This is a genomic window from Leclercia sp. LSNIH8 (genome assembly GCF_002920195.1).
Taxonomy (GTDB): Bacteria; Pseudomonadota; Gammaproteobacteria; order Enterobacterales; family Enterobacteriaceae; genus Enterobacter.
The window spans coordinates 345,484-403,154 of record NZ_PQJY01000005.1 but is presented as its reverse complement, the minus strand read 5'-3'; the positions used below and the strand labels follow the sequence as shown (position 1 = coordinate 403,154).

Annotated in this window: 48 protein-coding genes and 1 riboswitch (2 of these 49 only partly in view); of the genes, 22 read left to right on the top strand and 26 right to left on the bottom strand. The window is 56.6% G+C overall.

The window, feature by feature from the left end; all coding sequences use genetic code 11:
• The 18 genes from ftsA to leuO all read right to left on the bottom strand — a co-directional run.
• A protein-coding gene (gene ftsA / locus C3406_RS16605; protein WP_103823252.1) for a cell division protein FtsA crosses the window boundary here: on the bottom strand, positions 1-401 show its 5' end (the start). 856 nt of this gene lie to the left of the window's left edge; only the first 401 of its 1,257 coding nucleotides appear in the window; the start codon lies at positions 399-401; the stop codon falls past the left edge of the window.
• A gap of 2 nt (positions 402-403) precedes the next feature.
• On the bottom strand, positions 404-1,237 hold the full coding sequence (ftsQ, locus tag C3406_RS16600) for a cell division protein FtsQ (RefSeq protein ID WP_103823251.1): 834 nt from the start codon (positions 1,235-1,237) through the stop codon (positions 404-406).
• Between the two features lies 1 nt (position 1,238).
• Positions 1,239-2,159 carry a D-alanine--D-alanine ligase gene (locus C3406_RS16595; protein ID WP_103823250.1) on the bottom strand — a complete coding sequence of 307 codons (921 nt, stop codon included), beginning with the start codon at positions 2,157-2,159 and terminating at the stop codon, positions 1,239-1,241.
• On the bottom strand, positions 2,152-3,627 hold the full coding sequence (gene murC / locus C3406_RS16590) for a UDP-N-acetylmuramate--L-alanine ligase (protein WP_103823249.1): 1,476 nt from the start codon (positions 3,625-3,627) through the stop codon (positions 2,152-2,154). Before murC ends, C3406_RS16595 begins: the two co-directional genes overlap by 8 nt.
• Before the next feature lie 59 nt (positions 3,628-3,686).
• Entirely contained in the window at positions 3,687-4,751 is a 1,065-nt protein-coding gene (murG, locus tag C3406_RS16585) for an undecaprenyldiphospho-muramoylpentapeptide beta-N-acetylglucosaminyltransferase (RefSeq protein ID WP_103823248.1), read from the bottom strand.
• On the bottom strand, positions 4,748-5,992 hold the full coding sequence (gene ftsW, locus C3406_RS16580) for a cell division protein FtsW (protein ID WP_039030375.1): 1,245 nt from the start codon (positions 5,990-5,992) through the stop codon (positions 4,748-4,750). Before ftsW ends, murG begins: the two co-directional genes overlap by 4 nt.
• Positions 5,992-7,308 (bottom strand): UDP-N-acetylmuramoyl-L-alanine--D-glutamate ligase, encoded by a 1,317-nt coding sequence (murD, locus tag C3406_RS16575; RefSeq protein ID WP_103823247.1) that lies wholly within the window; start codon positions 7,306-7,308, stop codon positions 5,992-5,994. Before murD ends, ftsW begins: the two co-directional genes overlap by 1 nt.
• 2 nt (positions 7,309-7,310) lie before the next feature.
• Positions 7,311-8,393 carry a phospho-N-acetylmuramoyl-pentapeptide-transferase gene (gene mraY, locus C3406_RS16570; RefSeq protein ID WP_103823246.1) on the bottom strand — a complete coding sequence of 361 codons (1,083 nt, stop codon included), beginning with the start codon at positions 8,391-8,393 and terminating at the stop codon, positions 7,311-7,313.
• Positions 8,387-9,745 (bottom strand): UDP-N-acetylmuramoyl-tripeptide--D-alanyl-D-alanine ligase, encoded by a 1,359-nt coding sequence (gene murF, locus C3406_RS16565; protein WP_103823245.1) that lies wholly within the window; start codon positions 9,743-9,745, stop codon positions 8,387-8,389. Before murF ends, mraY begins: the two co-directional genes overlap by 7 nt.
• The gene (murE, locus tag C3406_RS16560; protein WP_103823244.1) at positions 9,742-11,229 is read right to left on the bottom strand and encodes a UDP-N-acetylmuramoyl-L-alanyl-D-glutamate--2,6-diaminopimelate ligase; all 1,488 of its coding nucleotides are present in this window, start codon (positions 11,227-11,229) and stop codon (positions 9,742-9,744) included. The genes murF and murE overlap by 4 nt, the downstream gene beginning before the upstream one ends.
• A complete protein-coding gene (locus C3406_RS16555) occupies positions 11,216-12,982 on the bottom strand; it encodes a peptidoglycan glycosyltransferase FtsI (RefSeq protein ID WP_103823243.1) in 1,767 nt (588 codons plus the stop codon). Before C3406_RS16555 ends, murE begins: the two co-directional genes overlap by 14 nt.
• 15 nt (positions 12,983-12,997) lie before the next feature.
• Positions 12,998-13,363, bottom strand: a complete 366-nt coding sequence (ftsL, locus tag C3406_RS16550) for a cell division protein FtsL (RefSeq protein WP_103823242.1) — start codon at positions 13,361-13,363, stop codon at positions 12,998-13,000.
• A complete protein-coding gene (rsmH, locus tag C3406_RS16545) occupies positions 13,360-14,301 on the bottom strand; it encodes a 16S rRNA (cytosine(1402)-N(4))-methyltransferase RsmH (protein WP_103178263.1) in 942 nt (313 codons plus the stop codon). The genes ftsL and rsmH overlap by 4 nt, the downstream gene beginning before the upstream one ends.
• 2 nt (positions 14,302-14,303) lie before the next feature.
• Positions 14,304-14,762, bottom strand: coding sequence for a division/cell wall cluster transcriptional repressor MraZ (mraZ, locus tag C3406_RS16540; RefSeq protein WP_103178262.1), 459 nt, complete (start codon positions 14,760-14,762; stop codon positions 14,304-14,306).
• 599 nt (positions 14,763-15,361) lie between these two features.
• Positions 15,362-16,366 (bottom strand): catabolite repressor/activator, encoded by a 1,005-nt coding sequence (gene cra, locus C3406_RS16535; protein WP_103823241.1) that lies wholly within the window; start codon positions 16,364-16,366, stop codon positions 15,362-15,364.
• A gap of 179 nt (positions 16,367-16,545) precedes the next feature.
• The gene (gene ilvN, locus C3406_RS16530) at positions 16,546-17,037 is read right to left on the bottom strand and encodes an acetolactate synthase small subunit (RefSeq protein WP_032616525.1); all 492 of its coding nucleotides are present in this window, start codon (positions 17,035-17,037) and stop codon (positions 16,546-16,548) included.
• Entirely contained in the window at positions 17,037-18,761 is a 1,725-nt protein-coding gene (ilvI, locus tag C3406_RS16525; protein ID WP_103823240.1) for an acetolactate synthase 3 large subunit, read from the bottom strand. The genes ilvN and ilvI overlap by 1 nt, the downstream gene beginning before the upstream one ends.
• 385 nt (positions 18,762-19,146) lie before the next feature.
• Complete coding sequence (leuO, locus tag C3406_RS16520; protein WP_139157125.1) at positions 19,147-20,091, bottom strand: transcriptional regulator LeuO; 945 nt, start codon at positions 20,089-20,091, stop codon at positions 19,147-19,149.
• A 633-nt stretch (positions 20,092-20,724) separates the two neighbouring features.
• On the opposite strand from leuO, the gene leuL reads away from it, so the two are divergent.
• From leuL to leuD, 5 genes are all read left to right on the top strand, one after another.
• Positions 20,725-20,811 (top strand): leu operon leader peptide, encoded by an 87-nt coding sequence (gene leuL, locus C3406_RS26890; RefSeq protein WP_103178258.1) that lies wholly within the window; start codon positions 20,725-20,727, stop codon positions 20,809-20,811.
• A gap of 93 nt (positions 20,812-20,904) precedes the next feature.
• The gene (gene leuA / locus C3406_RS16510; RefSeq protein WP_103823238.1) at positions 20,905-22,476 is read left to right on the top strand and encodes a 2-isopropylmalate synthase; all 1,572 of its coding nucleotides are present in this window, start codon (positions 20,905-20,907) and stop codon (positions 22,474-22,476) included.
• Complete coding sequence (leuB, locus tag C3406_RS16505) at positions 22,476-23,567, top strand: 3-isopropylmalate dehydrogenase (protein WP_103826482.1); 1,092 nt, start codon at positions 22,476-22,478, stop codon at positions 23,565-23,567. Before leuA ends, leuB begins: the two co-directional genes overlap by 1 nt.
• Before the next feature lie 2 nt (positions 23,568-23,569).
• Positions 23,570-24,970, top strand: coding sequence for a 3-isopropylmalate dehydratase large subunit (leuC, locus tag C3406_RS16500; RefSeq protein ID WP_103823236.1), 1,401 nt, complete (start codon positions 23,570-23,572; stop codon positions 24,968-24,970).
• A gap of 10 nt (positions 24,971-24,980) precedes the next feature.
• Positions 24,981-25,586 carry a 3-isopropylmalate dehydratase small subunit gene (gene leuD, locus C3406_RS16495; RefSeq protein WP_103823235.1) on the top strand — a complete coding sequence of 202 codons (606 nt, stop codon included), beginning with the start codon at positions 24,981-24,983 and terminating at the stop codon, positions 25,584-25,586.
• Between the two features lie 55 nt (positions 25,587-25,641).
• Here the strand turns inward: leuD and C3406_RS16490 are convergent, their stop codons facing one another.
• The gene (locus tag C3406_RS16490) at positions 25,642-26,820 is read right to left on the bottom strand and encodes a sugar efflux transporter (protein WP_103823234.1); all 1,179 of its coding nucleotides are present in this window, start codon (positions 26,818-26,820) and stop codon (positions 25,642-25,644) included.
• A gap of 102 nt (positions 26,821-26,922) precedes the next feature.
• The gene (gene sgrT / locus C3406_RS16485; RefSeq protein ID WP_103823233.1) at positions 26,923-27,075 is read right to left on the bottom strand and encodes a glucose uptake inhibitor SgrT; all 153 of its coding nucleotides are present in this window, start codon (positions 27,073-27,075) and stop codon (positions 26,923-26,925) included.
• Positions 27,076-27,162: 87 nt separating this feature from the next.
• Here sgrT and sgrR point away from each other — a divergent pair, with 87 nt between their 5' ends.
• The 4 genes from sgrR to thiQ all read left to right on the top strand — a co-directional run bounded on the left by sgrR (position 27,163) and on the right by thiQ (position 32,237).
• On the top strand, positions 27,163-28,818 hold the full coding sequence (sgrR, locus tag C3406_RS16480; protein WP_103823232.1) for an HTH-type transcriptional regulator SgrR: 1,656 nt from the start codon (positions 27,163-27,165) through the stop codon (positions 28,816-28,818).
• Between the two features lie 36 nt (positions 28,819-28,854).
• Positions 28,855-28,954, top strand: a riboswitch (TPP riboswitch).
• Positions 28,955-28,988: 34 nt separating this feature from the next.
• A complete protein-coding gene (gene thiB / locus C3406_RS16475) occupies positions 28,989-29,972 on the top strand; it encodes a thiamine ABC transporter substrate binding subunit (RefSeq protein WP_103823323.1) in 984 nt (327 codons plus the stop codon).
• Positions 29,948-31,558, top strand: a complete 1,611-nt coding sequence (gene thiP, locus C3406_RS16470) for a thiamine/thiamine pyrophosphate ABC transporter permease ThiP (protein ID WP_103823231.1) — start codon at positions 29,948-29,950, stop codon at positions 31,556-31,558. The genes thiB and thiP overlap by 25 nt, the downstream gene beginning before the upstream one ends.
• Positions 31,542-32,237, top strand: a complete 696-nt coding sequence (gene thiQ / locus C3406_RS16465) for a thiamine ABC transporter ATP-binding protein ThiQ (protein WP_103823230.1) — start codon at positions 31,542-31,544, stop codon at positions 32,235-32,237. Before thiP ends, thiQ begins: the two co-directional genes overlap by 17 nt.
• Before the next feature lie 6 nt (positions 32,238-32,243).
• Here thiQ and C3406_RS16460 read toward each other — a convergent pair whose 3' ends face one another.
• Positions 32,244-33,011 (bottom strand): DedA family protein, encoded by a 768-nt coding sequence (locus C3406_RS16460; RefSeq protein ID WP_103823229.1) that lies wholly within the window; start codon positions 33,009-33,011, stop codon positions 32,244-32,246.
• Between the two features lie 129 nt (positions 33,012-33,140).
• Positions 33,141-33,986 carry an arabinose operon transcriptional regulator AraC gene (gene araC, locus C3406_RS16455; protein ID WP_103823228.1) on the bottom strand — a complete coding sequence of 282 codons (846 nt, stop codon included), beginning with the start codon at positions 33,984-33,986 and terminating at the stop codon, positions 33,141-33,143.
• Positions 33,987-34,321: 335 nt separating this feature from the next.
• Between araC and araB the strand changes: the two genes are divergently transcribed.
• The 6 genes from araB to rluA all read left to right on the top strand — a co-directional run bounded on the left by araB (position 34,322) and on the right by rluA (position 44,511).
• A complete protein-coding gene (gene araB / locus C3406_RS16450; protein ID WP_103823227.1) occupies positions 34,322-36,031 on the top strand; it encodes a ribulokinase in 1,710 nt (569 codons plus the stop codon).
• Between the two features lie 10 nt (positions 36,032-36,041).
• The gene (gene araA, locus C3406_RS16445) at positions 36,042-37,544 is read left to right on the top strand and encodes an L-arabinose isomerase (RefSeq protein WP_103823226.1); all 1,503 of its coding nucleotides are present in this window, start codon (positions 36,042-36,044) and stop codon (positions 37,542-37,544) included.
• Between the two features lie 51 nt (positions 37,545-37,595).
• On the top strand, positions 37,596-38,291 hold the full coding sequence (araD, locus tag C3406_RS16440) for an L-ribulose-5-phosphate 4-epimerase (RefSeq protein WP_103823225.1): 696 nt from the start codon (positions 37,596-37,598) through the stop codon (positions 38,289-38,291).
• A 154-nt stretch (positions 38,292-38,445) separates the two neighbouring features.
• The gene (gene polB / locus C3406_RS16435; RefSeq protein WP_103823224.1) at positions 38,446-40,803 is read left to right on the top strand and encodes a DNA polymerase II; all 2,358 of its coding nucleotides are present in this window, start codon (positions 38,446-38,448) and stop codon (positions 40,801-40,803) included.
• 129 nt (positions 40,804-40,932) lie between these two features.
• Positions 40,933-43,839, top strand: a complete 2,907-nt coding sequence (rapA, locus tag C3406_RS16430) for an RNA polymerase-associated protein RapA (protein WP_103823223.1) — start codon at positions 40,933-40,935, stop codon at positions 43,837-43,839.
• 12 nt (positions 43,840-43,851) lie between these two features.
• On the top strand, positions 43,852-44,511 hold the full coding sequence (gene rluA, locus C3406_RS16425) for a bifunctional tRNA pseudouridine(32) synthase/23S rRNA pseudouridine(746) synthase RluA (RefSeq protein WP_103823222.1): 660 nt from the start codon (positions 43,852-43,854) through the stop codon (positions 44,509-44,511).
• Positions 44,512-44,553: 42 nt separating this feature from the next.
• On the opposite strand, the gene djlA is transcribed toward rluA, so the two are convergent.
• Positions 44,554-45,372: a co-chaperone DjlA gene (gene djlA, locus C3406_RS16420; protein WP_103178240.1), complete on the bottom strand. Its 819-nt coding sequence runs from the start codon at positions 45,370-45,372 to the stop codon at positions 44,554-44,556.
• A gap of 240 nt (positions 45,373-45,612) precedes the next feature.
• Here djlA and lptD point away from each other — a divergent pair, with 240 nt between their 5' ends.
• Genes lptD through apaH form a run of 6 tightly spaced genes read left to right on the top strand, consistent with a single transcriptional unit; the run spans position 45,613 to position 52,352 of the window.
• Positions 45,613-47,976 (top strand): LPS assembly protein LptD, encoded by a 2,364-nt coding sequence (gene lptD, locus C3406_RS16415; RefSeq protein WP_103823221.1) that lies wholly within the window; start codon positions 45,613-45,615, stop codon positions 47,974-47,976.
• A 53-nt stretch (positions 47,977-48,029) separates the two neighbouring features.
• Entirely contained in the window at positions 48,030-49,316 is a 1,287-nt protein-coding gene (gene surA, locus C3406_RS16410; protein WP_103823220.1) for a peptidylprolyl isomerase SurA, read from the top strand.
• Positions 49,316-50,302: a 4-hydroxythreonine-4-phosphate dehydrogenase PdxA gene (gene pdxA, locus C3406_RS16405; RefSeq protein ID WP_103178237.1), complete on the top strand. Its 987-nt coding sequence runs from the start codon at positions 49,316-49,318 to the stop codon at positions 50,300-50,302. Before surA ends, pdxA begins: the two co-directional genes overlap by 1 nt.
• Positions 50,299-51,120 (top strand): 16S rRNA (adenine(1518)-N(6)/adenine(1519)-N(6))-dimethyltransferase RsmA, encoded by an 822-nt coding sequence (gene rsmA, locus C3406_RS16400; RefSeq protein ID WP_103823219.1) that lies wholly within the window; start codon positions 50,299-50,301, stop codon positions 51,118-51,120. The genes pdxA and rsmA overlap by 4 nt, the downstream gene beginning before the upstream one ends.
• A gap of 3 nt (positions 51,121-51,123) precedes the next feature.
• Positions 51,124-51,501: a Co2+/Mg2+ efflux protein ApaG gene (apaG, locus tag C3406_RS16395; RefSeq protein ID WP_103178235.1), complete on the top strand. Its 378-nt coding sequence runs from the start codon at positions 51,124-51,126 to the stop codon at positions 51,499-51,501.
• Between the two features lie 2 nt (positions 51,502-51,503).
• On the top strand, positions 51,504-52,352 hold the full coding sequence (apaH, locus tag C3406_RS16390; RefSeq protein ID WP_103823218.1) for a bis(5'-nucleosyl)-tetraphosphatase (symmetrical) ApaH: 849 nt from the start codon (positions 51,504-51,506) through the stop codon (positions 52,350-52,352).
• A 44-nt stretch (positions 52,353-52,396) separates the two neighbouring features.
• Here apaH and folA read toward each other — a convergent pair whose 3' ends face one another.
• From folA to kefF, 3 genes are all read right to left on the bottom strand, one after another.
• The gene (folA, locus tag C3406_RS16385) at positions 52,397-52,876 is read right to left on the bottom strand and encodes a type 3 dihydrofolate reductase (RefSeq protein WP_103178233.1); all 480 of its coding nucleotides are present in this window, start codon (positions 52,874-52,876) and stop codon (positions 52,397-52,399) included.
• A 114-nt stretch (positions 52,877-52,990) separates the two neighbouring features.
• Positions 52,991-54,856, bottom strand: coding sequence for a glutathione-regulated potassium-efflux system protein KefC (gene kefC, locus C3406_RS16375; protein ID WP_103823216.1), 1,866 nt, complete (start codon positions 54,854-54,856; stop codon positions 52,991-52,993).
• Positions 54,849-55,379, bottom strand: coding sequence for a glutathione-regulated potassium-efflux system oxidoreductase KefF (gene kefF / locus C3406_RS16370; RefSeq protein WP_103823215.1), 531 nt, complete (start codon positions 55,377-55,379; stop codon positions 54,849-54,851). Before kefF ends, kefC begins: the two co-directional genes overlap by 8 nt.
• A 380-nt stretch (positions 55,380-55,759) precedes the next feature.
• On the opposite strand from kefF, the gene C3406_RS16365 reads away from it, so the two are divergent.
• Positions 55,760-57,671 carry the 5' portion of an autotransporter family protein gene (locus C3406_RS16365; RefSeq protein ID WP_103826481.1) on the top strand. The gene runs 983 nt beyond the window's last position, so only the first 1,912 of its 2,895 coding nucleotides appear in the window; the start codon lies at positions 55,760-55,762; its stop codon lies off the right edge, out of view.

Sequence of the window (57,671 nt, the reverse complement as noted above, 5' to 3'; positions counted from 1 at the left end):
TCCTGCGGGATCACATGCAGTACGCGATGCTCATCGCGGACACGCACCGACTTCGCAGTATGCACTACGTTCTCGACGTCTTCCTGCGAGACTTCTTCTTCTGAGATCGGCACCATACCGATCTCATTCTGGCAGCTGATATGTTTGCCAGAGAGTGCCAGATACACGGAGGAAATCTGGCAATCTGCCATTAGTTCGGCCTGATCGATAGCGCGCTGTACGCATTTCACCACCGACTCGAGGTCGTTTACCCCACCTTTATCCATACCACGGGAGGGGCAGCTGCCCACGCCAATGATATTGACCATACCGTCGGGCAGAACTTCCCCTACTAAAGCAGCAACCTTCGCAGTGCCAATCTCCAGTCCTACTACCAGTTTTCTGTCCGTCGCCTTGATCATTGTTATTCTGCCTGTGCCTGAGCCTGATTCTGTTGCTGATTAGGTTCCTCAACCGGGGCCGGGGACCACCCGACCGATGCGCCTGAGTCATAGCGCAAATCAACGTAGCTAATCCTTTTGCCTTCAGCCTGCGCCTGCTGCTGCAGAACGGGATAGAGTTCTACAAAACGTTCCAGACGCTTCATCGTGTCACCCCGCCCCAGGTTCAGCTTAATATCGTTCGTTAGCGTCAACTGCCAGGAACGACGCGCTGTCATTGCAGCCTGTTTCAGGGTAAAACGATCCTTAGCCAGCACTTTCCCCATGCTACGAAAACCTTCCAGCACTTCATTTTCGCTGCCTTCCGGCCCATACAACATAGGTAAATTTTGCTTGCTGACACGATCGGCCGGGACGCTGAAAGAAACTCCCTCTACGTCAACCATATGCTGATCATTCCAACGCGCAATGGGTACATATTCAACCAGATGAATCTTCAATTCATCAGGCCATTGCTTTCTGACGCTTGCCTGTTTAATCCATGGCAGGCGCTCAATCTGACTCTGAATAATGTTTACATCCTGCGTCATGAAGGTGCCGGGCGATCCTAATGCCAGGATCGACTGACGAATATCATCATTACGCGTGTAGTGACGGTCACCCGTTACTACCAGTTTCGACAGAGGCAGACGTTGTGCATCTTCCATCCAGCCGAGCACCATCCAGCCGCTAACAAACACAGTACACAGCACGGCGAGCAGGAAGGTGATCCCTGCAAGACGCGTTCCATTACTCCGCCGGGAAGTATATTCTTCTTCCTCGTCGCGGTTTCGCGTGTTCAGCGCAGCCTGAGACATATCAGCCCGCCTGATCCAGAATGCGAACCACCAGCTGCGAGAAGCTCATTCCCGCCTGGCGAGCCGCCATCGGCACCAGACTGTGGCTTGTCATACCCGGTGAGGTATTGGCTTCCAGCAGATAAAACTGCCCGTCGCTATCCTGCATCACATCAATTCGTCCCCAGCCACGGCAGCCAAGTACATGCCAGGCTTTAAGCACCAGAGCATTTAAAATGGCTTCACGCTCCGCTTCCAGACCACTTGGACAGAAATATTGCGTCTCATCAGAGAGATACTTCGCCTCATAATCATAGAAGGTTCCGGCAGGTTGGATACGAATTGACGGTAAAATTTCTTCACCGAGCATCGCAACGGTAAATTCCGGTCCGCTTAGCCATTTTTCCACCAGAACTTCTTCATCATGTTGAAATGCCAGCGCTAATGCAGATGATATATCGTCAGCTTTGTCTACTTTAGACATTCCTACGCTTGAGCCTTCACGGCTGGGCTTAACGATCACCGGTAAACCCAGGGCAACAATACGCTCGCTCACGCTTTCGGTAAGACCCTGCTCAAATTCACGACGGGTCAATGCCACCCACGGCGCAACCGGTAAGCCGGCGCCCTGCCAGAGCAGTTTGCTGCGCAGTTTGTCCATGGAGATGGCCGACGCCATCACGCCGCTGCCGGTATAAGGCAGGCCGATGATATCCAGCAAGCCCTGCAACGTGCCATCTTCCCCGCCGCGACCGTGCAGCGCGATAAACACTTTGTCAAAACCCATCTCTTTCAGGCGCGTCACGTCAGTCTCTTTCGGATCGACCAGATGCGCATCAACGTCACCTTCCCGCAGCCCTGCCAGCACCGCGGCACCAGAATTCAGGGAGACCTCGCGCTCAGCCGAGGTGCCGCCAGCGAGGACCGCAATCTTATCAGCCATGGCGCTCTTCCTCCGAAATTTGCGGCTTAAGTTTGATTTCGGCCAGTGTACGGGCGATTTTGCCGATATTTCCTGCCCCCTGCACCAGAATCAAATCATTGCCGGTCAATACCGGGGCAAGCATGGCTGCCGCCTGGGCATGATCGGAGACCAGAATCGGGTCGACCTTGCCGCGCCCACGAATGGTACGGCACAGCGAACGGCTGTCGGCACCCGGAATGGCCGTCTCACCCGCTGAGTACACTTCCAGCATCAGCAACGTATCAACCTGTGAGAGCACATTAGCGAAATCGTCGTATAAGTCACGGGTACGGGTGTAACGGTGTGGCTGGAACAGCATAACCAGATTTTTGTCCGGCCAGCCCGCGCGCGCCGCTTTGATCGTGGCATCCACTTCTGTCGGGTGGTGTCCGTAGTCATCCACCAGCATTGCAGTGCCGCTTTTGCCGTTAACCCCATCCAGCGGAAACTCGCCGAGGAAATCAAAACGGCGCCCGGTTCCCTGGAAGCTTTCCAGCGCCCGCAGAATCGCCTCGTCGTCAATGCCTTCCTCTGTGGCGACCGCAACGGCTGCCGCAGCGTTAAGGGCGTTATGGCGCCCTGGCGCGTTAAGCGTCACCTGCAGCAGCTCTTTATCCTGACGCGCCAGGGTGAAATGCCCCTGCGCACCGATCTGTTTGAAACTCTCTATGCGGACATCAGCATCTTCGCTGAAACCGTATGTGGTGATCTGACGTCCGACACGCGGCAGCAGCTCGCGGATCACCGGATCGTCAATGCACATGACCGCACGTCCATAAAACGGCAGGTTGTGCAAAAAGTTTATAAAGGTTTGCTTTAAATTTTCGAAGTCGCCCTGGTAGGTATCCATATGGTCGGCTTCGATGTTGGTCACAATCGCCACCATTGGCTGCAAATGCAGGAACGAGGCGTCGCTCTCATCCGCTTCCGCGATGAGATAACGGCTGTGCCCCAGACGAGCATGCACGCCCGCCGCTTTGACCAGGCCGCCGTTAACGAAGGTTGGATCGAGACCCGCTTCGGCATAAATACTGGAGACCATCGCCGTAGTGGTGGTTTTACCGTGCGTACCGGCAATGGCGATGCCGTGACGAAAACGCATCAGCTCGGCCAGCATCTCCGCGCGGCGGATCACCGGGATACGCGCTTCATGTGCCGCAACGATTTCCGGGTTATCGGCGGGAATGGCGCTGGAGACCACGACTACGCTCGCATCAAGCACGTTTTCCGGGCGGTGATTAAAATAGATGGTCGCACCCAGCGACGCCAACTGTTGCGTAACAGGGTTCGGCGCCAGATCGGACCCGCTGATCTGGTAGCCTTCATTTGCCAGCACCTCGGCAATACCGCCCATACCGGCGCCGCCGATGCCAACAAAGTGAATGTGCCGGACGCGACGCATCTCGGGCACGATTGAACGCAGTTTCGCCAGTTGTTGTGTATTCATTCTCTAAACGCCATCGACTACTTCAAAAAAATCGTGCAGCGCAACACGCGCTGCGAGGGTTACGCCTGGGCTGCCAGGCTCACTTCTTTCGCCACCCGCTCCGTTGCATCCGGGATCGCGGCGGCACGTGCGTGCTGCGCCATCGCCAGTAATGTCTCCCGGTCCCAGCCCGCCAGGGTGGTGGCGACTGCGTCGGCGGTAAACTGCGGCTGTTCAAAAATTTTCGCGGCGCCGGCTTTCTCAAGCGGCAGCGCATTCCAGTACTGCTGACGGTCTTTGTGCTGGAACGGCACAAACAGCGCCGGCAGACCAGCGGCGGCGATCTCGCTCACCGTCAGCGCGCCGGAGCGGCAGACCACGACATCGGCCCAGGCATATGCCGCCGCCATGTCGTCGATAAATTCAGTCACTTTATGCTGCGGCTGTCCGGCTTCGGCATAGGCTTGCTCTACCGTTTGCTGCGCGCCTTTTCCGCTTTGATGCCAGATGGTCACAGCGCTGCCGAGCTTCGCCGCCACCTGCGGCAGCGTCTGGTTCAGCACCCGCGCGCCCTGAGAGCCGCCCACAACCAGCACCCGCACCGGCCCTTCACGGCCAACGAGTCGCTCCTGCGGCAACGGCAGGGCCAGCACGTCAACACGCACCGGATTGCCTACCACGTCGGCTTTCGGGAATGCCCCTGGAAAAGCCTGCATCACTTTGCTGGCAATTTTCGCCAGCCATTTATTGGTCAGGCCCGCGATACCGTTCTGCTCGTGGAGCACAACCGGAATACCGAGCGACCACGCCGCCAGTCCGCCAGGACCGGAGACATAACCGCCCATCCCCAGCACTACGTCCGGCTTAAAACGCTTCATGATCGCCCGCGCCTGACGCCAGGCGTTGAAAATACGCACCGGCGCCAGCAGCAACGCTTTGATTCCCTTGCCGCGCAGGCCGGAGATACGAATAAAGTCGATCTCAATCCCGTGCTTCGGCACCAGATCGGCCTCCATGCGGTCGGCGGTTCCCAGCCAGCGTACCTGCCAGCCCTGATCCATTAAATGGTGCGCAACCGCGAGCCCGGGGAACACATGTCCGCCAGTACCGCCCGCCATCACCATTAACCGCTTCGGTTGATTCATCGTGAACCTCGTGTAAACGCCTGGGCATTTTCCAGACGCGTTTCATAATCTATGCGTAACAAGAACATAATGGCGGTCGACATGATCAACAGACTCGAACCACCGTAACTGATTAACGGCAATGTCAGACCTTTGGTTGGCAGCATACCTGCTGCAGCACCTACGTTAACCAACGCCTGGAAGCTAAACCAGATCCCGATTGAGCAGGCTAAAAAGCCTGAAAAACGGTGATCGATAACCAGCGCTTTTCGGCCAATCGACATCGCACGGAAAGCGACGAAGAATACCATTAATAGCGCCAATACCACACCGATATAACCCAGTTCTTCCCCAATAATGGAGAAGATGAAGTCGGTATGCGCCTCGGGTAAATATTCCAGTTTCTGGACCGAGTTCCCCAGCCCCTGGCCCCACATTTCACCGCGGCCAAAGGCCATCAACGACTGGGTCAGCTGATAACCGCTGCCGAACGGATCTTCCCAGGGATTCCAGAAAGAGGTCACGCGGCGGATACGATACGGCTCGGCGAGGATCAGCAGCACGACCGCGGAGATCCCCATCCCGATGATGGCGATGAACTGCCAGAGTTTCGCCCCCGCCAGGAACAGCATCGCCAGCGTGGTGACGAACAGTACCACCACGGTCCCGAGGTCCGGCTGGGCCAGCAGCAGTACCGCCAGCACCAGAATCACGCCCATCGGTTTTAAGAAACCGCGCAGGTTGTTACGCACCTCATCCACTTTACGCACCAGGTAGTTGGCGAGATAGCAGAAGAGCGAGAGCTTAGTAAATTCCGCCGGCTGAATACGCAGCGGGCCAAAAGCAATCCAGCGCGATGCCCCGTTCACCGAGCTCCCGACCACCAGCACAATCAGCAGCATCACGATCGAGGCGATGAGCATGGCGGTACTGTGGCGCTGCCAGAACGCCATCGGCAGGCGTAACGTCACCATCGCCAGACAGAACGCCAGGATGATGTAGAGCCCATCACGCTTGGCAAACAGGAAAGGATCGTTCGCCAGTCGTTGCCCGACAGGCATCGATGCCGAGGTCACCATAATAAAACCAATCGCCGCCAGCCCCAGCGTGAGCCAGAGCAGCATGCGGTCGTACATCACCAGGCTATCGGAGTCTTTATCCCGGGAGCCCATGACCCAGCCTTTTAATGCCGACGAGATCCAGACCAGGATGCCAAATCCTGGCAGGCGCGGCATTTTTGGGCGAGGGAGAGAGAAACGCATCAGCCTAACTCCTTCGCCAGGCGGGTAAAGAGATCGCCCCGCTGTTCGAAATTCTTAAACTGATCGAGGCTGGCGCAGGCCGGAGAGAGCAGCACCATATCGCCCGGCTTCACGCGAGGGGCAATCAGGCGCATTGCCTGTTCCATGGTTTCGGTCTGCTCGGCAATCTCAGGACGCAGTTCAGCCAGTTCACTGCCGTCACGACCAAAGCAGTAGAGACGGATGTTATCGCCGGAGAGATACTGCTTCAGAGAGGTGAAATCGGCGGATTTACCGTCGCCACCCAGCAGCAGATGCAGAGTGCCGTCGACGTGCAGGCCGTTCAGCGCCGCTTCGGTGCTGCCGACGTTGGTGGCTTTGGAATCATTGATCCAGCGTACCCCGTTATGCTCCAGCGCCAGCTGGAAACGGTGCGCCAGGCCGGTAAAGGTGGTTAACGCCTGCAAGCTGGAGGAACGTGGCAGACCGACGGCATCCGCCAGCGCCAGCGCCGCCAGCGCATTAGTGTAGTTATGCTGACCGGAAAGCTTCATCTCCTTCACGTTCAGCACTTTTTCACCTTTCACCCGCAGCCAGGTTTCACCCAGTTGACGGTTCAGATGATAATCACCCATGGTGATACCAAAGCTGATGCAGCGGTCATCAGCGCCACGTACTGGCATGGTCAGAGCATCATCGGCGTTAACGACGCAGACTTTCGCATTTTCATAAATACGCAGTTTGGCAGCGCGATACTGCTGCAGACCAAACGGATACCTGTCCATATGATCTTCCGTCACGTTCAGGATCGTGGCCGCGGCCGCATGCAGGCTGGAGGTGGTCTCCAGCTGGAAGCTGGAGAGTTCCAGCACGTACAGCTCACAACCTTTGTCCAGCAGCATCAGCGCCGGCAAACCAATGTTGCCGCCAACGCCGACATTTTTGCCCGCCGCTTTCGCCATCTCACCCACCAGGGTGGTGACGGTGCTTTTTCCGTTAGAACCGGTAATGGCGATAACCGGCGCCTGCGCTTCGCGGCAGAACAACTCGATATCACCGACAATCTCAACGCCCGCATCGGCCGCGGCGCTCAGTGAAGGGTGCGCCAGCGCCATACCGGGGCTGGCCACAATCAGATCGGCTGCCAGCAGCCAGTCATCATTCAGACCACCAAGGTGGCGTTCAACCTGTTCCGGCAGTTTATCCAGACCAGGCGGAGAGACACGCGTATCCATCACGCGCGGCGTGACGCCCCGCGCGAGGAAAAAGTCCACGCAGGAGAGGCCGGTTAAGCCTAACCCGATGATAACGACTTTTTTACCCTGGTAATCTGCCATGATTAACGTACCTTCAGCGTTGCCAGGCCAATCAGCACCAGCATCAGCGAAATAATCCAGAAGCGCACGATGACGCGCGGTTCCGGCCAGCCTTTCAGTTCATAGTGGTGATGGATAGGCGCCATCCGGAAGATGCGTTGTCCGCGCAGCTTGAAAGAGCCTACCTGCAGGATCACCGACAGGGTTTCAACCACGAACACACCGCCCATGATCACCAGCAGGAACTCCTGGCGCAGCAGCACGGCGATAATGCCCAGCGCGCCGCCCAGTGCCAGCGAACCGACGTCGCCCATAAAGACCTGCGCCGGGTAGGTGTTGAACCACAGGAAGCCTAAACCTGCGCCGACAATCGCCGTGCAGACGATCACCAGCTCACCGGCGTGGCGCAGATAAGGAATATGCAGATAGCTGGCGAAGTTCATGTTGCCGCTCGCCCACGCCACCAGGGCAAAGCCCGCCGCGACGAAGACCGTTGGCATAATGGCCAGGCCATCCAGGCCGTCGGTCAGGTTGACCGCGTTGCCGGTACCGACAATCACAAAGTAGGCCAGCAGAATGTAGAACAGGCCCAGCTGCGGCATCACATCTTTAAAGAACGGCACCACCAGCTCGGTAGCGGGGGTGTCTTTTCCTGCCAGATAGAGCGCGAAGGCCACGCCCAGGGCAATCACCGACATCCAGAAATACTTCCAGCGGGCGATCAGACCTTTGGTGTCTTTACGTACTACTTTGCGGTAGTCATCGACAAAACCGATAATCCCGTATCCGATCAGCACCACCAGCACGCACCAGACGTACGGGTTTGACGGGTAAGCCCACAGCAGCACCGATACCACAATCGCGGTGAGGATCATAATGCCGCCCATGGTCGGCGTACCGCGTTTACTGAAGTGTGATTCCGGGCCGTCGTTACGTACTACCTGGCCGAAAGAGAGTTTTTGCAGACGGGCAATCATGCGCGGACCCATCCACAATGAGATGAACAGCGCAGTCAGCAGGCTGACGATGGCGCGAAACGTCAGATAGGAAAAGACGTTAAAGCCGGAATAATATTTGACCAAATGCTCGGCCAGCCAAACTAACATGTCCCATTCTCCTGTAAAGCGTGCACAACCTCTTCCATGGCAGCACTGCGTGAACCTTTCACTAAAACTGTCACAATTTGTTGTTCTGCAACCAGTGCCTTAAGGCGAGCGATCAACGCCGCTTTATCGGCAAAGTGCTCACCGACGCCGCTGGCCTGGCTGATAAATTTGCTGAGATGACCGGCGCTTAATACGCGATCGATACCGGAGGCTTTTGCCGCCTCGCCTACCTGCTGGTGGCAGGCTTCGCTTTCATCGCCCAGCTCGGCCATATCGCCGACGACCATCACGCGATAGCCAGGCATCTCAGACAGCACCTGTACGGCGGCAGTCATGGAGCCGACGTTGGCGTTGTAGGAGTCATCCAGCAGCAGTTTGTTTTCCGCCAGCGGGATCGGGAACAGGCGTCCGGGAACGGCTTTGAGGTTTGCCAGCCCGCTTTTGATAGCAGACAGCGGCGCGCCGACGGCCATCGCCAGCGCACTCGCCGCCAGAGCGTTGGCGATGTTGTGGCGGCCCGGCAGCGGCAGCAGTACGTCCACATTCCCCGTTGGGGTCTGCAACGTAAATTCGGTGCCGTGAGAGGTCACATGAATGTTGTTGGCGGTGAAGTCGCTGTTCGCAGCATTAGGCGAGAAGCGCCAGGTTTTGCGATCCCCGATAACGCTTTGCCAGTTCAGCCAGTCGTTGTTGTCGGCATTCATAATGGCGATGCCGTTGGCCGGCAGGCCGGTGTAGATCTCGCCCTTCGCTTTTGCCACGCCTTCGAGCGAGCCGAAACCTTCCAGATGTGCCGCCGCCAGGTTATTCACCAGCGCCGCTTCCGGTTGCGTCAGGCTAACGGTCCAGGCGATTTCGCCCTGGTGATTGGCACCGAGTTCGATTACCGCAAACTCATGCTCGCGGGTCAGACGCAGCAGCGTCATCGGTACGCCAATATCGTTGTTCAGATTGCCTGCGGTATAGAGAGTATTGCCACACTGGGTGAGGATGGCGGCCGTCATCTCTTTAACGGACGTTTTACCAGAGGAGCCGGTCAGCGCCACAACGCGCGTCGGAACCTGCTGGCGAACCCATGCCGCCAGTTCACCAAACGCCAGACGGGTATCTTTTACCACCGCCTGCGGCAGGTCGATATCCAGTTTACGGCTTACCAGCAGCGCACCTGCGCCCGCGGCTTTCGCCTGCTCAGCAAAATCGTGCGCATCGAAACGCTCACCCTTAAGCGCCACAAACAGGCAGCCAGGGGTGATTTTACGCGTGTCGGTGGTCACCGCATCGAAACTCATCTCATCGCCGCTGACGTCTGCGCGCAGGATCGTCGCAAGCTGGCTTAGCGTTACGCTGATCATGCCACTACTCCCAGCAGACGCGCCGCGGTTACACGGTCGGAGTAATCCAGACGGTTGGTGCCGACAATCTGATAATCTTCGTGGCCTTTACCGGCCAGCAGGACCACATCGTTCTCGTTAGCCTGCATGATGGCGTTAGTCACCGCTTCTGCGCGGCCTTCCACCACGCGGGCACGGCCCGCATCCAGCATACCGGCCAGAATGTCGTTGATGATGGCGCGCGGCTCTTCGGTGCGCGGGTTGTCATCGGTCACGACCGCGATATCCGCGAATTGTTCAGCAATGGCGCCCATCAGCGGACGTTTGCCTTTATCGCGATCGCCGCCGCAGCCAAAGACGCACCACAGTTTACCGGCGCAGTGCAGGCGCGCGGCTTCCAGCGCTTTCTCCAGCGCATCCGGCGTGTGGGCATAATCCACCACCACCGTCGGTTTGCCTGGGGCGGTGAAGACTTCCATGCGGCCGCAAACCGGCTGCAGGCGCGCGGAGGTACGGAGCAGTTCCGCCAGCGGATAACCCAGCGCCAGCAGGGTCGCGAGAGCCAGCAGCAGGTTGCTGACGTTGAATGCCCCCATCAGGCGACTCTCGATTTCCCCTTCACCCCAGCTCGAAGCAAAGCGAATGGTCGCGCCGCTATCGTGATAGGTCACGTCGGTGGCCTTCAGCCAGCGGCCATGGCAGTTCGGATTGATATGATCGGCCATGGAGACCGCAACGGCATCTGGCAGCTTAGCCAGCCAGCGGCGACCCACTTCGTCATCGGCGTTGATGATCGCCTGACCGCAGTGATGCGTGGCATACAGCTGCCATTTCGCCGCTTCGTAGTTTTCCATGTCGCCATGGTAATCGAGGTGATCCCGGCTCAGGTTAGTGAACACAGAGGCGGCAAATTTCAGCGCCGCGACACGGTGCTGTACCAGCCCGTGAGAAGAGACTTCCATCGCCGCGAAGGTCGCGCCCTGCCCTGCCAGACCGGCGAGCACGTGCTGTACGTCAACGGCAGAGCCGGTGGTATTTTCCGTTGGGTTCACTTTGCCCAACAGACCATTACCCACGGTCCCCATCACCGCGCTGGTTTCACCCAGCAGTTGCGCCCACTGCGCCATCAGCTGCGTGGTGGTGGTTTTACCGTTGGTGCCGGTTACGCCAACCAGACGCAACCGGTCAGAGGGTTCGTTATAAAAACGTCCCGCCAGCGCAGAGAGACGTTCATTCAGCTGGCTGAGATAGATGACCGGCACGCCATGCATTTCACGGGCTTCACCGTCAGTGGCCTCATCTTTTGCCTCAGCAATAATGGCAGCAACACCTTGCGCTATCGCCTGCGGGATATACCGACGCCCGTCCGCCTGATGACCTACGACTGCCACAAAAAGATCGCCCGAGGCAGCCACACGGCTGTCGAGTACCATCTCTCGCAGTTCTCTCGCAGGTAAGCCTGTTACCCACGGAGCAAGAAGGTCGCGCAAATTACGATCTGCCACCTGTTCCCTCGCCTTGATTAATTACAAATTCACTTTTCTCGCCCGTTGCCAGCGCATCCGGCTCGATGTTCATGGTGCGCAGTACGCCGCCCATGATGGCACCGAAGACCGGCGCGGAAACGGCGCCACCGTAGTATTTACCCGCCTGTGGATCGTTGATGACGACCACCAGCGCAAAACGCGGATTACTCGCAGGTGCAACGCCTGCGGTATATGCAATGTATTTATTGATGTAGCGGCCATCTGGCCCGACTTTTTTCGCCGTACCGGTTTTGATCGCGATGCGATAGCCTTTGATCGCCGCCTTCACGCCGCCGCCGCCGGGCAGCGCCACGCTTTCCATCATGTGAACGACGGTACGGACGATCGATTCCGGGAAGATACGCTCACCGGGAACCGGGGGATCAACTTTGGTAATTGAGAGCGGGCGATAGACGCCATAGCTGCCAATCGTTGCATAGACACGCGCCAACTGTAACGGCGTTACCATTAGCCCGTAGCCGAAAGAGAAGGTGGCCCTCTCTATGTCAGACCACCGTTGTTTTTGAGGATATAAGCCACTGCGTTCTCCGACCAACCCCAAATTGGTCGCCTTTCCCAGCCCAAAACGTGAGTAAGTTTCTACCAACGCTGAGGACGGCATCGCTAACGCCAGCTTAGAAACGCCAACGTTACTCGACTTCTGTAAAACCCCGGTGAGGGTCAATTCGCTGTAACGCGCCACGTCTTTGATCTCGTGACCGTTGATGCGGTAAGGCACGGTATTCAGCACGGTGTTTTCATTGACGATGCCGCGCTGCAGGGCGGTCATCACCACCATCGGTTTCACCGTGGAACCCGGCTCGAAGACGTCGGTGATGGCACGGTTACGCATGGCGTCTTTGGCCGTGCCGGTAAAATTGTTCGGGTTGTAAGACGGGCTGTTGGCCATCGCCAGCACTTCACCGGTGCTGACATCCACCAGCACGGCGCTGCCGGATTCCGCTTTGTTAAAGGCAACGGCGTTATTCAGCTCACGGTAGACCAGCGCCTGCAAACGCTCGTCAATACTCAACGCCAGGTTGTGCGCCGCCTGGCTGTCGGTTGAAGAGATATCTTCAATCACGCGACCATAGCGGTCTTTACGCACCACGCGCTCGCCCGGCTGACCAGTCAGCCACTTATCGAAACTCTTCTCAACGCCTTCAATCCCCTGGCTGTCGACGTTGGTAAAGCCAATCAGGTGGGCGGTCACTTCTCCGGACGGGTAGTAGCGACGCGACTCTTCACGCAGGTGAATGCCGGGCAGCTTCAGCTTTTTGATGTAGTCGGCCATGTCAGGGTTTACCTGACGCGCCAGATAGATAAAGCGTCCTTTCGGGTTAGCATTGACGCGAGCAGCCAGCTGATCGAGTGGCATTTTCAGCGCGTCAGAGAGTGCCTTCCAGCGGTTATCCAGGGAGATCCCGCCAGCGTCATGCAGCTCTTTTGGATCCGCCCAGATCGCTTTCACCGGTACGCTGACCGCCAGCGGGCGGCTAGAACGGTCGGTGATCAGGCCACGCGATGTCGAGACTTCCTGAACGCGTAGAGAGCGCATATCGCCCTGGCGCACCAGCATGTCGGGGGCAATGATCTGCAGCCACGCCACGCGTCCCAGCAGGAAACCCAGCGCCAGTAAAATGCAGCCGCACAGCAACGCAAAACGCCAGCTGATAAAGCTGGCCTGTTCTTCCTGACGTTTTGGTTTTAGCGCCTTCGCCGCGGATTTCATGCGTCGCGTTTTTCCTTATTTTTGTACTACGATATTTTCCTGAGAGGGATCAACATGCTGCATCTGCAGCTTTTCCGTTGCGATCCGCTCCACCCGGCTGTGATCGCCGAGCGCATTTTCTTCAAGGATCAGATTTCGCCACTCGATATCCAGCGCATCACGCTCCAGCACCAGCTGTTCGCGCTGCGCCGTTAACAAACGGGTATGGTGCGCGGTGGTCACGACGGTGATCGCCGACACAATGATGCAAATAAACAGGCACAGTGGCAGCTTGCCGAAACGCAACAGATCGTCCCAGATCACGCCCGGCAACGCATGACGCTCGTTGCTGCCTAACGTCTCTTTGACCTTGCTTAAGGTGCCTGCCACTTTGCCGATCATGCACTCGTCCTTTCTGCAATACGCAGCACTGAACTACGGGCGCGTGGATTCTCTTCCACTTCTGCCTCGCCCGGCATTAACTTGCCCAATGCGCGCAGCTGACGGCCACCCAGCTTTTTAAGCTGCTCTTCCGTCATCGGTAACCCGGCCGGAACCTGCGGACCGCGGCTTTGCTCGCGCATAAAACGCTTCACGATGCGATCTTCCAGCGAGTGGAAGCTGATAATCGACAGGCGACCACCCGGTGCGAGTACGCCAAGCGAACTTTTCAGCGCCTGCTCGATCTCCTCGAGCTCGCTGTTCACCCAGATGCGAATCGCCTGGAAAGTACGGGTGGCGGGATGTTTGTACTTATCCTTCACCGGCGTTGCCGCCGCAATGACTTCTGCCAGCTCTTTGGTGCGGGTCATCGGCTCAATGCGGTTGCGCTCAACGATGGCGCGCGCGATACGCTTGCCAAAACGCTCTTCGCCAAAGGTTTTGATCACCCAGGCGATATCCGCTTCATCAGCCGTTTGCAGCCACTCGGCGGCGGACTGGCCGCGCGTCGGATCCATACGCATATCCAGCGGACCGTCGCGCATAAAGGAGAAGCCACGTTCAGCGTCATCAAGCTGCGGTGAGGAGACGCCAAGATCGAGAAGAATGCCGTCGATCTTGCCGGTTAAATCGCGCTCGCTGACGTAATCAGCCAGCGCAGAGAAAGGACCATGAACAATAGAAAAGCGTGGATCATCAATGGTTTTTGCCACGGCAATGGCCTGCGGATCGCGATCGATCGCCAGCAAACGGCCTTCCGCGCCCAGTTGGGAGAGGATTAAACGTGAGTGGCCACCCCGGCCAAAAGTGCCATCAATATAGATGCCATCAGGACGAATATTCAGGCCATTGACGGCCTCATCCAGTAGCACCGTCGTATGTTTATAATTTTCCATCATATTTATAGAGACAAATCCTGCAATCGTTCCGACAATGTCGCGGAATCAGACTGCTCAGCGTCGATATCTTCCTTGACCCGTTGATACCAGGCCGTTTCATCCCACAGTTCAAACTTATTGAACTGTCCGACCAGCATCACTTCTTTTGTCAGACCCGCATGCTGCCGCAGCACTGGCGCAATCAATAAACGCCCCGCGCTATCCATCTGACATTCACTGGCATGACCCAATAACAGCCGCTGCACGCGGCGTTCCTGCGGGTTCATGCTCGACAGTCGAGACAGCTTTTGCTCAATGATTTCCCATTCAGGCAAGGGGTAAAGCAACAGGCAGGCGTGGTTGATGTCAATGGTGCAGACCATTTGACCAGAAGCGCTCTCGTTCAGCTGGTCGCGATATCGGGTTGGTACCGACAAACGCCCTTTGCTGTCGAGATTGACTAACGTCGCTCCACGGAACATGCCAGTCTCACCCCTCCTCACCACTTTTACCCACAAATTCCCACTTAAGGGAGTTTACGGAGCGATGGAAAAGCTTGTCAAGCCAGGACTTCCGCGACATCAGTCTAAATGTTACTGATTTACGAACGGAAGTTAATCAGGCTATTAACCGTACAACTGGCGAGGCAAAATTAACGTGATGAATATTTGTGAGAAAAAACTCCAATATGCAGAGCAGCGTTAAAAATCACTCATTTCGTCGCAACCAAATATAAAGTGTCAGTTTGCGACGCGGGCGGCATTTTAAGCCATATCGTCAGGGGTGAACAGCGCCAGATTCAACGCTGCCGCCGCGTCGAACGCTGATAAGCGGATGGCGGAAAATTCAGGGGGCAAAAATGGTTGATAATTCAGCAATGATGATCGGTTGTGTAACAAAATAATACAAATAATGTCATTAATGGCTTTTAAATAAACATGAAAAGAAGTTTTAAATAGCAAAGTGAAATAAAAAGGCTGTGAGGCGATGTTTTTTATAGAATTATCTTAAAAAGAATAAGGGCATTCCTGAACGGATTAATAGCAATAAATTCAGGGCAGTTTCCACTGCCCTGTATCTCTTATGACCGGCTCAATATGCCGCGACGATAGAGGTTACGACGGATGCGCGTCAGGCCCGGTTTAGGCTTACGCGGCTCATCGAGACTCGCCAGCACAATCTCCAGCACCCGTTCTGCCACGTCACGATGACGCTGGGCGACTGCCAGCACCGGGCACTGCAGGAAATCGAGCAGTTCGTGATCGCCAAAGGTCGCAATCGCCAGATCGGACGGCAGCTTACCTTCGCGGCGCAGCGTCACGTCCATCACCCCTTGCAACAGGGCAAAAGAGGTGGTGAACAGCGCCTGTGGCATCGGATGGGTTTCCAGCCACTTCTCGAACAGCTGCGCCGAGGCTTCGCGCTCGTAACTGTTGGCATAGAGGAAATCCACTTTACGGGGATCGTCTTTCCAGGCGGTGCGGAAACCCTGCTCGCGCAGGAAGCTCACGGAGAGTTCCGGCAACGCCCCCAGGTAGAGGACATTTTCCGCCGGGAAGGTACGCAACTCTGCCGCCAGCATTTCAGCATCGTCCTGATCGGCGCCCACCACGCTGGTGAAATGCTCGCGATCTAATGCACGGTCGAGGGCGACAATCGGGAAGGAATCATTAGCCCAGCGCTGATAGAAAGGATGCTCCGGAGGTAACGAGGTTGAAACGATAATGGCATCGACCTGGCGCTGGAGCAGATGCTCGATGCAACGCATTTCGTTATCGGGCTGATCTTCTGAGCAGGCGATCAACAGTTGATAGCCGCGCTGACGCGCCTGACGCTCAAGATAGTTGGCGATCCGGGTGTAACTGGTGTTTTCCAGATCCGGGATCACCAGGCCGATCGAACGGGTACGCCCGGCACGCAGACCTGCTGCGACAGCATTCGGATGATAGTTATGTTCACGAACCACTGCCATGACTTTCTCAACGGTCTTGTCGCTGACACGATACTGCTTCGCTTTACCGTTAATCACATAGCTTGCCGTCGTTCGCGACACACCGGCGAGCCTGGCGATTTCATCCAGTTTCACAATTACCCCTTAAAAAAAAGAAAAGAGTCCATGACCTCGTCAGGGTTATGGCTAAATCTTGTAACATCTAAACGCAGAATAGTCTGTGCGGCAACCGCTTTTGTCGCGACACCAGCATCGGTGCGCAAAAAAAAGCCCGGTTAATCGCACCGGGCAATAGAGAGGCGAACTTTTTATCCTTAACGCATCACTTTGTCGCCGCGGGAAAGTCCCACAACGCCTGAACGCGCCACTTCGACAATTTTTGCCACATCCCGCACCGAGGCGAGGAAAGCATCCAGCTTATCGCTGGTGCCGGCAAGCTGAACGGTATAGATAGACGGTGTGACATCGATGATCTGCCCGCGGAAGATATCCGCATTGCGTTTCACCTCTTCACGCCCGTAACCGGTGGCCTGAATTTTTACCAGCATGATTTCACGTTCAACGTAGGCCCCCTGCCCCAGTTCGCTGACGCGTAACACATCTACCAGTTTGTGCAGTTGCTTTTCGATCTGCTCCAGCACCTTGGCATCGCCCACCGTCTGGATGGTCATGCGGGAAAGCGTGGGATCGTCCGTCGGCGCTACCGTCAGGCTTTCAATATTGTAGCCACGCTGTGCAAAGAGCCCAATCACGCGCGACAGCGCACCGGACTCGTTTTCCAGTAATACAGATAATATCCGGCGCATCAGGTTCTCTCCGTTTTGCTTAACCACATTTCATCCATACCGCCGCCGCGAATATGCATCGGATAAACATGCTCGGTGCCATCCACAACCACATCGACAAAGACCAGGCGGTTATTTTTAACGTGCTCAAGGGCTTCACTGAGCTTCGCTTCCAGTTCTGCCGGATGACTGATACGCATACCAATGTGGCCGTAAGCCTCTGCCAGACGAACAAAATCCGGCAATGAATTCATATAGGACTGCGAATGACGACCGGAATAGATCATATCCTGCCACTGCTTCACCATCCCCAGATAGCCGTTATTCAGATTGAGCACCAGCACCGGCAGCTCGTACTGCAGCGCGGTGGAGAGTTCCTGAATGTTCATCTGGATACTGCCATCGCCGGTCACGCAGACCACCGTCTCTTCCGGTAATGCCAGCTTCACGCCCAGCGCGGCGGGCAGGCCAAAGCCCATGGTGCCCAGACCGCCGGAGTTGATCCAACGACGTGGCTTATCAAACGGGTAATAGAGGGCGGCAAACATCTGGTGCTGGCCGACGTCCGAGGTCACGTAAGCGTCGCCTTTAGTCAGACGCCAGATAGTTTCAATCACCGCCTGCGGCTTGATGTTCTCGCTTTGGGTATCGTATTTCAGGCACTGACGCGCACGCCACTGCTCAATCTGCAGCCACCAGTCACGAATATCGTCGAGTGGCTGGGCATAATTTTCCTGCGCCAGCAGCTCCAGCATCTGATCCAGCACCTGACGCGCATCGCCCACAATTGGCACATCCGCCGGCACGGTTTTGGAAATCGAGGTGGGATCGATGTCAATGTGCAGCACCGTGGCATCAGGACAATATTTCGCCAGGTTATTGGTGGTGCGATCGTCAAAGCGCACCCCAACGGCAAAAATAACGTCGGAGTTGTGCATCGTCATATTGGCTTCGTACGTGCCATGCATACCGAGCATGCCGAGCGCCTGACGATGGGAAGCCGGGAACGCCCCGAGCCCCATTAATGAGGAGGCCACCGGCAGGTTCAGCTTTTCGATAAGCGCACGCAGCTGCGTTTCACACTGGGCGTTCACCGCCCCGCCGCCAACGTAGACCACCGGCTTTTTGGCCGCTATCAGGGTTTGCAGGGCGCGCTTAATCTGCCCCTTATGTCCCTGGGTAGTAGGGTTATACGAACGCATGCTGACCGACTCCGGCCAGACATAAGGCAATTTATTGGCCGGGTTGAGAATATCTTTCGGAAGATCCACCACCACCGGCCCCGGACGCCCGCTGGCCGCCAGCCAGAAGGCCTTTTTCAGCACGCCCGGAATATCTTCCGTCTGCTTGACCAGGAAACTGTGTTTCACCACCGGACGGGAGATGCCGACCATGTCGCACTCCTGAAAGGCATCATAGCCAATCAGCGAGGTTGCAACCTGACCGGAGAGCACCACCATCGGAATGGAATCCATATAGGCGGTAGCGATACCCGTAATGGCGTTCGTCGCGCCAGGACCCGATGTCACCAGCACGACCCCCACTTCACCTGTCGCACGTGCCAGTCCATCAGCCATATGTACGGCGGCTTGCTCATGACGCACCAGGACGTGATCGATACCGCCAACGGTATGTAGTGCGTCGTAAATATCGAGGACCGCGCCTCCAGGGTAACCGAACACTTGCTTCACGCCCTGATCGATTAACGATCGGACGACCATTTCGGCGCCAGACAACATCTCCATGATTTGCCTCCAGGCTTATCGTTTCAGACGGACAGGAGAAATATGCACTGCGCCGTCTTTTTTGTCAGGGTTACCCCTGGCGATTTTTATTGTGCAGAGTGACAGTTACCATAACCGCTCGCCGGAAGGCAGGCAATTAGCAAACCCCGGCTGGCGCAGGATCACAAAAGAAGAAAAACAAGGTATTAATATTTGTTATGGATAAATCGACTACGAGAACGAAGGTGAGTGAGCGTTCATCATTTAAAATGGGGGCGGCACAGTAATTCATGCATTTTTACAGCCAGCAAAGGGCAGTGAAAATATCCTCAACAGAATAAAATTTCAGAAACGAAAAAAAAGTCAGGATAAATAACAATAATACTGAAATTTATCCTGACCACATTTATCGACGGCAGACGCTAACCAACAGCTCTTCCATCCACTGATGACCTTTATCGCGACCGGCCGCTTCATGCCATGAGAGATAGCAGGTGCGTGAGTTAAGGTTCAGCGGCAACGGCATAATCCGCAGGCTTAACGGCTCGGCAAACTCTTCAGCCAGCCAGCGCGGGGCGATGGCAACCAGGTGAGTTTGCGAGACGATATTTAATACGCTGACCATCGCCATCCCCTGGTAAGCTACACAGGCCTGTTTATCTGGCGTGTCATACCACGGCTGGCTAAAAGAGGCGTAGCGATCGAGCGCAACAACCGCATGCTGTTCGCGATAAATATCGCTCTCCTGCAGCATACCATTAAGGCGCGGATGCGTTTTGCTGGTAACCAGTACCATTTCATCCTTGAATAACGGTACGCAAGAAAATTCGGGGCGACGAAATTCTTCGTAGCCAATAACAAACTCCGTTTCCTGATACCGCAGCTGATGTTCCGTATTCTGGTTAAGGGATGACTTAAAAACCAGCTGAATATTGGGTGCAACTTCCTCCACCTTATTGTAAATAAGTGAGGTCAGATAATTATCCAGAGGGCTGCAAACGCACAGATGGAAAACACGCTCGCTGCTGCGCGAGTCGAACCCGGAACCCGGTAGTTCATTCTGCACAAGCTGAAGCGCCTGCCGTACCGATGCAAACAGCTGATAGGCACGGGCTGTAGGCTGAATGCCACGGCCATAACGAACGAATAATTCGTCATTAAACATAACCTTGAGTCTTGCAACGGCATTGCTGACAGCTGGCTGAGACATCCCCAGCGACTGGGCGGCACGCGTAATATTTTGTTCCTGCATGACCGCATCGAAAACCGTTAAAAGATTCAGGTCCACCGTACGGAGCTGTGGTTTTGCCCCCTCTGATACAGGCGATTTTTCGCTACTTTCTTCACACATATCCTGCTCCATTGTCACGCTGAACTCCTTTCCTCGTGTGTAACAATAAATTTTGAAAATATGATTTATCACGCATATAAGACAAGCTAAAGAGAAATGTTACAAATTAGGAATATATAAATACCCGCCAGCCGTGACAGGACTCAGACATAAGATAAGAAAACATGTTTAAAAAACAATAAAACATATTAATTAGTTTATGTTGCGAATGAAACCATAGATCACGCAAATAAACAATATGGCTTCTCGTTAAGGCTAATTTAAGTTTTAATGAAATATTAACAGCAACTTAATTAAATTATTTAACAATTCATTATCAGGCCAATCACCTTACAACCTGTAACAACGCAATTATCATGATAACTTAATGAAAGTTAAAGGATTCAAAATGATGACTTATTGTTCCTGGGTTTTAAGCAATTGCAATAAAGTATATGCAAACGATTCAACTGATAAATTCGCACACATAATTCAGAATAAGAAAATGGCAGAAAAGGGAAAAACCAGCACAATAAGCTAATTGTTTCCACCCGGGTCTTGCGGGTGAATGGGGGTTTTCGCCTGGCAGGGGTTGACATCAATCCGCGTATCCAGTACCACTAAAAGCATATCTTATTTATCGGGAGCTGATTCATGATTCGCAGCATTCGTTTCACCGGTCTACTACTACTAAACGCATCCACTGTGCGCGGTAGACTGGCGGGCGAAATTCAGCGTTGAATCGTTCTCTGGTTAAGACAAAAAACCCGCGCCACTGCGCGGGTTTTTTTATGCTCGTAGCAAGGCGCCCAAATTCAGACAAGGACCTAACCCATGAGCCAGCAAGTCATTATTTTCGATACGACCTTACGTGACGGTGAACAAGCATTACAGGCAAGCCTGAGCGTTAAAGAGAAATTGCAGATTGCTCTGGCTCTTGAACGTATGGGCGTAGACGTCATGGAAGTGGGCTTCCCGGTCTCTTCTCCGGGTGATTTTGAATCTGTTCAGACCATCGCCCGCACCGTCAAAAACAGCCGTGTGTGCGCCCTGGCGCGCTGCGTCGAGAAAGATATCGACGTGGCCGCCGAGTCGCTGAAGGTCGCCGAAGCCTTCCGAATTCATACCTTTATTGCTACCTCGCCGATGCATATCGCCACCAAGCTGCGCAGCACCCTGGATGAGGTGATTGAGCGCTCCATCTATATGGTGAAACGCGCCCGTAACTATACCGACGATGTTGAGTTCTCCTGTGAGGACGCAGGCCGTACACCAATTGAAGATTTGGCTCGTGTGGTTGAAGCGGCTATCCGTGCCGGCGCCACCACCATCAACATCCCGGACACCGTCGGCTACACCATGCCGTTCGAATTCTCCAACATCATTACCGGGCTGTATGAACGTGTACCGAATATTGATAAAGCGATCATCTCCGTTCACACCCACGACGATTTAGGCCTGGCTGTCGGCAATGCCATTGCCGCGGTCCACGCCGGGGCGCGTCAGGTTGAGGGTGCCATGAACGGTATCGGTGAACGCGCGGGCAACTGTTCGCTGGAAGAGGTGATCATGGCGATCAAGGTGCGCAAGGACATCATGAATGTGCATACCCGCATCAATCACCAGGAGATCTGGCGCACCAGCCAGACCGTGAGCCAGATCTGCAACATGCCGATCCCGGCGAACAAAGCGATTGTGGGCACTGGCGCCTTCGCTCACTCCTCCGGTATCCATCAGGATGGCGTACTGAAGAACCGCGAAAACTACGAGATCATGACGCCGGAATCGATCGGTCTGAATCAGGTGCAGCTGAACCTGACCTCCCGCTCTGGCCGCGCGGCGGTTAAACACCGCATGGAAGAGATGGGCTATAAAGAGACCGACTACAACATGGATCACCTGTACGACGCCTTCCTGAAGCTGGCCGATAAAAAAGGCCAGGTATTTGACTACGACCTGGAAGCGCTGGCGTTTATCAACAAGCAGCAGGAAGAGCCAGAGCATTTCCGTCTGGACTACTTCAGCGTGCAGTCGGGTTCAAGCGACATCGCGACCGCCTCCGTCAAGCTGGCCTGCGGTGAAGAAGTTAAAGCCGAAGCCGCCAACGGCAACGGTCCGGTCGATGCCATCTACCAGGCCATTAACCGCGTCACTGAATATGACGTTGAGCTGGTCAAATATGACCTGACGGCGAAAGGCCAGGGCAAAAACGCGCTGGGCCAGGTAGACATCGTGGTCAACTATAACGGCCGCCGCTTCCACGGCGTGGGCCTGGCGACCGATATCGTCGAATCCTCCGCCAAAGCCATGGTTCACGTCCTGAACAATATCTGGCGCGCCGCAGAAGTAGAAAAAGAGTTGCAACGCAAAGCTCAGAATAAAGAGAACAATAAGGAAACCGTGTAATGTCGAAGAATTACCATATTGCTGTGTTACCGGGCGACGGAATTGGTCCCGAAGTTATGGCACAGGCGCTGAAGGTGCTGGACGCTGTTCGCACCCGTTTTGCGATGAAAATTACCACCAGCCACTACGATGTGGGCGGTATCGCGATCGATAACCATGGTACGCCATTGCCGCAGGCAACCGTGACCGGCTGTGAGAATGCCGACGCGGTTCTGTTCGGATCTGTAGGTGGCCCGAAATGGGAACACCTGCCACCGGCCGAGCAGCCAGAGCGCGGGGCGCTGCTGCCACTGCGTAAACATTTCAAGCTCTTCAGCAACCTGCGCCCGGCCAAACTGTACCAGGGGCTGGAAGAATTTTGCCCGCTGCGCGCCGATATCGCCGCCAACGGCTTCGACATTCTGTGCGTTCGTGAGTTAACCGGCGGCATCTACTTTGGTCAGCCGAAAGGCCGCGAAGGCAGCGGTCAGCACGAAAAAGCGTTCGATACCGAGGTGTATCACCGTTTTGAAATCGAACGTATCGCCCGTATCGCGTTCGAATCTGCCCGCAAACGCGGCCATAAAGTGACCTCGATTGATAAAGCTAACGTGCTGCAATCCTCCATCCTGTGGCGCGAAATCGTTAACGAGATTGCTCAGGAGTACCCGGACGTTCAGCTGGCACATATGTACATCGACAATTCCACCATGCAGCTGATTAAAGATCCGTCCCAGTTTGACGTCCTGCTCTGTTCCAACCTGTTCGGGGACATTCTCTCTGACGAGTGCGCGATGATCACCGGCTCCATGGGAATGCTGCCATCCGCCAGCCTGAACGAAGAAGGTTTTGGTCTGTACGAACCGGCTGGCGGATCCGCACCGGATATCGCGGGTAAAAACATCGCCAACCCGATCGCGCAGATTCTCTCTCTGGCGCTGCTTTTGCGCTACAGCCTGGATGCTAACGAGGCGGCTACCGCGATCGAAAACGCCATCAACCGCGCCCTGGAAGAGGGTGTGCGCACCGGCGATTTAGCCCGCGGCAACGCGGCGGTCAGTACTGAAGAAATGGGCGATATCATTGCCCGCTATGTCGCTGAAGGGGTGTAATCATGGCGAAGACGTTGTACGAAAAAATTTATGATGCTCACGTGGTCTATGAAGCGCAGAACGAAACCCCGCTGCTCTATATCGATCGCCATCTGGTGCACGAAGTGACCTCGCCACAGGCGTTCGATGGCCTGCGCGCGCACAAGCGTCCGGTGCGTCAGCCGGGCAAAACCTTCGCCACGATGGACCATAACGTTTCAACCCAGACTAAAGACATCAACGCCTCCGGTGAGATGGCGCGCATTCAGATGCAGGAGCTGATCAAGAACTGCAACGAGTTTGGCGTTGAGCTGTACGATCTGAACCACCCGTATCAAGGCATCGTCCACGTGATGGGCCCTGAGCAAGGTATCACCCTGCCGGGCATGACCATCGTTTGCGGCGACTCCCATACCGCGACCCACGGCGCGTTTGGTGCCCTGGCCTTCGGTATCGGCACCTCCGAAGTGGAACATGTGCTGGCGACCCAGACCCTGAAACAGGGTCGTGCGAAGACCATGAAAATTGAGGTCACCGGCGAGGCCGCACCGGGCATCACTGCCAAAGATATCGTGCTGGCGATCATCGGTAAAACCGGTAGCGCAGGCGGCACCGGACATGTGGTGGAGTTCTGCGGCAGCGCGATCCAGGCCCTGAGCATGGAAGGCCGTATGACCCTGTGCAACATGGCGATTGAAATGGGTGCGAAAGCCGGTCTGGTTGCGCCTGACGAAACGACCTTTAACTATGTGAAGGGGCGTTTGCACGCGCCGAAAGGCCAGGATTTTGACGACGCGGTCGCGTACTGGAAAACCCTGAAAACCGACGAGGGTGCGGTATTCGACACCGTGGTCACTCTGCAGGCCGAAGCGATTGCGCCGCAGGTCACCTGGGGCACTAATCCGGGGCAGGTTATCTCTGTTAACGACAGCGTTCCCGATCCGGCCTCGTTCGCCGATCCGGTTGAGCGCGCCAGCGCAGAGAAAGCGCTGGCCTATATGGGGCTGAAACCGGGCGTACCGCTGACCGACGTGAGCATTGATAAAGTGTTTATTGGCTCCTGCACCAACTCCCGCATCGAAGATCTGCGCGCCGCGGCAGAAGTGGCGAAAGGCCGTAAAGTGGCGCCGGGCGTGCAGGCGCTGGTGGTCCCAGGCTCCGGCCCGGTCAAAGCGCAGGCGGAAGCTGAAGGTCTGGATAAGATTTTCATTGAAGCAGGCTTTGAGTGGCGTCTGCCGGGTTGCTCCATGTGTCTGGCGATGAACAACGACCGCCTGAACCCGGGTGAGCGCTGCGCTTCCACCAGCAACCGTAACTTTGAAGGTCGTCAGGGGCGCGGTGGGCGCACGCATCTGGTCAGCCCGGCGATGGCCGCGGCAGCCGCAGTGACCGGCCACTTCGCCGATATTCGCAGCCTGAAATAAGGAGACCATCATGGCAGAGAAATTTACCCAACATACTGGCCTGGTGGTCCCTCTGGACGCGGCTAACGTCGACACCGACGCCATCATTCCAAAGCAGTTTTTGCAGAAGGTAACCCGCACCGGTTTTGGTGCGCACCTGTTTAACGACTGGCGTTTTCTGGACGACAAAGGCGAAGTGCCAAATCCGGAGTTCGTGCTGAACTTTCCTGAATACAAAGGCGCATCTATCCTGCTGGCGCGGGAAAACTTCGGCTGTGGCTCATCGCGCGAGCATGCGCCGTGGGCGCTGACCGATTACGGTTTCAAAGTGGTAATTGCCCCGAGCTTTGCCGACATCTTCTACGGCAACAGCTTCAACAACCAGCTGCTGCCGGTCACGTTGAGTGATGAACAGGTCGACGAACTGTTTACGCTGGTGCAGGGCAACCCGGGCATGACCTTTGAAGTGGATCTGGAAGCGCAGGTCGTAAAAGCCGGGGATAAAACCTACAGCTTCAACATCGACGCGTTCCGCCGTCACTGCATGATTAACGGTCTGGACAGCATCGGACTGACCCTGCAACACGAAGACGCCATCGCTGCCTACGAGAGTAAGCAGCCAGCCTTTATGGGCTAATCGCTTAGCCCTCACGCTAGAGAGTCCATTGCACAGTCAATGGACTCTTTTTTATTCAGACATCTTTTACCCGCCAGGTGAGCACCAGCGTTACCAGCGAAATCCCTGCTATAACCATGTAAACCACAGAGTGGCCGTAGCTTTGCGCCAGCGCGCCCTGAATCACCCCCGCCAGGATCACGCCGGTAGAGATACTGTTGGTAAACAGCGTGGTTGCCGACCCCGCCCTGCCCGGCATCAGATCCTGGAACCAGAGCATGCCAATCCCGGCGATGATGCCAATAAAGATCGCGTTAAAGAGTTGCAGGCCAAGCAAGGCCTCGCGGCTGTGAAAGAGGATCAGGCCCAGATAAAAGAGCACACTCGCCGCCACCGCGATCACCATCATCCGTCGCTTACCGACGTGTTTGACGTAATAACCTGCAAGGATCATTGCCGGGATCTCCAGCCCGGCGGCAGTCCCCATTAAGATCCCGGCCAGCTTATCCGGCAGCCCCAGATCGCTGCTGATCCACAACGGCATGTCGATGATATACATGGTGTTACAGGTCCACATTAGCGTAGACGCGATAAACAGCCTGCGGACATTTTTATCTTTCCAGCCGCTTACCTCCGTCACCGGAACAGCGGTCGCCGATTCCACCCTGGCCACAGAAGGCAGCGCGAAGGCGATCAGCGCCAGGCTGATGGCAAAAATGGCCGCCGCAATAGAGAACATGGTGGTAAAGCCGTAGTTAAGCGCCAGCATAAATGCCAGCGGCGGACCGATGACCCACGCCAGCGAAAGCTGCGCACGCATCACCGAGCTAAACATCACCACCTCACGCGCAGAGCTGTCGGCATATTCCCGCGCCAGAGCAAACAGCTGCGGCATGGCGGTATTGGCAATCGAGGCCAACAGGACACCGCAGGTTAATAAGGTCAGGTAGTGGCGGTTGAAGGCAAACAGCAGCGCGTTGCCAACCGCCATCGCGCAGCAAAAGAGGATCAGCTTGCGGCGATCGCCCTGGCTGTCCGAACGCTTCGCCAGCCCCAGGCTGACCAGGATCCCGGCGACGGCGTTGACGGTATAGAACAGCCCCACCCAGAACGGTTGGGCGCCCACCTCGCGGCTCAGGAACAGACTCAGGGTCGGCGCCTGCAGTGCTCCGGCTACGCCCATCATAAAAGCCACCATCAAAAAAGCGGCATACACACCGTTTAGACGGCGTCCCATCGTCATTAACCAGAGCATTCACTGTTCCTTTAGCGCACGAGAAAACGAAAAAAGCCAGCAGATGATACCTGCTGGCGTGGTGATTCGCACCAATACTCAGTCACACATGATCGAAGCAATTCAGCGTTCCGAGGTCGACTTTGTCACCTCCCACTGCATCAGCTCTTCCAGTATTTTCAGCCGCTGCTCTGCACACCGGCGGGCCAGCCAGGACACTCCCTTTGTCGCTGAGAAGTACTGTTGGTAAAACTGATTTGTGGCAGACCTCTTCATATTTACCTCCTCGCTTCATCGAAGTGAATTATTGGCTTAATATAGGGATTAATAAATTGCTGATTTTTTGTCAGGAGTTCCCCTTTTATGCCCTCTGGTCGTCTGCAACAACAATTTATCCGCCTGTGGCAGTGCTGTGACGGCCAGACCCGGGAGACCACGCTCAGCGAACTGGCCGACTTGCTCAACTGTTCGCGCCGTCATATGCGTACCCTGCTTAACACCATGCAGCAGCAGGGCTGGCTGAGCTGGGAAGCGGAGGCCGGGCGCGGCAAGCGCTCGCGTCTCACCTTTTTGTATACCGGCCTTGCGCTACAGCAGCAGCGGGCGGAGGATCTGCTGGAGCAGGACCGCATCGAGCAGCTGGTGCAACTGGTCGGCGATAAAGCCGCAGTGCGTCAGATGCTGGTTTCCCACCTCGGACGCAGCTTCCGCCAGGGCAAGCACATCCTGCGGGTACTCTATTATCGCCCGATGAAAAACCTGTTGCCGGGCAGCGCATTACGGCGCTCCGAAACCCATATGGCGCGCCAGATCTTCAGCGGGCTGACGCGCATAAATGAGGAAAATGGGGAACTGGAAGCCGACATTGCCCACCACTGGCAGCAACTTTCCCCGTTGCACTGGCGCTTTTTCTTGCGGCCTGGCATCCATTTCCACCATGGACGCGAGCTGGAGATGGCCGACGTCATTGCCACCCTGCAGCGTGCCCGCGAATTGCCCCTCTATTCACACATCAGCCAGGTCCAGTCACTCACCGCCTGGACGCTCGATATTCAGCTTACGCAGCCCGACCGCTGGCTGCCATGGCTGCTGGGGTATGTGCCGTCGATGATCCTGCCGCGGGAGTGGGAAACGATGCACAACTTTGCCAGCCTGCCGGTAGGTACCGGGCCGTATGCCGTTTCCCGTAATAACAATAACCAGCTGAAGATCCGCGCCTTCGACGATTACTTCGGCTACCGGGCGCTGATTGACGAAGTGAACGTCTGGGTGTTGCCGGATATCAACGAAGAGCTGAGCGTCGGCCTGACCCTGGAAGGGCCAACCGAGGGGGAAAAGGCGGTGGAAAGTCGGCTTGAAGAGGGCTGTTACTATCTGCTGTTTGACGCCCGCTCCCACCGCGGGGCCAGCGCAGAGGTGCGCCAGTGGGTAAGCCGGATCCTCTCCCCGGCGAACCTGATCTACCAGGCTGAGGAAGTGTATCAGTCCTACTGGTTCCCGGCGTATGGCCTGCTGCCGCGCTGGCACCACGCCCGCCCGGGACGCGGCGATAAACCAGCCGGGCTGGAGAGCCTCACCCTGACCTTCTACCGCGAACATATCGAACATCGGGTGATCGCCAGAATGATGAGCGAGTTGCTCGCCGCCGAGCAGGTGACGCTGAACATTCAGGAGGTCAGCTATGAGGAGTGGCATCGCGGCGAGATCGTGAGCGATATCTGGCTCAACAGCGTTAACTTCACCCTGCCGCTGGATTTCTCGCTGTTCTCACATCTCTATGAGGTGCCGCTTCTGCAAAACTGTATTAAGCGCGACTGGCAACAGGACGCCGCCGAGTGGCGCGCGGGTGAGATGAATCTTGCGGTCTGGTGCCAGCAGCTGCTCGCCCAGCAGGCGATCGTCCCGCTGATCCACCACTGGCTGATGATCCAGGGCCAGCGCAGTATGCGCGGCTTGCGCATGAATACGCTGGGGTGGTTTGATTTTAAATCGGCGTGGTTTGCGCCGCCGGAACCATAACACTTTCGTAATATTCACCAAATCATTACAATACCGCCGTTCTCAACGGGGTGCTGCGCGAAAGCGTGTGCTGAGAAAATACCCGTCGAACCTGATCCGGATAACGCCGGCGAAGGGATTTGAGGCTGTTGCTCAAAATCCTTTGCCACTCTCAAACAATGAGGTGCAAAGTGTTCAAAACTGTTCTTCCCCTGTTGGCGCTGGTTGCGCTGCCTGCCGTGGCCAGTCCTGTCCTGACGGTCTACACCTACGACTCTTTCGCTGCCGACTGGGGCCCGGGCCCGGCGGTCAAAAAAGCCTTTGAAGCCGACTGCAAGTGCGAGCTGAAGTTCGTGGCGCTGGAGGATGGCGTCTCGCTGCTGAACCGCCTGCGCATGGAAGGCAAAAACAGCAAAGCCGACGTGGTGCTGGGGCTGGATAACAATCTGCTGGAAGCGGCCACCCAGACCGGGCTGTTCGCCAAAAGCGGCGTGCCGACCGATGCGGTTAACGTCCCTGGCGGCTGGAAGAACGACACCTTTGTGCCTTTCGATTACGGCTACTTCGCCTTCGTCTACGACAAAAACAAACTGAAAAATCCGCCAAAGAGCTTGAAAGAGTTGGTTGAGAGCGACCAGAAATGGCGTGTGATCTACGAAGATCCGCGCACCAGCACCCCGGGGCTGGGTCTGCTGCTGTGGATGCAAAAGGTCTACGGCGACAAGACCCCGGAAGCCTGGCAGAAACTGGCCGCCAAAACGGTCACCGTGACTAAAGGCTGGAGTGAGGCCTACGGCCTGTTCCTGAAAGGGGAAAGCGATCTGGTGCTGAGCTACACCACCTCCCCGGCGTACCACATCATTGCCGAGAAAAAAGAGAACTACGCCGCCGCTGACTTTGCTGAAGGTCACTATCTGCAGGTTGAGGTCGCCGCCCGGACCGCAGCCAGCAAACAGCCGGAGCTGGCTGAGAAGTTCCTGAAATTTATGGTCTCGCCGTCGTTCCAGAATGCCATCCCGACCGGCAACTGGATGTACCCGGTCACCAATGTGACGTTACCGGCAGGTTTTGACACCCTGGTGAAACCGCAAACCACGCTGGAATTTACCCCGCAGGAAGTGGCCGGGAAACGTGCAGCATGGATCAATGAATGGCAACGCGCCGTCAGCCATTAATCGCCGGCTGGTTGCTGCCGGGGCTGCTGGCCGCCACGCTGATGGTGGCGGTCGCCCTGGGCGCATTTCTGGCGCTGTGGTTTAACGCGCCAGCCACCGACGTCGCGGCGCTGCTGCACGACAGCTATCTGTGGCACGTCATCCGCTTCTCGTTCTGGCAGGCGTTTCTCTCCGCCCTGCTCTCCGTCGTGCCCGCGATATTTCTTGCCCGCGCGCTCTACCGGCGTCGCTTCCCGGGCAGGCAGGCGCTGCTGCGCCTGTGCGCCATGACCCTGATCCTGCCGGTGCTGGTGGCGGTATTTGGTATCCTCAGCGTTTACGGGCGTCAGGGGTGGCTGGCCGCGCTATTCCAGGCGCTCGGGCTGGAGTGGAGCTTCTCGCCCTATGGCCTGCAGGGGATCCTGCTGGCACACGTCTTTTTCAACATGCCGATGGCAACGCGCCTACTTTTACAGGCGCTGGAAAATATCCCCGGCGAACAGCGCCAGCTTGCCGCCCAGCTCGGGATGCGCGGCGGGTCATTTTTCCGCTTCGTCGAGTGGCCGTGGCTGCGCCGCCAGATCCCGCCCGTCGCCGCGCTGATCTTTATGCTCTGCTTTGCCAGCTTCGCCACCGTGCTCTCGCTCGGCGGCGGGCCGCAGGCCACCACTATCGAGCTCGCCATCTATCAGGCCCTGAGCTACGACTACGATCCGGGCCGGGCAGCCCTGCTGGCGATGGTGCAGATGGTCTGCTGCCTGGGGCTGGTGATGCTGAGCCAGCGGCTGGGGAAAGCTATCCCCGTCGGTACCAGCCAGCTTGCCGGTTGGCGCGATCCGCAGGATAGCCTGCGCAGCCGCCTGACCGATGGCCTGCTTATTACCCTGGCGCTGCTGCTGTTGATCCCGCCGCTGCTGGCGGTGGTGGTCGATGGCCTCAACCTGAATTTGCTGTCGGTGCTGCAACAGCCGGTGCTGTGGCAGGCGCTGGGCACTTCGCTGCGCATCGCGCTGGGAGCCGGGCTGCTCTGCGTTCTGCTGACCATGATGCTGCTGTGGAGCAGCCGGGAGCTCTATGCCCGGCAGGCGACGGTGGCCGCGCAGGCGCTGGATCTCAGCGGCATGCTGATCCTGGCGATGCCCGGTATCGTGCTGGCGAGCGGCTTTTTCCTGCTGTTCAACAGCACCGTTGGCCTGCCCGAATCGGCCGATGGCATTGTCATCTTCACCAACGCCCTGATGGCGATTCCGTATGCGCTGAAAGTGCTGGAAAATCCGATGCGCGACCTCAGCGCCCGCTATACCCTGCTTTGCGACTCGCTGGGGATGCACGGCTGGCAGCGGCTGAAGGTGGTAGAGCTGCGCGCCCTGAAGCGCCCGCTGGCCCAGGCGCTGGCCTTTGCCTGCGTACTGTCGATCGGCGATTTCGGCGTAGTGGCGCTGTTTGGCAATGATGATTTCCGCACCCTGCCGTTCTGGCTCTATCAGCAGATCGGCTCGTATCGCAGCCAGGACGGGGCCGTCACGGCGCTACTGCTGCTGCTGCTCTGCTTTGCGTTATTTACCGTTATCGAAAAACTACCGGGGCGTGATGTTAAAACTGACTGATGTAACCTGGCTTTATCAGCACCTGCCGATGCGCTTCACCTTATCCGTACGCCGGGGGGAACTTATCGCCGTGCTCGGCCCCAGCGGCGCCGGGAAAAGCACCCTTCTCAATCTGATCGCCGGTTTTCTGCAACCGGCAAACGGCAGCATCACCCTTAACGGTCACGATCACACCCGTACGCCGCCTGCTGCGCGCCCGGTGTCGATGCTGTTTCAGGAAAACAATCTCTTCACTCACCTGAACGTGCGCCAGAACATTGGCCTGGGCATGCATCCCGGTCTCAGACTGAATGCTGTGCAACAGCAGAAGCTAAGCGACATCGCGCTGCAGATGGGGATCGGCGATCTGCTGGAACGCCTGCCGGGTGAGCTGTCGGGCGGTCAGCGTCAGCGCGTCGCGCTGGCGCGCTGTCTGGTGCGCGAACAGCCTGTCCTGCTGCTGGACGAGCCCTTTTCGGCACTCGATCCCGCCTTACGTCAGGAGATGTTGCTGTTGGTTAAAGAGGTATGTGAACGTCAGAACCTGACGATGCTGATGGTGTCGCACAGCGTGGAAGATGCGCTCAGGATCGCCCCCCGGTCGGTGGTGATTGCCGATGGCCGTATCGCCTGGGATGGCGATACGGAACAGCTGGCAAGCGGAAACGCGAGCGCGTCGCGCCTGCTGGGGATCCACTGATGCCGATCAGCGGCTGACAACCTTAAGCAGGATCTCACCATACACCGGCATCAGCGGGTGACGTACCAGCATCACCAGTGCCACCAGCGCCACGCCCAGGGTGACGGGGGCCAGCCAGAATAAGCGTCCACGCGGCAGATAGCGGCTGAGGCGATCCGAGGAGGCTTTCCCGCTGCGCCACAGCCGCCAGCAGAGCCAGGCCGCCAGCCACAGCAGCAGCGCGGTCGCCAGCAGCAGCCAGCGGAAGCCCCCGCTCTGCACACCGGCAGGAATATCGATTGCCGCGCCGGCCAGGATACCCGGCAGGAAGTAAATGGGCGGCCAGAACAGGCAGCCAATCAGGTTCGGCACGATAAATTTCGCCACCGGCAGATCCAGCATTCCCGCCACCATCGGCACCAGCGGGCGCGTCGGGCCAACAAAGCGTCCCACCAGAATGGTAAACATGCTGTGTTGATGCAGGGCATGCTCGGTTTTATCGAGCAGGGCTTTGTTCTTTTTCATGAATGACCAGCGGTGCAGCGGCTTTTTAAAGCGCCAGCCCAGCCAGAATGAGATCCAGTCGCCCAGCAGACAGCCGACGATCCCCGCCAGCCACGCCTGCCAGAAGTTAACCTCGCCACTGCCAATCAGCGCGCCGAGCCCGGTCATCATCACCGTGCCGGGCAGGATCAGCCCAACCAGCGCCAAAGATTCCAGGAAGGCCACGAGCGCGACGGCGACGAGCGAATAGGTAACGGACTGGGTAATAAAATGTTCCAGCAATGCCTGCATAACAGTTCCGGTCAGGTGGCGAAGCAGGGATTCTGCGAAGAGCGCCCTGCTGCGTCAAGACAACAATTGTCTGAATAGTTTACCGGGTGTGAACGACATTCAGCGAACTTGTTTAGTTTTATTTACTTTCTATTCACACCCTGCGCGAAATTCGCTGGGGCTGGCACCAGTGCATTTTTTAAAGACCCGGGAAAAGTAGAGCTGATCCTCAAAGCCGACGTTGCGCCCGACGGTGGCAATCGGCATGCGGGTGGTGCTGAGCAGCAGCTTGGCCTGGCTGATGCGCTGATCCTCGCGCCAGCTCAGCACGCTCACCCCCAGCTGCTGGCGGAACAGGTGCGACAGACGCGACGGCGACAGGCAGACATGCTGGGCGACGCTGGCGATATCAAACTGGCTGTCCGCCAGATGGTCGCTGATGTACTGACAGGCTTCGCGCACCCGATGATCCAGCGGCGGGTTGAGCGATTCATTGATCGCCTCCATCCGGCGCAGCAGCAGCTGTTCCAGCAGGTTGATAGCCAGCAGCTCGGCATAGCGTCCCCCGCCCTGTCCGGCCTCGATGATCTGGGCAAACAGTTCCCGAAACTGCGGCTGATGCGCTTCATCCGGGCGATAAAAGCCGGTATGGGCAAACATCGACGGCCAGGCCAGCCACTCCTGCCAGTAAGCGCGCGGACGGAAGTAGACCCACTGGTGATACCACTCCCGGGCATCGGGATGACGGCCATAGTGATGAATTTCACCCGGCGGGAAGAGCAGAATATCGCCCGGACGGCAGACGAAGGTCTGATCGCCATTCTTGATCACCCCCTCTCCGCGCACGGTCAGGTTGAGGATATAGCCCTTCATCCCCAGCGGTCGATCAACGTAAAAATCGAGATAGCCGTCAGCCTCAATGGGCGTCAGTCCCGCCACCAGATGCGCGTTAAACGAGTAGCCCGGCAGCAGCGGATCGCTTTGCGTTTCAGCCATATTTTCAGTCCTCCTGGCAGTCCTGAAGGAAACCATTTGTCCATATCATCAAAAGCGGCATAAAAACGGGCTGCTCAAAGATCGAAAAGGTATCAGCCCGCTTTCAGATCCGCCATCATAACGCTTCCGTTGCGATTTATCCGTAACATCGAGCGGGTCGGCGGTAACAAAAGTGTCTATAACCACGGCAGAAATGTCCACATGGATTATTTGCTCGGCGTCACACTTTCCCATGTCACAGCAAAATCATCCATAAGATTAGCGGATCCCGCCTGACGATTTTCCCCCTCACTCTCTAATGTTCATTCATATCTGTTTTTTGATGGAGCAACACCATGGCAATTGCGATTGGCCTCGATTTTGGCAGTGACTCAGTACGCGCCCTGGCAGTGGAATGCACTACGGGTCAGGAGATAGCAACCAGCGTCGAGTGGTATCCGCGCTGGCAAGAAGGGCGCTATTGCGATGCGCCAAACAATCAGTTCCGCCATCATCCACGTGACTATATCGAGTCGATGGAAGCGGCAATCAAAACCGTACTGGCGGAGTTAAGCGAGGCGCAGCGCGCTCAGATCGTCGGGATTGGCGTGGACAGCACCGGCTCAACCCCGGCGCCGATTGACGCCGATGGTCACGTGCTGGCGCTGCATCCGGCGTTCGCCGATAACCCGAACGCCATGTTTGTGCTGTGGAAAGACCATACCGCGGTGGAAGAAGCCGAAGCCATCACCCGTTTGTGCCATCAGCCAGGCAAAAACGACTACTCCCGCTACATCGGCGGCATTTACTCCAGCGAGTGGTTCTGGGCGAAGATCCTGCACGTTACCCGTCAGGATCCGCAGGTGGCAAAAGCGGCAGTCTCCTGGATTGAGCTGTGTGACTGGGTTCCGGCCCTGCTCTCCGGCACTACCCGTCCGCAGGATATCCGTCGCGGTCGCTGTAGCGCCGGGCACAAATCCCTCTGGCATGAAAGCTGGGGTGGCCTGCCGCCTGCCGCCTTCTTTGACGAACTCGACCCCATCATCAACCAGAATCTCGACTACCCGCTCTTTACCGATACCTGGACCGCTGATATCCCGGTCGGCACGCTCTGCGCCGAGTGGGCGGAACGCCTGGGCCTGCCTCAGACGGTGGCCATTTCCGGCGGCGCTTTTGACTGCCATATGGGCGCGGTCGGCGCGGGCGCACAGCCCAACACGCTGGTGAAAGTGATCGGCACCTCCACCTGCGACATCCTGACAGCGGATAAAGCCAGCGTCGGCGATCGCGCCGTGAAAGGCATCTGCGGCCAGGTTGACGGCAGCGTGGTACCTGACTTTATCGGGCTGGAAGCGGGTCAGTCCGCCTTTGGCGACATCTACGCCTGGTTTGGCCGCGTGCTGGGCTGGCCGCTGGATCAGCTGGCCGCCGCCCATCCGGAACTGAAAACCCAGATCACAGAGAGCAAAAAACAGCTGCTGCCGCAGTTGACCGACGCCTGGGCGAAGAATCCTTCCCTCGATCATCTTCCGGTCGTTCTCGACTGGTTTAACGGCCGCCGTACGCCGAATGCCAACCAGCGCCTGAAAGGGGTGATTACCGATCTGAATCTCGCCACCGACGCCCCGGCGCTGTTTGGCGGGCTGGTAGCGGCTACCGCCTTTGGCGCGCGCGCCATTATGGAGTGCTTTACCGAACAGGGGATCGCCGTCAATGAGGTGATGGCGCTGGGCGGTATCGCCCGTAAGAACCCGGTAATTATGCAGGCCTGCTGCGACGTGCTGAACCGTCCGCTGCAGATTGTCGCCTCGGATCAGTGCTGTGCCCTGGGCGCGGCGATCTTCGCGGCGGTGGCGGCGGGCGTACACACCGACATCCCGACAGCGCAGCAGCATATGGCGAGCAAGGTGGAAAGCACCCTGCAGCCGCGCACGCAGCAGGCGCAACGTTTTGAACAGCTTTATCAGCGCTACCAGCAGTGGGCGAAGAGCGCTGAGCAGCACTATCTCCCTGTCGCCGCCCCGGTTAAAAACATCCCGGAATCTACGGCAACCCTGACACATTAAGGACACGATAATGACGATTTTTAATAATTATGAAGTGTGGTTTGTGATTGGTAGCCAGCATCTTTATGGGCCGGAAGCCCTGCGCCAGGTGACTCAACACGCAGAACATGTTGTAAACGCCCTGAATGCGGAAGCAAAACTGCCGTGCAAGCTGGTACTGAAGCCGCTGGGCACCTCACCGGATGAAATTACCCATATCTGTCGCGATGCTAACTACGACGATAAATGCGCGGGTCTGGTGGTGTGGCTGCACACCTTCTCTCCGGCCAAGATGTGGATCAACGGCCTCTCCATCCTCAACAAACCGCTGCTGCAGTTCCATACCCAGTTCAACGCGGCGCTGCCGTGGGACAGCATTGATATGGACTTTATGAACCTGAACCAGACCGCGCACGGCGGCCGTGAGTTCGGCTTCATCGGCGCGCGTATGCGCCAGCAGCATGCTGTCGTCACTGGCCACTGGCAGGACAAGCAGGCGCACCAGCGGATTGGTTCCTGGATGCGCCAGGCCGTATCGAAGCAGGATACCCGTCAGCTGAAAGTGGTGCGCTTCGGTGACAACATGCGTGAAGTGGCGGTAACGGACGGCGATAAAGTGGCCGCGCAGATCAAGTTTGGTTTTTCCGTCAACACCTGGGCGGTGGGCGATCTGGTGCAGGTCGTCAATGAAATCAGCGATGGCGACGTCAATGCGCTGGTGGATGAGTACGAAAGCAGCTATCGCCTGACGGCGGCGGCACAGGTGAATGGTGATAAGCGCCAGAACGTGCTGGATGCAGCCCGTATTGAGCTGGGCATGAAACGCTTCCTGGAACAGGGCGGCTTCCATGCCTTTACCACCACCTTTGAAGATCTTCACGGCCTGAAGCAGCTTCCGGGCCTGGCGGTACAACGTCTGATGCAGCAGGGCTACGGCTTTGCCGGTGAAGGCGACTGGAAAACTGCCGCTCTGCTACGCATCATGAAAGTGATGTCGACCGGTCTGCAGGGCGGCACCTCCTTTATGGAGGATTACACCTACCACTTCGAGAATGGCAACGATCTGGTGCTGGGTTCGCACATGCTGGAAGTCTGCCCGTCTATCGCCGTGGATGAAAAACCGATCCTCGACGTTCAGCATCTCGGCATCGGCGGCAAAGCCGATCCAGCGCGTCTGATCTTCAACACCCGTACCGGCCCGGCCATTAACGCCAGCCTGATCGATCTGGGCGATCGTTTCCGCCTGCTGGTGAACTGCGTCGACGCCGTTGAAACGCCTCACGCCCTGCCAAAACTGCCGGTGGCGAATGCCCTGTGGAAAGCCCAGCCGGATCTGGCAACCGCTTCCGAAGCCTGGATCGTAGCAGGTGGCGCGCACCATACCGTCTTCAGCCATGCGCTGGATCTCAACGACATGCGTCAGTTCGCGGAACTGCACGACATCGAACTGACGGTCATTGATAACGACACCCGTCTGCCAGCCTTTAAAGATGCGCTGCGCTGGAACGAAGTCTACTACGGTTCAAAACGTTAACAGGGGAACCTTTGGCCTGCCGCAGGGCGGGCCTTTTTTCCTGGAGGATACATGCTGGAAGATCTCAAACGTCAGGTGCTTGAAGCCAACCTCGCCCTGCCGGAACATAATCTCGTTACCCTGACCTGGGGCAACGTCAGTGCCGTGGACCGCGAAGCAGGCGTGTTCGTCATTAAACCGTCCGGCGTCGACTACCGGGTGATGACCGCCGAGGATATGGTGGTGGTGAGCATCGCTACCGGTGAAATGGTTGAAGGGAAGAAAAAGCCTTCTTCCGATACGCCAACGCATCGCCTGCTCTATCAGGCCTTCCCGTCTATCGGCGGCATCGTCCACACTCACTCCCGTCACGCCACTATCTGGGCGCAGGCAGGCCAGCCGATCCCGGCGACCGGCACCACCCACGCCGACTATTTCTATGGCACCATCCCCTGTACCCGCAAGATGACCGATGCCGAGATCAACGGTGAATACGAGTGGGAAACCGGCAACGTGATTGTCGAAACCTTCGAAAAACAGGGGATCGACGCGGCGCAAATGCCGGGAGTGCTGGTTCACTCCCACGGCCCGTTCGCATGGGGCAAAAATGCCGAAGATGCCGTGCATAACGCCATCGTGCTGGAAGAGGTCGCCTATATGGGCATCTTCTGCCGCCAGCTGGCGCCGCAGCTGCCGGATATGCAGCAGACGTTGCTGGATAAACACTATCTGCGTAAGCACGGCGCGAAAGCCTATTACGGGCAGTAAAACCCGCCCGGTGGCGCTACGCTTACCGGGCCTACAGGTCTCCCAGGCCGAATAAGCGCAGCGCCATCTGGCAAAGCACACCTGTATAAAACCCCAGCAAAACAACCTTAACCAGGCTATAATCAGGCCTGGTTTTGTTTTATGAGAGAACGGCGTGGCGCAGGCGCAACAAGGCTTTTTACTCACCCGACACTGGCGGGATACGCCCCAGGGTACCGAAGTTGAATTCTGGCTGGCGACAGATACCGGCCCGCTAAACGTCACCCTGCCTGTCCAGGAGTCCGTTGCGTTTATTCCCGAGCCTGACGTCGAAAAAGCCCGCCAGCTGCTGCAGGGTGAAAACGGCTGGCGGCTGACGCCCCTTGAGCTGAAAGATTTCCACCGTCGTCCGGTTTACGGCCTTTACTGCCGTGCCCACCGCCAGCTGATGCGTTATGAAAAACTGCTGCGCGAGGCGGGCGTGACCCTCTTTGAGGCCGATGTTCGTCCCCCGGAACGCTTTCTGATGGAGCGCTTTATCACCGCCCCGGTCTGGGTGGACGGTACGCCCAAGGGCGAACGGCTGATCAACGCCCGTCTCAAACCCAACCCGCACTATCGTCCGCCCCTGAAATGGGCGTCGGTGGACATTGAAACCACCCGTCACGGGGAGCTGTACTGCATCGGCATCGAAGGCTGCGGCCAGCGGGTTGTCTATATGCTGGGCCCGGCCAACGGCGACGCTTCGGGGCTCGATTTCCAGCTGGAATACGTCAACAGCCGTCCGCAGCTGATCGAAAAACTGAATGCCTGGTTTGCCCGGCACGACCCGGACGTCATCATCGGCTGGAACGTAGTGCAGTTTGATTTGCGCATTCTGCAAAAACATGCCGAGCGCTACCGCATCCCCCTGCTGCTCGGCCGCGGCAACAGCGAGCTGGAGTGGCGCGAGCACGGCTTTAAAAACGGCGTCTTTTTTGCCCAGGCGAATGGGCGCTTAATCATCGACGGCATCGAGGCACTGAAATCCGCCTTCTGGAGCTTCTCGTCATTTTCGCTGGAATCGGTATCGCAGGAGCTGCTCGGGGAAGGTAAATCCATCGACAATCCCTGGGACAGGATGGACGAAATTGACCGCCGCTTCGCCGAAGATAAACCGGCCCTGGCGACCTATAACCTGAAAGACTGCGAGCTGGTGACGCGGATTTTCCACAAAACCGAGATCATGCCGTTTCTGCTGGAGCGCGCCACGGTCAATGGCCTGGCGGCCGACCGGCACGGCGGCTCCGTGGCCGCCTTCAGCCATCTCTACTTTCCGCGCATGCACCGGGCGGGCTATGTAGCCCCCAACCTCGGTGACGTGCCGCCCCAGGCCAGCCCCGGCGGCTATGTGATGGACTCCCGCCCCGGCCTGTACGACTCGGTGCTGGTGCTGGATTACAAAAGCCTCTATCCGTCGATCATTCGCACCTTTCTTATCGATCCGGTCGGACTGGTGGAAGGGCTCGCCCAGCCGGATGAGCAGCACAGCACCGAGGGCTTCCTCGGGGCGCGTTTCTCCCGGGAAAAACACTGCCTGCCGGAGATCGTCAGCCAGATCTGGTACGGGCGCGAAGAGGCCAAGCGCCACGGCAATAAACCGCTTTCCCAGGCGCTGAAGATCATCATGAATGCCTTTTATGGCGTGCTCGGCACCAGCGCCTGCCGTTTCTTCGATCCTCGCCTGGCCTCGTCGATTACCATGCGCGGCCACGAGATCATGCGCCAGACCAAAGTGCTGGTGGAATCCCAGGGCTATGACGTGATTTATGGCGATACCGACTCGACCTTCGTCTGGCTCAGGGGGGCGAAAAGCGAAGCGGAGGCGACCGCCATCGGCCAGGCGCTGGTGGCTTACGTGAACGACTGGTGGCGAACGCATCTGCAACAGGCTGGCTTAACCAGCGCCCTGGAGCTGGAGTATGAGACCCACTTCTGCCGCTTTTTAATGCCCACCATCCGGGGAACCGATCAGGGCAGCAAAAAGCGCTACGCCGGGCTTATCCAGGAGGGGGAAAAGCAGCGAATGGTATTTAAAGGGCTGGAAACCGTCCGTACCGACTGGACCCCGCTGGCGCAGCGTTTCCAGCAGGAGCTTTATCTGAAAATTTTTCGTCGCGAACCCTATCAGGAGTTTGTGCGCGAGACCATCGCCAGCCTGATGGCGGGCGAGCTGGATGACCAGCTGGTCTACCGCAAGCGGCTGCGTCGCCCGCTGGCGGAGTATCAGCGCAACGTGCCGCCCCACGTTCGTGCCGCCCGGCTTGCCGATGAAGAGAACGTCCGCCTTGGGCGCGCGCCGCAGTACCAGAACCGAGGCACCATCAAGTATGTCTGGACCACCAGCGGCCCGGAGCCGGTGGATTATCAGCGTTCGCCCCTTGACTATGAGCACTACCTCACCCGCCAGCTACAGCCCGTCGCCGAGGGAATTTTACCGTTCATGGACGACGACTTTGCTACACTGATGACAGGTCAGTTGGGGCTATTTTGACAGGTGACGAAATCGCTGCCATCCAGTACCATAGCGCCCTTTCCATTCCCGGACCCATTATTCGATTACCGTCATTTCTGATCGGTGGTTGAACTATTGCCTGCAATTAAAGATTAGAGCCGAACAAATATGCCTTTTACACTTGGTCAACGCTGGATCAGCGACACAGAAAGCGAACTTGGATTAGGAACGGTAGTGGCGCTGGATGCGCGTATGGTCACTCTCCTCTTCCCCGCCACCGGTGAAAACCGTCTGTATGCTCGCAATGATTCCCCTGTTACCCGCGTGATGTTTAACCCGGGCGACACCGTTACCAGCCATGAAGGCTGGCAGCTGAAGATTGAAGACGTAAAAGAAGAGAATGGACTGCTCGCCTATATCGGAACCCGACTGGATACCGAAGAGACGGGCATCATGCTGCGCGAAGTGCTGCTCGACAGCAAACTGGTCTTCAGCAAGCCGCAGGATCGCCTGTTCGCCGGTCAGATCGACCGCATGGATCGCTTCTCGCTGCGCTACCGTGCGCGCAAGTTCCAGAGCGAGCAGTACCGCATGCCGTGGAGCGGTCTGCGCGGCCAGCGCACCAGCCTGATTCCCCATCAGCTCAACATCGCCCATGACGTTGGCCGCCGCCATGCGCCGCGCGTCCTGCTGGCGGATGAAGTCGGTTTAGGTAAAACCATCGAAGCGGGCATGATCCTGCACCAGCAGCTGCTCTCCGGCGCGGCCGAGCGCGTGCTGATTGTGGTGCCAGAAACCCTGCAGCACCAGTGGCTGGTGGAGATGCTGCGTCGCTTCAACCTGCGTTTCTCCCTGTTTGACGACGAGCGCTACGCCGAAGCCCAGCACGACGCCGATAACCCGTTCGAAACCGAACAGCTGGTGATCTGCTCCCTGGACTTCGTGCGCCGCAGCAAGCAGCGTCTTGAGCACCTCTGTGATGCCGAGTGGGACATCATGGTAGTCGATGAAGCGCACCATCTGGTGTGGAATGTCGACGCGCCGAGCCGTGAATATATGGCGATTGAACAGCTGGCCGAGCGCGTACCTGGCGTACTGCTGCTCACCGCTACGCCGGAACAGTTGGGTCTGGAAAGCCACTTTGCGCGTCTGCGCCTGCTGGATCCAAACCGTTTCCATGACTTTGACCTCTTTGTCGAAGAGCAGAAAAATTATCGCCCGGTGGCGGATGCTGTTGCCCTGCTGCTGGCGGGCAAGCACCTCTCCAACGACGAGCTCAACACCCTGAGCGATCTGATTGGCGAACAGGATATCGAGCCGTTACTCCAGGCGGCCAACAGCGATCGTGAAGGCGCCGACGCTGCACGCCAGGAGCTGGTCTCCATGCTGATGGACAGGCACGGCACCAGCCGCGTGCTGTTCCGTAACACCCGTAACGGGGTGAAAGGCTTCCCGAAACGCGAGCTGCATACCGTTCGTCTGCCGCTGCCCACCCAGTATCAAACGGCGATCAAGGTCTCCGGCATCATGGGCGCACGCAAAACAGCGGAAGAGCGCGCCCGGGACATGCTCTATCCGGAACAGATTTATCAGGAGTTTGAAGGCGATACTGGCACCTGGTGGAACTTCGACCCGCGCGTTGAATGGCTGATGGGTTATCTGACCGCCAACCGTTCCCAGAAAGTGCTGGTCATCTGCGCCAAAGCCACCACCGCGCTGCAGCTTGAGCAGGTTCTGCGCGAGCGGGAAGGTATTCGCGCGGCAGTGTTCCATGAAGGCATGTCCATTATCGAGCGCGACCGCGCGGCGGCGTGGTTCTCCGAAGAGGACAGCGGCGCCCAGGTGCTGCTCTGCTCTGAGATCGGCTCCGAGGGGCGTAACTTCCAGTTCGCCAGCCGTCTGGTGATGTTCGATTTACCGTTCAACCCGGACCTGCTGGAGCAGCGTATTGGTCGTCTGGACCGTATTGGTCAGGCGCACGACATTCAGATCCACGTTCCGTATCTGGAAAAAACCGCCCAGTCGGTGCTGGTGCGCTGGTTCCACGAAGGGCTGGATGCGTTTGAACATACCTGCCCGACCGGTCGTACCATTTACGATAGCGTGCATAACGAGCTGACGGGCTATCTGGCGGCGCCGGAAAACACCGAGGGCTTTGACGAGCTGATCAAAACCTGCCGTGAACAGCATGACGCCCTGAAAGCGCAGCTGGAGCAGGGCCGCGACCGCCTGCTGGAGATCCACTCCAACGGCGGCGAGAAAGCCCAGCGGCTGGCAGAGAGCATTGAAGAGCAGGATGACGATACCAGCCTGATCAGCTTCGCCATGAACCTGTTTGATATCGTCGGTATCAATCAGGACGATCGCGGCGAGAACCTGATTGTGCTGACCCCGTCCGATCACATGCTGGTGCCGGACTTCCCGGGCCTGCCGGAAGATGGCTGCACCATCACCTTCGAACGTGATGTGGCGCTGTCCCGGGAGGATGCCCAGTTCATCACCTGGGAACACCCGCTGATCCGCAACGGTCTGGATCTGATCCTCTCCGGCGACACCGGCAGCAGCACCATCTCGCTGCTGAAGAATAAGGCGCTGCCGGTGGGTACCCTGCTGCTGGAGCTGATCTATGTGGTGGAGGCCCAGGCACCGAAACAGCTGCAACTCAACCGCTTCCTGCCTGCCACGCCGGTGCGTCTGCTGCTGGACAAAAATGGTACCAACCTGGCGGCGCAGGTCGAGTTTGAGAGCTTTAACCGCCAGCTGAGCGCGGTGAATCGCCATACCGGCAGCAAGCTGGTGAATGCGGTGCAGCAGGATGTCTACGCCATCCTCCAGCAGGGTGAGTCTCAGGTTGAGAAAGCAGCGCGCGCCCTGATTGACGCGGCGCGCAGCGAGGCGGATGAAAAACTGTCTGCGGAGCTCTCTCGTCTGGAGGCCCTGCGTGCGGTGAACCCCAATATTCGTGACGATGAACTGGCGGCGATTGAAACCAATCGTCAGCAGGTGCTTGAGAGCCTGAACCAGGCGGGATGGCGTCTGGATGCGCTGCGCCTTATCGTTGTGACGCATCAGTAAGCGGAGCGAAACATGTTGATGGAACCCTACAATCCGCCGCAGGATCCGTGGCTGGTCATTCTCTATCAGGATGAGCATATTATGGTGGTCAACAAGCCAAGCGGCCTGTTGTCCGTGCCGGGCAGGCTGGATGAGCACAAAGATAGCGTGATGACGCGCGTTCAGCGTGATTTTCCGCAGGCGGAGTCCGTCCACCGTCTGGACATGGCCACCAGCGGAGTGATTGTAGTGGCGCTGACCAAGGCGGCAGAGCGCGAACTGAAGCGTCAGTTTCGTGAGCGTGAGCCGAAGAAGCAGTACCTGGCGCGCGTCTGGGGACATCCACAGCCTGCGGAAGGGCTGGTTGATCTGCCGCTGATCTGCGACTGGCCTAACCGCCCGAAGCAGAAGGTCTGCTACGAGACCGGCAAGGCGGCGCAAACCGAGTATGAAGTGCTGGAGTACGCGGAGGACAACAGCGCCCGCGTGCTGTTAAAACCGATTACCGGCCGCTCGCACCAGCTGCGTGTGCATATGCTGGCGCTGGGTCACCCGATTCTGGGGGATCGCTTTTATGCCACGCCGGAAGCCCGGGCGATGGCGCCGCGTCTGCAACTGCATGCGGAAATGCTCACCATCACCCACCCGGAATACGGTACGCCGATGACCTTTAAGGCACCGGCAGACTTTTGATCCGTTGCCCGGCAGCACCTTGCCGCCGGGCCAACCGCTTCCTTACTTAAAGCCCTTCTGCTCTTTGATGAGCTCGTAGGCTTTCTGAATCTCCTGCGCTTTTTGCTTCGCCATCTCCATCATCTCTGGCGGTAAACCTTTCGCCACCAGCTTATCCGGATGATGCTCGCTCATCAGCTTACGATAGGCGCGCTTAATGGTTGTCGGCTCATCGGTCGGCTTCACGCCCAGCACATTACAGGCATCTTCCAGGGTTGGCCCGCGCTGCGCCTGCTGCCAGCCGCCTCCACCCGCCTGCTGTTGCTGATAGCCGCCGCCAAACTGTGCGCCGCCCTGCATCATGCGCAGGAACTGATCGAACTGAGTGCGGGAAATGCCCAGCTCTTCGGCGATAACATACAGCACCTCACGTTCGTTCGGGTGGAGCGACCCATCGGCAAACGCCGCCTGGATCTGAATCTCCAGAAACATCCGAATTAAGTCGAAGCGCCCGAAGCAGATACTGCGGAACTGACGCATTTTTTCGCGCAAGGGATAGTTATCCGCCTTACCGATACGAAATGCGTTTTGCGCGGCCGCCCGGGAGTCACCGTGCAGGTTCATGCGATCCATAAACTGGCTGGCGACATGGATGTCGGCCTCGGTGACACGCCCTTTCGACTTGGTCAGATGGCCCATTACCTCGAAGGTGGTCGCAAAAAAAAGCGCCTGGCGTTCACGCTGGTTAGCGAACCAGGCCATCTTGCGACTGCGCGCTTTATCAAACATATGGCCGATAAGCAGCCCCAGAACGATACCCCAGAAGCCCGCGCCCATCAGTAAAGCGAACGCTACGCCGATAATTTTTCCCCAATACTGCATATACTCCCCAAATGGTGATCGATTTGATCCAGCGCAACGCCATCATTCCGGTGGCCTGGCCACGGTCAAGTGAAGGACATCGCCTATAATTTGCATTATCATACTCGTCATTCAATAACGAGCCTATCACCATGGCTCGTTTACGGGCAGGATTAACGCTGGCACTGTGATGATGAGTAAGATAGTCTCTGACCGTTTGCCAGCGATAAGCCACTGATGACGGAACAATAAATAAAACGTATGAAAAAACGTATCCCCACCCTTCTGGCCACGATGATAGCTACGGCTCTGTACAGTCAACAGGGTCTGGCAGCCGATCTCGCCTCGCAATGTATGCTGGGTATCCCCAGCTATGATCGCCCGCTGGTACAGGGTGATACGAACACGCTACCGGTTACCATCACCGCTGACAACGCAAAAGGGAATTATCCTGACGACGCCCTGTTTAGCGGGAATGTGGATATTAACCAGGGCAACAGCCGCTTGCAGGCCGATGAAGTGCAGTTGCACCAGAAACAGCCAGAAGGCGCAGCCGAACCGGTACGTACAGTCGATGCGCTGGGTAATGTGCACTATGACGATAATCAGGTCATCCTGAAAGGTCCGAAAGCCTGGTCGAACCTGAATACCAAAGACACTAACGTCTGGGAAGGTGATTACCAGATGGTTGGCCGTCAGGGGCGCGGTAAAGCGGACCTGATGAAACAGCGCGGTGAAAACCGCTACACCATTCTGGAGAACGGGACCTTTACCTCCTGTCTGCCAGGCTCGGATACCTGGAGCGTGGTAGGTAGCGAAGTGATCCACGACCGTGAAGAGCAGGTTGCGGAGATCTGGAACGCCCGCTTTAAGCTCGGCCCGGTGCCGGTCTTCTATAGCCCCTATCTGCAACTGCCCGTGGGTGATAAACGTCGCTCCGGTTTCCTGATCCCGAACGCCAAGTACAGCACCTCAAACTACTTTGAGTTCTACCTGCCGTACTACTGGAACATCGCGCCCAACATGGACGCCACGATCACGCCGCACTATATCCACAAGCGTGGCAACATCATGTGGGAAAACGAGTTCCGCTATCTGACGCAGGCGGGTTCGGGTCTGATGGAGCTGGACTATTTACCATCGGATCAGGTCTTTGAGGACGAGCATCCTACCGAGGGCGATCGTCACCGCTGGTTGTTCTACTGGCAACATGGCGGGGTAATGGATCAGGTATGGCGCTTCAACGTTAATTACACCAAAGTCAGCGACCCTTACTATTTCAACGACTTCTCGTCGAAATACGGTTCCAGTACCGACGGTTACGCCACACAGATCTTCAGCGCAGGCTATGCGGTTAAAAACTTTGACGCCACGGTATCAACCCGTCAGTTCCAGGTGTTTAGCAATCAAAATGCCAGTACCTACGGTGCGGAACCGCAGCTGGACGTCAACTGGTATCAGAATGATGTCGGTCCGTTTGATACCCGCATTTACGGTCAGGCGGTACATTTCGTCAATACCAATTCCGATATGCCGGAAGCCACCCGCGTTCACCTTGAGCCGACTATTAACCTGCCGGTATCGAACGACTGGGCGAGTCTGGATACCGAAGTGAAGCTGATGGCGACCCACTATCAGCAGGAAAATCTGGAGACGTACAACACGAACAGTGGTAGCCATCTGGAAGAGACCGTTAACCGTACGCTGCCGCAGTTTAAAATGGACGGCAAGCTCGTCTTCGAGCGCGACATGAACTGGAGCGAGGGGTATACCCAGACGCTGGAGCCGCGCGCCCAGTACCTGTACGTACCTTATCGCGATCAGAGCAAAATCAATAACTACGACTCTTCCCTGCTGCAATCCGACTTTAGCGGCCTGTTCCGCGACCGTACTTACGGCGGTCTGGACCGTATTGCCTCGGCTAACCAGGTCACAACCGGTGTCACAACTCGCGTATTTGATGATGCTGCAGTTGAACGTTTTAACGCTTCCATTGGTCAAATCTACTATTTCACCGAATCGCGTACGGGTGATGACAACATCAACTGGGAGAAAAACGACAAAACCGGCTCTCTGGTCTGGGCAGGAGATACTTACTGGCGCATGACAGATCGCTGGGGTCTGCGCGGCGGTCTGCAGTACGATACGCGTCTGGATAACATCGCGAACAGCACGGCCACAATTGAATATCGCCGTGATGAAGACCGACTGGTCCAGTTGAATTACCGGTATGCAAGCCCTGAGTATATTCAGGCTACGCTGCCGAAAGACAAAAACGATCAGACGTGGAACGCGCCACAATATAAAGATGGTATTTCGCAAGTAGGTGCCGTCGCCAGCTGGCCAATTGCCGATCGCTGGTCCATCGTGGGGGCGTACTACTTTGATACCAACCAGAGTAAAGCGGCAGACCAGATGCTGGGTGTACAGTACAACTCCTGCTGCTACGCGATTCGCGTTGGATACGAACGTAAGCTTAACGGCTGGGATCCAGACAAAAATCAGAGCGAGTACGATAACGTCATCGGCTTTAACATCGAACTGCGCGGTCTGAGTTCCAACTATGGTCTGGGTACTCAGCAGATGCTGCGCTCACCGATTCTGCCGTACCGTAGTTCATTGTGATGTACTTGATTTAACACGTAATCCGCTTTGCGGTTAATTGATATGGAAAAAGTATGAAGAACTGGAAAACGCTGCTGCTCGGTATCGCTATGGTCGCGAATACCAGCTTCGCGGCCCCACAGGTTGTCGACAAAGTCGCTGCCGTTGTGAACAACGGTGTGGTACTTGAGAGCGACGTTGATGGTTTAATGCAGTCTGTGAAGCTCAACGCGGGTCAGGCAGGTCAGCAACTTCCGGATGATTCCACGCTGCGTCATCAGATCCTGGAGCGTTTGATCATGGATCAAATCGTTCTGCAGATGGGTCAGAAGATGGGTGTGAAGATCTCTGATGAGCAGCTCGATCAGGCTATCGCCAACATTGCGAAGCAGAACAATATGACCCCGGACCAGATGCGCAGCCGTCTGGCCTATGACGGCATCAACTATTCGACCTACCGTAATCAGATCCGTAGAGAGATGCTGATTTCAGAAGTGCGCAATAACGAAGTGCGTCGCCGTGTCACCATCCTGCCGCAGGAAGTCGATGCCCTGGCCAAACAGGTCGGCAATCAGAACGATGCCAGTACCGAACTGAACCTGAGCCACATCCTGATCCCACTGTCAGAAAACCCATCCTCTGACCAGGTGGCTGAGGCGGAAAGCCAGGCGCGTTCCATCGTCGATCAGGCACGTAACGGTGGTGATTTCGGCAAACTGGCGATCACCTATTCCGCTGACCAGCAGGCGCTGAAAGGCGGCCAGATGGGCTGGGGTCGTATTCAGGAGCTGCCTTCTATCTTTGCCCAGGCGCTGAGCACGGCGAAAAAAGGCGACATCGTAGGGCCAATCCGTTCCGGCGTGGGCTTCCATATTCTGAAAGTCAACGATCTGCGCGGTCAGAGCAAGAGCATCTCCGTGACGGAAGTTCATGCCCGTCACATTCTGCTGAAAACCTCCCCGATCATGTCTGATACGCAGGCGCGGACCAAACTGGAGCAAATCGCCGCCGATATTCGCAGCGGTAAAACCTCCTTCGCCAACGCCGCGAAAGAGTTCTCTCAGGATCCAGGTTCCGCGAATCAGGGCGGCGATCTGGGCTGGGCGGCTGCGGATATTTACGATCCGGCCTTCCGCGATGCGCTGATGAGAATGAACAAAGGTCAGATGAGCGAACCGGTTCACTCCACCTTCGGCTGGCACCTCATTGAGCTGCTGGATACCCGCAATGTGGATAAAACCGATGCGGCGCAAAAAGATCGTGCGTACCGTATGCTGTTCAACCGTAAGTTCTCTGAAGAAGCCGCGACCTGGATGCAGGAACAACGCGCCAGCGCTTACGTCAAAGTCCTGAGCAACTAATGAAACAACATCGTGTTGTCATCACTCCCGGCGAACCCGCCGGGATTGGTCCCGACCTGGTCGTCCAGCTTGCCCAGCGCAGCTGGCCTGTCGAACTGGTGATCTGCGCCGATGCCAGCGTGCTCGAAGCGCGAGCAAAACAGCTTAATCTCCCGCTCACGCTTCTGCCGTATCAGGCAGAAAACGCTCCCCTTCCCCAGCAAGCAGGCACCTTAACGCTGCTACCTGTCCCGCTACGCACACCGGTTATCCCCGGCCAACTGAGCACCGAAAATGGCCATTACGTGGTGGAGACGCTGGCGCGCGCCTGCGATGGCTGTCTGAGCGGGGAATTTGCCGCGCTGATCACCGGCCCGGTCCATAAAGGGGTGATCAACGATGCCGGCGTGGCCTTTACCGGTCATACCGAGTTTTTTGAAGAGCGGTCGCACAGCGCAAAAGTGGTGATGATGCTGGCAACCGAGGAGCTGCGCGTTGCGCTGGCGACCACGCACCTGCCTATCAAAGCCATTTCTGACGCCATTACGCCGGATCTGCTGCGCGACGTCATTACCATCCTGCATCACGATTTACGCACTAAGTTCGGTATTGCCGATCCGCACGTGCTGGTATGCGGCCTGAATCCCCACGCGGGTGAAGGCGGCCATATGGGTATGGAAGAGATCGACACCATCATTCCGGTGCTGGAAGAGATGCGCGCGAAAGGCATGAATCTCAGCGGGCCGCTGCCTGCCGATACCCTGTTTCAACCGAAATACCTGGATCATGCAGATGCCGTGCTGGCGATGTACCACGATCAGGGCCTTCCCGTGCTAAAATACCAGGGATTTGGCCGCGGGGTGAATATTACCCTCGGTTTACCCTTTATTCGCACTTCTGTTGACCACGGTACTGCGCTCGATTTAGCAGGCCAGGGAAAAGCAGATGTCGGCAGTTTTATTACGGCGCTTAATCTCGCCATCAAAATGATTGTTAATACTCAATGAATAATCGCGTCCACCAGGGCCATTTAGCCCGTAAACGTTTCGGGCAAAACTTCCTCAACGATCAGTTTGTGATCGAAAGTATTGTTTCGGCTATCAACCCACAGAAAGGCCAGGCGATGGTCGAGATCGGGCCGGGTCTGGCTGCACTGACCGAGCCGGTTGGCGAGCGTCTGGATCAACTGACCGTTATCGAACTGGATCGCGATCTGGCAGCACGCCTGCAGACGCACCCGTTCCTCGGGCCGAAACTGACTATTTATCAGCAGGATGCCATGACCATGAACTTCGGCGAACTGTCGGAGAAAATGGGCCAGCCGCTGCGCGTCTTCGGTAACCTGCCCTATAACATCTCCACGCCGCTGATGTTCCACCTGTTTAGCTATACTGATGCCATTGCTGACATGCACTTCATGTTGCAAAAAGAGGTCGTTAATCGACTGGTTGCAGGGCCGAACAGTAAAGCGTATGGTCGTTTAAGCGTGATGGCACAGTACTACTGTAACGTGATCCCGGTACTCGAAGTACCGCCATCGGCGTTTACGCCGCCGCCAAAAGTTGACTCAGCGGTTGTGCGCCTGGTGCCGCACAAAACGAAGCCGTATCCGGTCAACGATCTGCGCGTGCTGAGCCGCATCACCACCGAAGCCTTTAACCAGCGTCGTAAAACGATTCGTAACAGCCTTGGCAATCTGTTTACTGTTGAAGTGTTAGCTCAGTTGGGTATCGACCCGGCGATGCGCGCGGAGAACATTTCCGTAGAGCAATACTGCAAGCTGGCTAACTACATCAGCGAAAATGCGCCGCCGAAGGAGAGCTAAGCCATGATTAATTCGCCCCGCGTATGTGTTCAGGTGCAAAGCCTTTACATCGAGTCTCAATCCACACCGGATGAAGAACGTTTTGTTTTTGCTTACACCGTGACCATTCGCAATCTCGGGCGAACCCCTGTCCAGCTGCTGGGGCGTTACTGGCTTATCACTAACGGCAATGGTCGTGAAATTGAAGTGCAGGGCGAAGGTGTGGTGGGTGAACAGCCGCACATTGCGCCCGGCGAAGAGTATCAGTATACCAGCGGCGCAGTAATTGAGACGCCGCTGGGAACCATGCAGGGCCATTATGAAATGGTCGATACCGAGGGCAATGCATTCCGCGTTGCTATTCCTGTTTTCCGTCTGGCTGTACCAACACTCATTCACTAAACATGTCTACATATCTCATTGGCGACGTTCACGGTTGCTACGATGAACTGATCGCATTGCTAAAGCAGGTGGATTTTACCCCAGGTACAGACACGCTGTGGCTTACGGGCGATCTCGTTGCCCGCGGTCCTGGCTCGCTGGAAGTCCTGCGCTATGTCAAATCGCTGGGCGACAGCGTGCGGATCGTCCTCGGCAACCATGACCTACATCTGCTGGCGGTCTACGCCGGGATCAGCCGCAATAAACCGAAAGACAGGATCACCCCGTTGCTGGATGCGCCCGACGCCGATGAGCTGATTAACTGGCTGCGTCGCCAGCCGCTGCTGCAGATCGACGAAGAGAAAAAACTGGTGATGGCGCACGCGGGCATTACCCCGCAGTGGGATCTGCAAACCGCCAAAGAGTGTGCCCGGGACGTCGAAGCGGTGCTCGCCAGCGACTCTTACCCATTTTTCCTCGATGCGATGTATGGCGACATGCCCAACAACTGGAGCATGGAGCTCAGCGGCGTTGCGCGTCTGCGTTTTATCACGAACGCCTTCACCCGCATGCGCTACTGTTTCCCGAATGGTCAGCTGGATATGTACTGCAAGGATGTGCCAGAAAACGCGCCGACGCCGCTCAAGCCGTGGTTTGCGATCCCTGGCCCGGTAACGGAGCAGTACAGTGTCGTCTTCGGCCACTGGGCATCGCTGGAAGGGAAAGGCACGCCTGAAGGCATTTATGGGCTGGATACGGGTTGCTGCTGGGGGGGAGAACTCACCTGTCTGCGCTGGGAAGATAAAGCCTGGTTTATGCAGCCTTCGAACCGGCATCTGGATTTGGATGAAAATGAAGCCGTAGCGTCGTAGAAGAGCGCTGCACCTCTCCCGGCGGGAAAGGTGCAGTAACCACATTAGCGGCGTTCAAGAATCTCGAAGCAGTAGCTATGGGAGTTTTGCGCATCCGCATCGTGGAATTCGCTGAACACCGATTCCCACTCGTCAGGATCGTAGTCCGGGAAATGGGTATCCCCTTCCACTTCAGCATCAATGTGGGTCAGATATAATTTCTGCGCTTTCGGCAGGAATTGCTCATAGATACGCCCCCCGCCAATCACCATAATCTCTTCAGCATCGCCGCAGGCAGCAATGGCTTCGTCAATGGATTTAACCCACTCAACACGATCGTCCGTGCCGGGCTGGCTGCTTATTACGATGTTTTTACGGCCCGGCAACGGGCGCCCGATTGACTCCCAGGTCAGGCGACCCATTACTACCGGCTTGTTCAACGTTGTACGTTTAAACCACGCGAGATCGGCAGGCAGATTCCACGGCATAGCATTTTCCATACCAATCACGCGATCTACCGCAAGCGCCGCAATCAGACTGATCATTGATTATTTCCCGGATGCAAAAAATTGCCGCCACTATACGGAAAGCTTAATCTTTCGTCGACTGGCGGCAGAGTAAAGAACAGGAAATTTTTTATATTTGCTGGCAACCCCTCTTCACGCCACAGGTTTACTCTCCGGCTCATCCTGCGGATCACCGGTATGCTTACCCTCTTCCGTTCCCTGCCAGCCATGACGCTGAGTCAGCGAGAGGTGATTACGATCTTCATTGATGATCTCGGTCAGCATGGCGCTGGTGCGTTTAACGACCGCCGCGCGTGATGTGGCATCGTTTTCCGCCATTTCAGCCATCTCCTCCAGCATCTCAATATTAAAGCGACGGAACAGATCGGCCCGCTCCCGGGCTTCATATGCCCCGAGCCCGAGACTCTCCAGCGCCAGCCGTCCGGATTTGAGCGCCCCTTCAAAGGTTTCACGCTCCGGGGCATCGACACCCGTCTGACGCAGCTTGATGTAGTGATCGATATCGCGTGCGCGGGAGATGATTTTTAGATGCGGGAAATGGGTCTTCGCCAGCTCAACCAGCTGCAGGCTGTTCTTCGGATCGTCTATCGCGTTGATCAACACTTCGGCCTTGTGCGCCCCGGCGGATTCCAGCAAATCCACGCGGGTGGCATCGCCGTAAAAGACCTTCATATCAAACTTACGCAAGGTTTCAATATGATCGGGATCGTGATCGAGGATGACCATTTTTACCCCACTGGAGAGCAACAAACGGCCCGCGATCTGACCGAAGCGACCAAACCCGGCGATAATGACCCGCGGTTGCTCTTCATCAATTTCATCAGCCTCGTGCTGTTGACCACTGTTGGCAGCGTCGAGACGGGTCAACACCACCAGCAGCAACGGAGTCACCGCCATTGACAGCGCCACAGCCAGCGTCAGCGCCTTCGCCCATTCGGGATCGAGCACATTCGCCATGTTCGCCGCACCAAACACCACAAACGCAAACTCACTCCCCTGCCCCAGCAGCACTGCAAACCAGCGCCGCTGTTTCGCGGGAACCTTCAGCGGGCGAGCCACCAGCCAGAGCATGAGCATTTTAATGGCCAGGAAGCCCACCAGCAGGATCGCGATGCGCAGCGGATGGGTGACTAACGTCCCGAAATCAACCGACATCCCCACGCCAATAAAGAACAGCCCCAGCAGCAGCCCCTTAAAGGGCTCGATATCGCTTTCCAGGGCGTGGCGGTACTCGGAGCTCGCCAGCAGAACGCCTGCCAGAAACGCCCCCATCGCCATAGAGAGCCCGGCCTCTTCCAGCATCAGACCAAAGCCGAAGACCAGAAACAGGGCTACGGCGCTGAACACTTCGCGCAGGCCGGAGCGGGCAACAAAACGCAGCAACGGTCGGCTGACGTAACGCCCAAGCAGCACTACCAGCGCCAGCGCCCCGACCACTTTCAAGGCCGAAAGAGCAAAGGCGCCCAGGGTAGTTGACGCTCCGGAAGCGGCCAGCAGCGGGATCATCGCCACCAGCGGAATGGCAGCGATATCCTGAAACAGCAGCACCGAGAAGGCGCTGCGTCCCATCTGTGAAACCGTCAGGTTGCGTTCATTCATGGCCTGCATGGCGATCGCCGTGGATGAGAGCGCCAGCGTCATGCCGATCAGCTCCGCCACTTTCCAGTCCATGCCCAGCAGGATGCAGAACCCGCCCAACAGCAGACCGCAGGCCAGCATCTGCAATGCCCCGCCGCCAAATACCGAGGCGCGCAATTTCCACAGACGACGCGGATCCAGCTCCAGTCCAATCACAAACAGCATCAGCACCACGCCAATTTCCGCAAAGTGCAGAATCGACTCGGCATCGGTGACCAGCCGGAATCCCCACGGGCCAATGACGCAGCCGGCAATCAGATAGCCCAGCACCGACCCCAGCCCCAGACGTACCGCAACCGGCACAATCAGCGCCGCGGCGCCCAAATAGATCAGCGCCTGAATCAGCGTGTGGCTATCCATGGTGCGCCTCCTGCCAGTCGAGTAAACGTTGTTTGTAGTGGCGCGCCTGCGCCTGAAGGGTTTCGTCGTCGCAAACGAAGGTGCAGTGCATAGCAAATGGGGGAAGCCAGTTGAGCCCACAATAGAGCGCTGTCGCCTGCAGCGGCTGCGCCAGCACCTCAAAACCGGGGAAGGAACCGATATCAAAATGTCTTTCGCCGCCACCGGTGGTCACCGCCCACAGCAGGCTTTTACCCTTGAGCGCTCTGCCGTTATGACCGTACGCCCAGCCGTGCGAGAAGACTTTATCGATCCACAGTTTCAACAACGGAGGTGTGCTGTACCACTGCATCGGATGCTGCCAGACGATGAGATCGGCCCTGGAGATAGCCTCCTGCTCAGCAGCGATATCAATATTAAAGTCAGGATAGAGCTGATAGAGCGAGCGGATCTCTACACCTTCCAGCGTCTTTATTTGTTCAAGCATTCGCTTATTCGCATGCGAATGATGTGGATAAGGATGGGCGTAAATAATGAGTATCATGATTAACCTGGGCAAACTGCTTCTTGTTGTGACTGTCAGTGTAGTCAGGAAAGCGAAGCGTTTGAAGGGCTCAGTCCCGCCGCCAGGCTTAACAGCAAGGATTGGCAAACCGTGCCAGGATGAAGGCTATACTTTGCATCAAATTAATAATTTGAAATTATAATATTTAAAATACAGATCAATAAACCAGTAAAAATAAAAAATACTGAGCAATTAACTTTAAATTAATTCATCATTTAATATGAATTGATATACACAAGTGGTTTTAGAATCAATAATTTCAATTTTAAGCAATTTAATTAGCCTTATAAAACAAGTATTTACAATAATTTACCCCCTTATTAAAATACACGTCCTTTTATCACAAAATGGATGTGGCAATGAAAAGCAAAACCCCGCAATTAAATAAGACTACAAGATTACTAAAAAGTCTTTTCCCCGCTTTACTCTTAGTTACCCCGTTAATGGCAACCGCCGAAACCACCATTAGTGGCTCAACGGATAGCCCCCAAATATTTTCTTCTGACAGTGCCTACATCATCCTTGAAGGCATCAGCATTAATAACTCCACTAATACTCCCACTGTAACTATTACTGATGGTGTTGTCGTCAGTGTCACCAACGCCGGACAGGTGAGCGGCGTGGGAGACGGAATGTGGATATCTGCAGGTTCACAAACAATGGAGGTGAATAATCAGGAAAACGCGCTGATCGAGTCCACCGGTGCTAACGGAATTAGCGTCGTCAACATGGGCGGGGAAATAAACAACGCAGGGAAAATTAGTGGCGCAGAGTATGGTATTAAAATTCTGGAAGATTCAAGCAACGTCACCATCGCTAATACCGCAACAGGCACTATCGAAGGTAAAACCGCGCTCTCAGCCGACGCGAGCATCATACTCAATAATGCGAATATTTTAAAAGGCAGCACGGGGAACGGTGCTGAGTTTGTTAATGCAGGCAAAAGTACCCTTAATAATAACGGAACGATAGAAGGTGCCATTAACGGTGTTATCACGTCCGGTAATCACAGACTTCTACTCAGTAACAATGGCCTGATAAAGGGCTCAGAGAGTGCAGTATTATTTGAAAGTAACCAAACTAACACGTTGACCCTGGGAAAGGGATCTGTGCTTGATGGCGATGTCATCTCAACAAATTCCAAAACAAATACCTTAACATTACGTGATGAAGGCTCAGAAGACAGTAACTTCCGCGGCCTGACGGAAGGTGACGGCTTTGCGTCGCTGACCATGAACGGCACTGACTGGACCCTGACTGGCAATGTCGATGTGATCGGTTCAGACGACTCGATTAAGGTCAACACGGGTAAACTGACGCTGGCAGGCGATGTGAAAAATAGCGCCGGAAATACCCTTATTGCCAACGACGCTACGCTGCAATTAGGTGATGGCACGAATACCGGCTCATTGACCGGGGCCATAACCAATAACGGCACGTTCACCTTTAATCAGGGCTCCGATTCTACCTTCGCTTCTGATATTACCGGCACAGGCAGCGTCACCAAAACCGATGCTAACATCCTGGCCCTGACCGGCAACAACAGCTACACCGGCAATACGCTACTGAGCAGCGGCACCACGCTGGTGGCCGAGGGCGCAACCCTGGGCAGTGCAGGCAACACGGCCACCATTACCGTTGACGACGGCGCAACTTTCGCCAGCGCAGGCGTTGTTAATAACAATATCGATATCCTGAGCGGCGGCGTGCTGGCCTCATGGAATGCCGTAGCCGGTAACAACGCGACCAGTTCTCCGACGGCTAACACCATCAACGGAAACGTTACCAACAGCGGCACGCTGCAAATTAGCGGCCTCAACAATTACGTGGGTAATAACTTCACCATCAACGGCGATTACACCGGCGTGAGCGGCAGCAAGCTCGTAATGAATAGCATTCTCGGTGATGACAGTTCAAGTACCGATCACTTGACTATCACTGGCAATAGCGCCGGCGCATCCGGCATTCAACTCAGCAACATTGGTGGCCTCGGCGCGCAAACCGTTAACGGGATCGAGATTATCAGCGTGGGAGGCAATTCCGAGGCGGCATTTACCTTAGCTAAACCTGCCGTTGTAGGCGCCTGGGAATATAACCTGAACCAGAAGAGTGATGGCAACTGGTATCTGGAATCCAAAACCCCACCTTCCGACGACAACCAGGACGGTGGAGACGACAACAATGACAACGGCGGTGATAACGGCGGCAACGGCGACAACGGTGGCAATGGCGACAACGGCGGTAACGGCGACAACGGCGATAACGGCGGCA

What these genes read in the sequence shown, in the direction of transcription:
- ftsQ (WP_103823251.1), bottom strand. Translation starts at nt 1,237, where the DNA reads ATGTCTCAGGCTGCGCTGAACACGCGAAACCGCGACGAGGAAGAAGAA.
- C3406_RS16595 (WP_103823250.1), bottom strand. Translation starts at nt 2,159, where the DNA reads ATGGCTGATAAGATTGCGGTCCTCGCTGGCGGCACCTCGGCTGAGCGC.
- murC (WP_103823249.1), bottom strand. Translation starts at nt 3,627, where the DNA reads ATGAATACACAACAACTGGCGAAACTGCGTTCAATCGTGCCCGAGATG.
- murG (WP_103823248.1), bottom strand. Translation starts at nt 4,751, where the DNA reads ATGAATCAACCGAAGCGGTTAATGGTGATGGCGGGCGGTACTGGCGGA.
- ftsW (WP_039030375.1), bottom strand. Translation starts at nt 5,992, where the DNA reads ATGCGTTTCTCTCTCCCTCGCCCAAAAATGCCGCGCCTGCCAGGATTT.
- murD (WP_103823247.1), bottom strand. Translation starts at nt 7,308, where the DNA reads ATGGCAGATTACCAGGGTAAAAAAGTCGTTATCATCGGGTTAGGCTTA.
- mraY (WP_103823246.1), bottom strand. Translation starts at nt 8,393, where the DNA reads ATGTTAGTTTGGCTGGCCGAGCATTTGGTCAAATATTATTCCGGCTTT.
- murF (WP_103823245.1), bottom strand. Translation starts at nt 9,745, where the DNA reads ATGATCAGCGTAACGCTAAGCCAGCTTGCGACGATCCTGCGCGCAGAC.
- C3406_RS16555 (WP_103823243.1), bottom strand. Translation starts at nt 12,982, where the DNA reads ATGAAATCCGCGGCGAAGGCGCTAAAACCAAAACGTCAGGAAGAACAG.
- ftsL (WP_103823242.1), bottom strand. Translation starts at nt 13,363, where the DNA reads ATGATCGGCAAAGTGGCAGGCACCTTAAGCAAGGTCAAAGAGACGTTA.
- rsmH (WP_103178263.1), bottom strand. Translation starts at nt 14,301, where the DNA reads ATGATGGAAAATTATAAACATACGACGGTGCTACTGGATGAGGCCGTC.
- mraZ (WP_103178262.1), bottom strand. Translation starts at nt 14,762, where the DNA reads ATGTTCCGTGGAGCGACGTTAGTCAATCTCGACAGCAAAGGGCGTTTG.
- ilvN (WP_032616525.1), bottom strand. Translation starts at nt 17,037, where the DNA reads ATGCGCCGGATATTATCTGTATTACTGGAAAACGAGTCCGGTGCGCTG.
- ilvI (WP_103823240.1), bottom strand. Translation starts at nt 18,761, where the DNA reads ATGGAGATGTTGTCTGGCGCCGAAATGGTCGTCCGATCGTTAATCGAT.
- leuO (WP_139157125.1), bottom strand. Translation starts at nt 20,091, where the DNA reads ATGTGTGAAGAAAGTAGCGAAAAATCGCCTGTATCAGAGGGGGCAAAA.
- leuL (WP_103178258.1), top strand. Translation starts at nt 20,725, where the DNA reads ATGATTCGCAGCATTCGTTTCACCGGTCTACTACTACTAAACGCATCC.
- leuA (WP_103823238.1), top strand. Translation starts at nt 20,905, where the DNA reads ATGAGCCAGCAAGTCATTATTTTCGATACGACCTTACGTGACGGTGAA.
- leuB (WP_103826482.1), top strand. Translation starts at nt 22,476, where the DNA reads ATGTCGAAGAATTACCATATTGCTGTGTTACCGGGCGACGGAATTGGT.
- leuC (WP_103823236.1), top strand. Translation starts at nt 23,570, where the DNA reads ATGGCGAAGACGTTGTACGAAAAAATTTATGATGCTCACGTGGTCTAT.
- leuD (WP_103823235.1), top strand. Translation starts at nt 24,981, where the DNA reads ATGGCAGAGAAATTTACCCAACATACTGGCCTGGTGGTCCCTCTGGAC.
- C3406_RS16490 (WP_103823234.1), bottom strand. Translation starts at nt 26,820, where the DNA reads ATGCTCTGGTTAATGACGATGGGACGCCGTCTAAACGGTGTGTATGCC.
- sgrT (WP_103823233.1), bottom strand. Translation starts at nt 27,075, where the DNA reads ATGAAGAGGTCTGCCACAAATCAGTTTTACCAACAGTACTTCTCAGCG.
- sgrR (WP_103823232.1), top strand. Translation starts at nt 27,163, where the DNA reads ATGCCCTCTGGTCGTCTGCAACAACAATTTATCCGCCTGTGGCAGTGC.
- thiP (WP_103823231.1), top strand. Translation starts at nt 29,948, where the DNA reads ATGGCAACGCGCCGTCAGCCATTAATCGCCGGCTGGTTGCTGCCGGGG.
- thiQ (WP_103823230.1), top strand. Translation starts at nt 31,542, where the DNA reads ATGTTAAAACTGACTGATGTAACCTGGCTTTATCAGCACCTGCCGATG.
- C3406_RS16460 (WP_103823229.1), bottom strand. Translation starts at nt 33,011, where the DNA reads ATGCAGGCATTGCTGGAACATTTTATTACCCAGTCCGTTACCTATTCG.
- araC (WP_103823228.1), bottom strand. Translation starts at nt 33,986, where the DNA reads ATGGCTGAAACGCAAAGCGATCCGCTGCTGCCGGGCTACTCGTTTAAC.
- araB (WP_103823227.1), top strand. Translation starts at nt 34,322, where the DNA reads ATGGCAATTGCGATTGGCCTCGATTTTGGCAGTGACTCAGTACGCGCC.
- araA (WP_103823226.1), top strand. Translation starts at nt 36,042, where the DNA reads ATGACGATTTTTAATAATTATGAAGTGTGGTTTGTGATTGGTAGCCAG.
- araD (WP_103823225.1), top strand. Translation starts at nt 37,596, where the DNA reads ATGCTGGAAGATCTCAAACGTCAGGTGCTTGAAGCCAACCTCGCCCTG.
- rapA (WP_103823223.1), top strand. Translation starts at nt 40,933, where the DNA reads ATGCCTTTTACACTTGGTCAACGCTGGATCAGCGACACAGAAAGCGAA.
- rluA (WP_103823222.1), top strand. Translation starts at nt 43,852, where the DNA reads ATGTTGATGGAACCCTACAATCCGCCGCAGGATCCGTGGCTGGTCATT.
- djlA (WP_103178240.1), bottom strand. Translation starts at nt 45,372, where the DNA reads ATGCAGTATTGGGGAAAAATTATCGGCGTAGCGTTCGCTTTACTGATG.
- lptD (WP_103823221.1), top strand. Translation starts at nt 45,613, where the DNA reads ATGAAAAAACGTATCCCCACCCTTCTGGCCACGATGATAGCTACGGCT.
- surA (WP_103823220.1), top strand. Translation starts at nt 48,030, where the DNA reads ATGAAGAACTGGAAAACGCTGCTGCTCGGTATCGCTATGGTCGCGAAT.
- pdxA (WP_103178237.1), top strand. Translation starts at nt 49,316, where the DNA reads ATGAAACAACATCGTGTTGTCATCACTCCCGGCGAACCCGCCGGGATT.
- rsmA (WP_103823219.1), top strand. Translation starts at nt 50,299, where the DNA reads ATGAATAATCGCGTCCACCAGGGCCATTTAGCCCGTAAACGTTTCGGG.
- apaG (WP_103178235.1), top strand. Translation starts at nt 51,124, where the DNA reads ATGATTAATTCGCCCCGCGTATGTGTTCAGGTGCAAAGCCTTTACATC.
- apaH (WP_103823218.1), top strand. Translation starts at nt 51,504, where the DNA reads ATGTCTACATATCTCATTGGCGACGTTCACGGTTGCTACGATGAACTG.
- folA (WP_103178233.1), bottom strand. Translation starts at nt 52,876, where the DNA reads ATGATCAGTCTGATTGCGGCGCTTGCGGTAGATCGCGTGATTGGTATG.
- kefC (WP_103823216.1), bottom strand. Translation starts at nt 54,856, where the DNA reads ATGGATAGCCACACGCTGATTCAGGCGCTGATCTATTTGGGCGCCGCG.
- kefF (WP_103823215.1), bottom strand. Translation starts at nt 55,379, where the DNA reads ATGATACTCATTATTTACGCCCATCCTTATCCACATCATTCGCATGCG.